The 53,587-nt window shown below is 68.9% G+C and carries 62 protein-coding genes (1 of these 62 cut by a window edge); 39 read left to right on the top strand and 23 right to left on the bottom strand.

Annotated features, from left to right (window positions below; translation table 11 throughout):
- The 4 genes in view from AC04ME_RS14895 to AC04ME_RS14880 are tightly spaced (at most 34 nt apart) and all read left to right on the top strand, a layout consistent with a single transcriptional unit that may run on beyond the window.
- A protein-coding gene (locus AC04ME_RS14895) for an alpha-galactosidase (protein WP_475435738.1) crosses the window boundary here: on the top strand, positions 1-2,116 show its 3' portion. 65 nt of this gene lie to the left of the window's left edge; 2,116 of the gene's 2,181 nt are visible here — the last part of the coding sequence; its start codon lies off the left edge, out of view; its stop codon occupies positions 2,114-2,116.
- Positions 2,117-2,150: 34 nt separating this feature from the next.
- On the top strand, positions 2,151-3,446 hold the full coding sequence (locus AC04ME_RS14890; protein WP_475435736.1) for an ABC transporter substrate-binding protein: 1,296 nt from the start codon (positions 2,151-2,153) through the stop codon (positions 3,444-3,446).
- Complete coding sequence (locus tag AC04ME_RS14885) at positions 3,443-4,381, top strand: carbohydrate ABC transporter permease (RefSeq protein ID WP_079113516.1); 939 nt, start codon at positions 3,443-3,445, stop codon at positions 4,379-4,381. Before AC04ME_RS14890 ends, AC04ME_RS14885 begins: the two co-directional genes overlap by 4 nt.
- Positions 4,381-5,289: a carbohydrate ABC transporter permease gene (locus AC04ME_RS14880; RefSeq protein ID WP_079113515.1), complete on the top strand. Its 909-nt coding sequence runs from the start codon at positions 4,381-4,383 to the stop codon at positions 5,287-5,289. The genes AC04ME_RS14885 and AC04ME_RS14880 overlap by 1 nt, the downstream gene beginning before the upstream one ends.
- Before the next feature lie 112 nt (positions 5,290-5,401).
- On the opposite strand, the gene AC04ME_RS14875 is transcribed toward AC04ME_RS14880, so the two are convergent.
- Both AC04ME_RS14875 and AC04ME_RS14870 read right to left on the bottom strand, forming a co-directional pair.
- Complete coding sequence (locus AC04ME_RS14875) at positions 5,402-5,986, bottom strand: TetR/AcrR family transcriptional regulator (RefSeq protein WP_475435734.1); 585 nt, start codon at positions 5,984-5,986, stop codon at positions 5,402-5,404.
- Between the two features lie 4 nt (positions 5,987-5,990).
- On the bottom strand, positions 5,991-6,533 hold the full coding sequence (locus AC04ME_RS14870; protein ID WP_475435732.1) for a hypothetical protein: 543 nt from the start codon (positions 6,531-6,533) through the stop codon (positions 5,991-5,993).
- 199 nt (positions 6,534-6,732) lie between these two features.
- On the opposite strand from AC04ME_RS14870, the gene AC04ME_RS14865 reads away from it, so the two are divergent.
- The gene (locus AC04ME_RS14865) at positions 6,733-7,461 is read left to right on the top strand and encodes a MerR family transcriptional regulator (protein ID WP_311878013.1); all 729 of its coding nucleotides are present in this window, start codon (positions 6,733-6,735) and stop codon (positions 7,459-7,461) included.
- Positions 7,462-7,490: 29 nt separating this feature from the next.
- On the opposite strand, the gene AC04ME_RS14860 is transcribed toward AC04ME_RS14865, so the two are convergent.
- Entirely contained in the window at positions 7,491-8,159 is a 669-nt protein-coding gene (locus AC04ME_RS14860) for a GOLPH3/VPS74 family protein (RefSeq protein WP_475435730.1), read from the bottom strand.
- 221 nt (positions 8,160-8,380) lie between these two features.
- On the opposite strand from AC04ME_RS14860, the gene AC04ME_RS14855 reads away from it, so the two are divergent.
- The gene (locus tag AC04ME_RS14855; RefSeq protein WP_475435728.1) at positions 8,381-8,992 is read left to right on the top strand and encodes a small multidrug efflux protein; all 612 of its coding nucleotides are present in this window, start codon (positions 8,381-8,383) and stop codon (positions 8,990-8,992) included.
- A gap of 79 nt (positions 8,993-9,071) precedes the next feature.
- Here AC04ME_RS14855 and AC04ME_RS14850 read toward each other — a convergent pair whose 3' ends face one another.
- The gene (locus AC04ME_RS14850; RefSeq protein ID WP_079113510.1) at positions 9,072-9,575 is read right to left on the bottom strand and encodes a hypothetical protein; all 504 of its coding nucleotides are present in this window, start codon (positions 9,573-9,575) and stop codon (positions 9,072-9,074) included.
- A gap of 88 nt (positions 9,576-9,663) precedes the next feature.
- On the opposite strand from AC04ME_RS14850, the gene glsA reads away from it, so the two are divergent.
- Positions 9,664-10,596, top strand: coding sequence for a glutaminase A (gene glsA, locus AC04ME_RS14845; protein WP_042539966.1), 933 nt, complete (start codon positions 9,664-9,666; stop codon positions 10,594-10,596).
- Between the two features lie 23 nt (positions 10,597-10,619).
- On the opposite strand, the gene AC04ME_RS14840 is transcribed toward glsA, so the two are convergent.
- Positions 10,620-10,937, bottom strand: a complete 318-nt coding sequence (locus tag AC04ME_RS14840; RefSeq protein WP_042540138.1) for an NIPSNAP family protein — start codon at positions 10,935-10,937, stop codon at positions 10,620-10,622.
- 38 nt (positions 10,938-10,975) lie between these two features.
- The gene (locus tag AC04ME_RS14835) at positions 10,976-11,416 is read right to left on the bottom strand and encodes a hypothetical protein (protein ID WP_311878023.1); all 441 of its coding nucleotides are present in this window, start codon (positions 11,414-11,416) and stop codon (positions 10,976-10,978) included.
- 117 nt (positions 11,417-11,533) lie between these two features.
- Between AC04ME_RS14835 and AC04ME_RS14830 the strand changes: the two genes are divergently transcribed.
- The 8 genes from AC04ME_RS14830 (at position 11,534) to AC04ME_RS14795 (ending at position 18,733) form a co-directional block, all read left to right on the top strand.
- Positions 11,534-11,752, top strand: a complete 219-nt coding sequence (locus tag AC04ME_RS14830; RefSeq protein WP_042539970.1) for a hypothetical protein — start codon at positions 11,534-11,536, stop codon at positions 11,750-11,752.
- Positions 11,749-12,192, top strand: a complete 444-nt coding sequence (locus AC04ME_RS14825) for a BLUF domain-containing protein (protein WP_042539972.1) — start codon at positions 11,749-11,751, stop codon at positions 12,190-12,192. Before AC04ME_RS14830 ends, AC04ME_RS14825 begins: the two co-directional genes overlap by 4 nt.
- 183 nt (positions 12,193-12,375) lie before the next feature.
- Positions 12,376-13,308 carry an ATP-binding cassette domain-containing protein gene (locus AC04ME_RS14820; protein WP_475435725.1) on the top strand — a complete coding sequence of 311 codons (933 nt, stop codon included), beginning with the start codon at positions 12,376-12,378 and terminating at the stop codon, positions 13,306-13,308.
- On the top strand, positions 13,305-14,147 hold the full coding sequence (locus tag AC04ME_RS14815; protein ID WP_309691293.1) for an ABC transporter permease: 843 nt from the start codon (positions 13,305-13,307) through the stop codon (positions 14,145-14,147). Before AC04ME_RS14820 ends, AC04ME_RS14815 begins: the two co-directional genes overlap by 4 nt.
- On the top strand, positions 14,144-15,331 hold the full coding sequence (locus AC04ME_RS14810; RefSeq protein WP_475435722.1) for a sensor histidine kinase: 1,188 nt from the start codon (positions 14,144-14,146) through the stop codon (positions 15,329-15,331). Before AC04ME_RS14815 ends, AC04ME_RS14810 begins: the two co-directional genes overlap by 4 nt.
- Positions 15,328-16,017, top strand: coding sequence for a response regulator (locus AC04ME_RS14805; RefSeq protein WP_079113504.1), 690 nt, complete (start codon positions 15,328-15,330; stop codon positions 16,015-16,017). Before AC04ME_RS14810 ends, AC04ME_RS14805 begins: the two co-directional genes overlap by 4 nt.
- A gap of 89 nt (positions 16,018-16,106) precedes the next feature.
- Positions 16,107-17,072: a TIGR03885 family FMN-dependent LLM class oxidoreductase gene (locus AC04ME_RS14800; RefSeq protein ID WP_079113503.1), complete on the top strand. Its 966-nt coding sequence runs from the start codon at positions 16,107-16,109 to the stop codon at positions 17,070-17,072.
- Positions 17,069-18,733: an alpha-amylase family protein gene (locus tag AC04ME_RS14795; protein WP_079113502.1), complete on the top strand. Its 1,665-nt coding sequence runs from the start codon at positions 17,069-17,071 to the stop codon at positions 18,731-18,733. Before AC04ME_RS14800 ends, AC04ME_RS14795 begins: the two co-directional genes overlap by 4 nt.
- A 45-nt stretch (positions 18,734-18,778) precedes the next feature.
- Here the strand turns inward: AC04ME_RS14795 and AC04ME_RS14790 are convergent, their stop codons facing one another.
- Genes AC04ME_RS14790 through AC04ME_RS14780 form a run of 3 tightly spaced genes read right to left on the bottom strand, consistent with a single transcriptional unit; the run spans position 18,779 to position 20,595 of the window.
- Positions 18,779-19,639, bottom strand: a complete 861-nt coding sequence (locus tag AC04ME_RS14790) for an ADP-dependent NAD(P)H-hydrate dehydratase (RefSeq protein WP_475435719.1) — start codon at positions 19,637-19,639, stop codon at positions 18,779-18,781.
- The gene (locus AC04ME_RS14785; protein WP_475435718.1) at positions 19,623-20,342 is read right to left on the bottom strand and encodes a histidine phosphatase family protein; all 720 of its coding nucleotides are present in this window, start codon (positions 20,340-20,342) and stop codon (positions 19,623-19,625) included. The genes AC04ME_RS14790 and AC04ME_RS14785 overlap by 17 nt, the downstream gene beginning before the upstream one ends.
- Before the next feature lies 1 nt (position 20,343).
- Positions 20,344-20,595 carry a hypothetical protein gene (locus AC04ME_RS14780; RefSeq protein WP_309691278.1) on the bottom strand — a complete coding sequence of 84 codons (252 nt, stop codon included), beginning with the start codon at positions 20,593-20,595 and terminating at the stop codon, positions 20,344-20,346.
- A 129-nt stretch (positions 20,596-20,724) separates the two neighbouring features.
- Here AC04ME_RS14780 and AC04ME_RS14775 point away from each other — a divergent pair, with 129 nt between their 5' ends.
- A complete protein-coding gene (locus tag AC04ME_RS14775; RefSeq protein WP_079113498.1) occupies positions 20,725-21,117 on the top strand; it encodes a hypothetical protein in 393 nt (130 codons plus the stop codon).
- 18 nt (positions 21,118-21,135) lie between these two features.
- Positions 21,136-21,750, top strand: coding sequence for a cyclodeaminase/cyclohydrolase family protein (locus AC04ME_RS14770; RefSeq protein ID WP_475435716.1), 615 nt, complete (start codon positions 21,136-21,138; stop codon positions 21,748-21,750).
- Here the strand turns inward: AC04ME_RS14770 and AC04ME_RS14765 are convergent.
- The 4 genes from AC04ME_RS14765 to AC04ME_RS14750 are packed head-to-tail and all read right to left on the bottom strand — an operon-like array spanning position 21,736 to position 25,860.
- Entirely contained in the window at positions 21,736-22,587 is an 852-nt protein-coding gene (locus tag AC04ME_RS14765) for a galactosyltransferase-related protein (protein WP_475435715.1), read from the bottom strand. The two genes, AC04ME_RS14770 and AC04ME_RS14765, sit on opposite strands and share 15 nt — an antisense overlap.
- The gene (locus AC04ME_RS14760; RefSeq protein ID WP_475435714.1) at positions 22,584-23,609 is read right to left on the bottom strand and encodes a glycosyltransferase; all 1,026 of its coding nucleotides are present in this window, start codon (positions 23,607-23,609) and stop codon (positions 22,584-22,586) included. Before AC04ME_RS14760 ends, AC04ME_RS14765 begins: the two co-directional genes overlap by 4 nt.
- Positions 23,606-24,751 (bottom strand): glycosyltransferase, encoded by a 1,146-nt coding sequence (locus AC04ME_RS14755; RefSeq protein ID WP_475435713.1) that lies wholly within the window; start codon positions 24,749-24,751, stop codon positions 23,606-23,608. Before AC04ME_RS14755 ends, AC04ME_RS14760 begins: the two co-directional genes overlap by 4 nt.
- Positions 24,748-25,860 carry a glycosyltransferase gene (locus tag AC04ME_RS14750; RefSeq protein ID WP_475435711.1) on the bottom strand — a complete coding sequence of 371 codons (1,113 nt, stop codon included), beginning with the start codon at positions 25,858-25,860 and terminating at the stop codon, positions 24,748-24,750. Before AC04ME_RS14750 ends, AC04ME_RS14755 begins: the two co-directional genes overlap by 4 nt.
- A gap of 85 nt (positions 25,861-25,945) precedes the next feature.
- Here AC04ME_RS14750 and AC04ME_RS14745 point away from each other — a divergent pair, with 85 nt between their 5' ends.
- Genes AC04ME_RS14745 through AC04ME_RS14730 form a run of 4 tightly spaced genes read left to right on the top strand, consistent with a single transcriptional unit; the run spans position 25,946 to position 29,453 of the window.
- On the top strand, positions 25,946-26,875 hold the full coding sequence (locus tag AC04ME_RS14745; protein ID WP_079113493.1) for a WcbI family polysaccharide biosynthesis putative acetyltransferase: 930 nt from the start codon (positions 25,946-25,948) through the stop codon (positions 26,873-26,875).
- Positions 26,872-27,846, top strand: coding sequence for a hypothetical protein (locus tag AC04ME_RS14740; RefSeq protein WP_475435709.1), 975 nt, complete (start codon positions 26,872-26,874; stop codon positions 27,844-27,846). Before AC04ME_RS14745 ends, AC04ME_RS14740 begins: the two co-directional genes overlap by 4 nt.
- The gene (locus AC04ME_RS14735; RefSeq protein WP_475435707.1) at positions 27,843-29,144 is read left to right on the top strand and encodes a glycosyltransferase family 2 protein; all 1,302 of its coding nucleotides are present in this window, start codon (positions 27,843-27,845) and stop codon (positions 29,142-29,144) included. The genes AC04ME_RS14740 and AC04ME_RS14735 overlap by 4 nt, the downstream gene beginning before the upstream one ends.
- A 15-nt stretch (positions 29,145-29,159) precedes the next feature.
- Positions 29,160-29,453 carry a DUF7882 family protein gene (locus AC04ME_RS14730; protein ID WP_042540001.1) on the top strand — a complete coding sequence of 98 codons (294 nt, stop codon included), beginning with the start codon at positions 29,160-29,162 and terminating at the stop codon, positions 29,451-29,453.
- A 24-nt stretch (positions 29,454-29,477) separates the two neighbouring features.
- Here the strand turns inward: AC04ME_RS14730 and AC04ME_RS14725 are convergent, their stop codons facing one another.
- Positions 29,478-29,759 (bottom strand): hypothetical protein, encoded by a 282-nt coding sequence (locus tag AC04ME_RS14725; RefSeq protein ID WP_042540003.1) that lies wholly within the window; start codon positions 29,757-29,759, stop codon positions 29,478-29,480.
- Between the two features lie 109 nt (positions 29,760-29,868).
- Between AC04ME_RS14725 and AC04ME_RS14720 the strand changes: the two genes are divergently transcribed.
- Positions 29,869-30,195 (top strand): hypothetical protein, encoded by a 327-nt coding sequence (locus AC04ME_RS14720; protein ID WP_475435705.1) that lies wholly within the window; start codon positions 29,869-29,871, stop codon positions 30,193-30,195.
- A gap of 38 nt (positions 30,196-30,233) precedes the next feature.
- Here AC04ME_RS14720 and dinB read toward each other — a convergent pair whose 3' ends face one another.
- On the bottom strand, positions 30,234-31,430 hold the full coding sequence (dinB, locus tag AC04ME_RS14715) for a DNA polymerase IV (protein ID WP_475435704.1): 1,197 nt from the start codon (positions 31,428-31,430) through the stop codon (positions 30,234-30,236).
- A 50-nt stretch (positions 31,431-31,480) separates the two neighbouring features.
- Positions 31,481-32,143: an arsenate reductase/protein-tyrosine-phosphatase family protein gene (locus AC04ME_RS14710; protein WP_228385572.1), complete on the bottom strand. Its 663-nt coding sequence runs from the start codon at positions 32,141-32,143 to the stop codon at positions 31,481-31,483.
- A 116-nt stretch (positions 32,144-32,259) separates the two neighbouring features.
- Here AC04ME_RS14710 and AC04ME_RS14705 point away from each other — a divergent pair, with 116 nt between their 5' ends.
- The 4 genes from AC04ME_RS14705 to AC04ME_RS14690 all read left to right on the top strand — a co-directional run bounded on the left by AC04ME_RS14705 (position 32,260) and on the right by AC04ME_RS14690 (position 34,457).
- Positions 32,260-32,520, top strand: coding sequence for a DUF6458 family protein (locus AC04ME_RS14705; protein WP_042540012.1), 261 nt, complete (start codon positions 32,260-32,262; stop codon positions 32,518-32,520).
- Between the two features lie 7 nt (positions 32,521-32,527).
- Positions 32,528-33,202, top strand: a complete 675-nt coding sequence (locus AC04ME_RS14700) for a phosphatase PAP2 family protein (protein WP_042540014.1) — start codon at positions 32,528-32,530, stop codon at positions 33,200-33,202.
- On the top strand, positions 33,199-34,011 hold the full coding sequence (locus AC04ME_RS14695) for a DUF1206 domain-containing protein (protein ID WP_042540016.1): 813 nt from the start codon (positions 33,199-33,201) through the stop codon (positions 34,009-34,011). Before AC04ME_RS14700 ends, AC04ME_RS14695 begins: the two co-directional genes overlap by 4 nt.
- Positions 34,012-34,103: 92 nt before the next feature.
- On the top strand, positions 34,104-34,457 hold the full coding sequence (locus AC04ME_RS14690; RefSeq protein WP_042540017.1) for a hypothetical protein: 354 nt from the start codon (positions 34,104-34,106) through the stop codon (positions 34,455-34,457).
- A gap of 63 nt (positions 34,458-34,520) precedes the next feature.
- On the opposite strand, the gene AC04ME_RS14685 is transcribed toward AC04ME_RS14690, so the two are convergent.
- Together AC04ME_RS14685 and AC04ME_RS14680 are read right to left on the bottom strand one after the other, a co-directional pair.
- On the bottom strand, positions 34,521-35,546 hold the full coding sequence (locus AC04ME_RS14685; RefSeq protein WP_475435912.1) for a zinc-dependent alcohol dehydrogenase family protein: 1,026 nt from the start codon (positions 35,544-35,546) through the stop codon (positions 34,521-34,523).
- A gap of 41 nt (positions 35,547-35,587) precedes the next feature.
- Positions 35,588-36,832: a multidrug effflux MFS transporter gene (locus AC04ME_RS14680; RefSeq protein ID WP_475435700.1), complete on the bottom strand. Its 1,245-nt coding sequence runs from the start codon at positions 36,830-36,832 to the stop codon at positions 35,588-35,590.
- A gap of 102 nt (positions 36,833-36,934) precedes the next feature.
- Here AC04ME_RS14680 and AC04ME_RS14675 point away from each other — a divergent pair, with 102 nt between their 5' ends.
- The 8 genes from AC04ME_RS14675 to AC04ME_RS14640 all read left to right on the top strand — a co-directional run bounded on the left by AC04ME_RS14675 (position 36,935) and on the right by AC04ME_RS14640 (position 43,654).
- A complete protein-coding gene (locus tag AC04ME_RS14675; protein ID WP_475435698.1) occupies positions 36,935-37,825 on the top strand; it encodes a helix-turn-helix transcriptional regulator in 891 nt (296 codons plus the stop codon).
- A gap of 107 nt (positions 37,826-37,932) precedes the next feature.
- A complete protein-coding gene (locus AC04ME_RS14670) occupies positions 37,933-39,651 on the top strand; it encodes an MDR family MFS transporter (RefSeq protein ID WP_475435696.1) in 1,719 nt (572 codons plus the stop codon).
- A gap of 1 nt (position 39,652) precedes the next feature.
- Positions 39,653-40,108, top strand: a complete 456-nt coding sequence (locus AC04ME_RS14665) for a MarR family winged helix-turn-helix transcriptional regulator (protein WP_042540021.1) — start codon at positions 39,653-39,655, stop codon at positions 40,106-40,108.
- 74 nt (positions 40,109-40,182) lie between these two features.
- Positions 40,183-40,701 carry a MarR family winged helix-turn-helix transcriptional regulator gene (locus tag AC04ME_RS14660; protein ID WP_042540023.1) on the top strand — a complete coding sequence of 173 codons (519 nt, stop codon included), beginning with the start codon at positions 40,183-40,185 and terminating at the stop codon, positions 40,699-40,701.
- Between the two features lie 93 nt (positions 40,702-40,794).
- Entirely contained in the window at positions 40,795-41,370 is a 576-nt protein-coding gene (locus AC04ME_RS14655; protein WP_042540025.1) for an NADPH-dependent FMN reductase, read from the top strand.
- A 61-nt stretch (positions 41,371-41,431) separates the two neighbouring features.
- A complete protein-coding gene (locus tag AC04ME_RS14650) occupies positions 41,432-42,067 on the top strand; it encodes a DUF1684 domain-containing protein (RefSeq protein ID WP_056374079.1) in 636 nt (211 codons plus the stop codon).
- Positions 42,068-42,129: 62 nt separating this feature from the next.
- Positions 42,130-43,218, top strand: a complete 1,089-nt coding sequence (locus tag AC04ME_RS14645) for an alkene reductase (RefSeq protein WP_475435692.1) — start codon at positions 42,130-42,132, stop codon at positions 43,216-43,218.
- Between the two features lie 91 nt (positions 43,219-43,309).
- Positions 43,310-43,654, top strand: a complete 345-nt coding sequence (locus AC04ME_RS14640; protein ID WP_475435690.1) for a cytoplasmic protein — start codon at positions 43,310-43,312, stop codon at positions 43,652-43,654.
- Between the two features lie 20 nt (positions 43,655-43,674).
- On the opposite strand, the gene AC04ME_RS14635 is transcribed toward AC04ME_RS14640, so the two are convergent.
- Positions 43,675-45,078: a threonine/serine exporter family protein gene (locus AC04ME_RS14635; protein WP_042540029.1), complete on the bottom strand. Its 1,404-nt coding sequence runs from the start codon at positions 45,076-45,078 to the stop codon at positions 43,675-43,677.
- A gap of 19 nt (positions 45,079-45,097) precedes the next feature.
- Positions 45,098-45,442, bottom strand: a complete 345-nt coding sequence (locus AC04ME_RS14630) for a DUF7882 family protein (protein ID WP_042540154.1) — start codon at positions 45,440-45,442, stop codon at positions 45,098-45,100.
- A 360-nt stretch (positions 45,443-45,802) separates the two neighbouring features.
- On the opposite strand from AC04ME_RS14630, the gene AC04ME_RS14625 reads away from it, so the two are divergent.
- On the top strand, positions 45,803-46,906 hold the full coding sequence (locus tag AC04ME_RS14625) for a fatty acid desaturase family protein (RefSeq protein WP_475435910.1): 1,104 nt from the start codon (positions 45,803-45,805) through the stop codon (positions 46,904-46,906).
- Between the two features lie 91 nt (positions 46,907-46,997).
- Complete coding sequence (locus AC04ME_RS14620; protein WP_042540033.1) at positions 46,998-48,182, top strand: zinc-dependent alcohol dehydrogenase; 1,185 nt, start codon at positions 46,998-47,000, stop codon at positions 48,180-48,182.
- A 74-nt stretch (positions 48,183-48,256) separates the two neighbouring features.
- Here the strand turns inward: AC04ME_RS14620 and AC04ME_RS14615 are convergent, their stop codons facing one another.
- Positions 48,257-48,694 (bottom strand): SRPBCC family protein, encoded by a 438-nt coding sequence (locus AC04ME_RS14615; protein ID WP_309691192.1) that lies wholly within the window; start codon positions 48,692-48,694, stop codon positions 48,257-48,259.
- Positions 48,695-48,852: 158 nt separating this feature from the next.
- Here AC04ME_RS14615 and AC04ME_RS14610 point away from each other — a divergent pair, with 158 nt between their 5' ends.
- Complete coding sequence (locus AC04ME_RS14610; RefSeq protein ID WP_475435687.1) at positions 48,853-50,202, top strand: cytochrome P450; 1,350 nt, start codon at positions 48,853-48,855, stop codon at positions 50,200-50,202.
- An 88-nt stretch (positions 50,203-50,290) separates the two neighbouring features.
- Positions 50,291-50,455, top strand: coding sequence for a hypothetical protein (locus tag AC04ME_RS14605; RefSeq protein ID WP_475435685.1), 165 nt, complete (start codon positions 50,291-50,293; stop codon positions 50,453-50,455).
- Positions 50,456-50,508: 53 nt separating this feature from the next.
- Here AC04ME_RS14605 and AC04ME_RS14600 read toward each other — a convergent pair whose 3' ends face one another.
- Both AC04ME_RS14600 and AC04ME_RS14595 read right to left on the bottom strand, forming a co-directional pair.
- On the bottom strand, positions 50,509-51,492 hold the full coding sequence (locus AC04ME_RS14600; protein WP_475435683.1) for a cation efflux transmembrane domain-containing protein: 984 nt from the start codon (positions 51,490-51,492) through the stop codon (positions 50,509-50,511).
- Positions 51,489-51,977, bottom strand: a complete 489-nt coding sequence (locus AC04ME_RS14595; protein ID WP_475435681.1) for a hypothetical protein — start codon at positions 51,975-51,977, stop codon at positions 51,489-51,491. The genes AC04ME_RS14600 and AC04ME_RS14595 overlap by 4 nt, the downstream gene beginning before the upstream one ends.
- A gap of 125 nt (positions 51,978-52,102) precedes the next feature.
- Between AC04ME_RS14595 and AC04ME_RS14590 the strand changes: the two genes are divergently transcribed.
- The gene (locus AC04ME_RS14590; RefSeq protein WP_475435679.1) at positions 52,103-53,386 is read left to right on the top strand and encodes a hypothetical protein; all 1,284 of its coding nucleotides are present in this window, start codon (positions 52,103-52,105) and stop codon (positions 53,384-53,386) included.
- Positions 53,387-53,587 lie beyond the last annotated feature (201 nt).

The raw sequence follows: 53,587 nt of genomic DNA, 5'->3' as shown, positions 1-53,587 counted from the left end.
CGATCGCGTGATCCACCTTCACCGCGGCGGGACGAGTGTCGTCATCGACCTCGAGTCCGAAGAGGTGCCCGTCATCGTCCACTGGGGTGAGGAGCTCGCCGACTCGACTCCGGAGACGCTGCGCAGCCTCGCCGTCGCCGCGCGTCCGCAGCGGGTGTCCGGCGGTCTCGACCGCACGGCACGTCTCAGCGCGGTCGCCACCGAGGCCTCGGGCTGGCTGGGAACGCCCACAATCGAGGGGCACCGTGGGGGAGTCGGCTTCAGCATCAAGCCCGAAGTCGTCGAGGTGCGCGTCGATCACCACGCGGCCGCCGTCGAGCTGGAGGATGCGGAAGCGGGGATCCGCCTTCGGTGGGACGTCGAAGTCGGCGTCGCAGGGCTTCTCCATCAGCGCATGACCGTGAGCAACACCGGCGACGGCGGCTACTCCCTCGATGCGCTGCAGCTCGCCTTCCCCACCCCGGGGGATGCCACGGAACTGCTCGACACGACCGGTCACCATCTTCGCGAGCGCAGCGCTCAGCGGCACGTCTTCACTCTGGGCACTCACCTGCGCGAGAGCCGGAGGGGGCGTCCGGGGGCAGACGCGACGGTGCTGCTGGCCGCGGGGCGGCCCGGGTTCGGGTTCGAGTCCGGTCGGGTGCACGGCATCCACGTCGCGTGGAGCGGAAACCACCGCGTTCTCGCCGAGCGGGTCGTGACGGGCGATGCGTTCCTCGCCGGCGGTGAGCTGTTCGCCCCCGGTGAGGTCGTGATCGCCCCCGGAGCGTCCGTGTCGTCGCCGTGGGTCATCGGCTCGTGGGGCGACGGTCTCAACCGGCTGGCGCAGCGCTTCCATTCCGAGTGGCGCGACCGTCCCCAGCATCCGCGCCGTGCGCGTCCGATCACTCTCAACACGTGGGAGGCCGTCTATTTCGACCACGACTTCGACCGCCTGGCTGCGCTCGCCGATACGGCAGCGGCCGTCGGGATCGAGCGGTTCGTGCTCGACGACGGGTGGTTCACGGGGCGACGCGACGACACCCGAGGGCTCGGCGACTGGGAGGTGGATGCCGAGGTCTGGCCCGAGGGTCTGCATCCTCTCGTCCGCAAGGTCACAGGGCTCGGCATGGAGTTCGGGCTCTGGGTGGAGCCCGAGATGGTGAACCCCGACAGCGACCTCGCCCGCGCGCATCCCGACTGGATCCTTCAAGGCCGGTCGTCGCTGCCGCCGTCCGCACGGCAGCAGCAGGTGCTGGACCTCGCGAATCCCGACGCGTACCGACACATCGCCGATCGGCTTCTCGCCCTCCTGGGCGAGTACCCGACCGCCTACCTCAAGTGGGATCACAACCGGGATCTCGTCGATGCGGGCAGCGGTCCCGGCGGATCCCCGCGGGTGCGCGAACACACCCTCGCGCTCTACCGACTGCTCGATGAGCTGAAGGCGGCCCACCCCGATCTCGAGATCGAGAGCTGCGCATCGGGCGGTGCTCGAGTCGACCTCGGCATCCTCGACCGCACCGACCGCATCTGGACCAGCGACAGCCTCGACCCGATCGAGCGGCTCGAGAACCAGCGCTACACCGGCCTCGTCGTGCCGCCCGAGATGATGGGCATGCACCTCACGAGCCCGGTCGTGCATTCGTCGGGGCGCACGGTCTCGCTCGAGCTGAGCGCCGCTGTCGCCCTGCTCGGACACTTCGGTGTCGAGTGGGACCTCACCTCCGCCGACGAGGAGACCCGGGGTCGTGTCGCCGCCTGGATCGCCCTCGCCAAGCGGCTGCGTCCGCTGATCGCCGACGGCACCGTCGTCCACGTCGACGGTGTCGAGCCGGGCATCGACGTGCGCGGGATCGTCGCCGAGGATGCCGCGCACGCGGTGTTCACCATCACGCAGGTCGCGACGAGCGCCGCCTACCCGGCGGGGCGCGTCCGGTTCCCGGGGCTCGACCCTGCCCGCTCGTACGCACTCCGCATCCTCTCGCGTCCCGCGCACGACCCTGCGCAGTCGCCACTCGCGTGGGCCGAAGAGCCCGTGACGATGACCGGCCACGAGCTCGGGAGCATCGGCGTCCGCCCGCCCGTGCAGTTCCCGCAGCAGGCGACCGTCGTCGAGATCGTTTCACAGCACTGACAACCGAGCAGTTCTTGCGCAAGGAGGCGCACACATGAGAATCAGACATCGGCAGACAGCCAGGGCGGTCGCGATGGCGGCTGCACTCGGCGCCGTCGTGGCGCTGGGGGGATGCGCGTCGTCGCCGGACGGCGGCATCACCACCCTCAGCTTCTTCCAGTTCAAGGGGGAGGCACTAGAGGACTTCAACGCGATCATCGCGGACTTCGAGGCCGAGAATCCCGATATCCGCGTCGTGCAGAATCAGGTCGCGGACTCCGAGACCCTCATCCGCACGCTGCTCGTCAAGGACAAGGCGCCAGACGTCATCACCCTGAACGCGAACGGCGGATTCGGGGACCTCGCTCAAGCCGGGGTGTTCTACGACTTCTCCGATGAGCCGGTTCTCGAGACCATCAACCCCGCGGTGCAGGAGATCCTCTCAGATCTCGGCACCAAGCAGGACGAGGTGAACGGGCTCGGCTACGTCAACAACGCCAACGGCGTCATCTACAACCAGGACATCTTCGAGGAGCAGGGGCTCGAGGTCCCCGAGACGTGGGACGAGTTCATCGCGGTGTGCGAGGCCCTCGAGGCTGCGGGGATCACCCCGTTCTACGGCACCCTCGCGGACTCGTGGACCGGCATGCCGTCATGGAACGCTCTGGGGGCGTACGCCTCGCAAGGCGGCTTCTTCGACGACCTTCGCGCGGAGGGTGAGGATGTCGGCGCCGATTCGGCCGTCTCGTTCGAGAAGGACTTCCCCGAGGTGATGGCTCAGCAGGCAGAGCTCTTCTCGTACATGCAGGAGGGATACCGCGGCCGCACCTACGACGACGGCAACGCGGCCTTCGCCCGCGGCGAGTCCGCCATGCTGCTGCAGGGCATCTGGGCGCTGAACCCCGTCAAGGCCATCAACCCCGACATCAAGGCGGCGATCTTCCCCTACCCGGCGGCGGACGATCCTGATGATCGTCTGCTGGTCTCCGGTGTCGACGTCGTCGTGACCATGGCGAAGGACACACCTCATCGCGAGGAGGCGCTCCGCTTCATCGAGTACCTGTTCGACGTCGGAGTGATCGAGGAGTTCGCCGCTTCTCAGAACATGATCCCGTCGGTGGAGGGCGCCGAGCTGAGCGACGACCCTGCGCTGCAGTCGGTCAAGCCCTTCTTCGACGAGGGGAAGATCACCGGCTTCATCGATCATCAGGTGCCGCCGAGCATCCCGCTGGTCGCGATCGTGCAGCAGTTCCTGTTCGACGGCGACGCGGATGCGGCGCTGTCGACCCTCGACAGCGAGTGGCGCAAAGTCGCCGCCCGCACCATCCCCGTGACGGGAGACGAAGAATGAGCACCCTGACCAGCGCTGTGCGCGCCACGACACCGGGGCCCGAGGGCACGAAGCGAGCGCGCCGGGTCCGCACCGCGAGCTCCCGCGCGCTGCCCGCCTATTACTGGATGGTCTGGCCCGCCGTCATCGCCTTCGCCGCGTTCCACACCATCCCCGTCATCGTGGGCATCTTCTTCAGCTTCACGAACTACGCCGGCTACGGCGACTGGAACTTCGTCGGCATCTCGAACTACCTCAACCTCTTCAAGGACGACAGAGTCCTGAAGGCCTACGGGTTCTCGTTCCTGTTCGCCATCGTCGCCACGATCCTCACGAACGTGATCTCGCTCTCGATCGCCATGGGGCTCAATGCCAAGATCCGCGCACGGAACTTCTGGCGCGGCGTCTACTTCGTACCGTACGTGCTCGCGATCCTCGTGATCGGCTACGTCTTTCAGTTCCTGTTCTCGAACTCGCTGCCGAAGATCCTGTCCGGCATCCCGCTGTTCCGCGACAACATCCTCACCAACCCCGACTGGGCGTGGACGGCGATCGTCGCACTGGCGGTCTGGCAGGCCTGCGCGTTCTCGATCATCATCTACCTCTCCGGTCTGCAGACGATCCCGAGCGAGTTGTACGAAGCCGCATCTCTCGACGGTGCATCCTCATGGCGGCAGTTCGGATCCATCACCTTCCCGCTCATCAGCGCGTTCTTCACGATCAACGTCGTGCTGAGCCTCAAGGGCTTCCTGCAGGTCTTCGACCCGATCGTCGCCCTTACGAACGGAGGGCCGGGCACGTCGACCGAATCGGTCACCCTGCTCGTCTTCCGCGGTGGATTCTCCGGTGGAGAGTTCGCCTACCAGACCGCGAACGCCGTGATCTTCTTCATCGTGATCACGATCGTCTCGCTCCTGCAGTTCCGGGTCCTTCAGCGCAGAGAGGCCGATATCTGATGACCACCGCAACCACAATCCTCGCCGAAGCCGAGGCGACAACACCTCGCCCCGGATGGCGCGCCAGGCGCGCCTCCGAGAACGACGACACCCGCAGGACGAACTGGTGGGCGACCGCGCTCATCGCCGTCTGCTCGCTGACCGTGCTCATCCCGCTGTACCTCGCGGTCGCCGTCGCGCTGAAGACGCCAGAGCAGCTCGCCGCCGGCAACGGGTTCGAATGGCCGAACCCGATCCGCTGGGAGAACTTCGCCGACGCGTGGGCGCGGACCGCGTTCCCGCAGGCGCTGCTCAACACGGCGCTGATCACGGTCGGAGCGGTCGTCTTCACCCTGCTGACCAGCTCGGTGGTGGCGTACGCGCTCGCCCGCAACAGCCACCGACCGTTCTTCAAGGGGGTGTTCTTCTACTTCCTCGCCGCGCTGTTCATCCCGTTCCCGATCATCATGCTGCCCCTGGTCAAGCAGACGTCGCTCCTCGGTCTGGACAACCAGGTCGGCATGATCGTGCTCTACACGATCTTCGGCATCTCGCTGAACGTCTTCATCTACAGCGCCTACATCCGCTCGATCCCGATCGAGCTCGAGGAGGCGGCGCGCGTCGATGGAGCATCCACGTGGCGGGTGTTCTGGCAGATCGTGTTCCCGCTGCTCACGCCCATGAACGCCACCGTCGGCATCCTCACCTGCGTCTGGGCGTGGAACGACTTCATCATGCCGCTCGTCGTCCTCACCGACCCCGGTGCGCGCACGATCCCGCTGGCGCAGTACGTGTTCCAGGGCCAGTACAATACGGACTACACGACCGCCTTCGCCTCGTACCTGATGGCGATGGCACCGCTGCTGATCGTCTACATCTTCTCGCAGCGGTGGGTCATCTCCGGGGTCACCCGGGGATCCATCAAGTAGGTGTGATCGGGAGATATGCCGCACTGCGCCGAGTGACGGGGCGGAGAGGTCACCTCAGACAGGGCCATGCACGCGGGTATCCGCAGTCTGGGAGTTCGGTCGTCGCGGGGGCTCAGGCCGCGAGGGTGTCGATGTGTCGCTGCAGCACCCGGTCGGCCTGACCGGCGGGGTCGTCGGAGGTGTTCCACAGCAGGTGGAGCGCAAGCCCGTCGAGCAAGGCGTGCAGTCGTGCCGTCTCGAGATCGGGATCGAGAGTCGGGTCTGTCACTCCCGACTCTGAGAGCTGTCGCAGCACTGATGAGCACACTCGGCGGACGCCGTCGTGAAGGTCGGCTGCGCTTCCCCTCAGGCTCTCGTCGGCGAGGGCGAGCCGGCTCAGCTGCAGCTGCACGACGAGCTCTGTGCGTCGTGTGTCGTCGAGGGGGAGCAGTTCTCGCATCCACTGCATCGCTTTCTCGCGACCGTCGCCCGTCACGGCGCGCAGGCGGGCCGCGACGGACTGGTGGATGCGGTCGAAGCAGAACCGGCGAAGGGCGTCCTGCGTCGGGAACGCGCGTCGGAGCGACGCTGTGGCGATCTCCGCCTCCTCCGCGACCTTGCGCACCGACAACCCGGCGATGCCATCGCGCACCAGCACGCGGAACGCCGCCGCCCCGATCTCGTCGTTGCGGTCGTCGTGGTCGATGAGGCGGGGCATGACCTCATTCTCGTGCAGTGGCGGGTGATCGCTTGGGCCAGATCGAGTAGCTGACGGCCCACAGCAGATCTATCGCCACGATCATGCCGAGGATCGGGAAGAATCCGAGCAGTTCGGCGGTGCGAGCCGCGTCGCCGACGAGAGCGATGAGGCCCCCGAGGAGCCCCGCTGCGATCGCGGCGGCCAGCATCGTGCGCGCGACGTCCTTCCAGCAGGCGATCGTGTATGCAGAGCCGAACAGTCGGGGTCGAGGCGCCGCCCCACGAAAGCGCGAGGCGAACTTCGCGTCCGCCCACGCGATCATCCGATGGCCGTACGCGACCGAGATGCCGATGTAGAGAGCGGCTAGGCCGTGGTGCCACGAGGCCGTTCCGCCGCCCATGAGATCGAGGGCGACGAGCGCCAGTAGAACCAGGTCGATGGCCGGCGCCGCGAGCAGCAGCATCCTGCCGAGTCGTGGGCGGTCGAAGGCGTAGCGGGCGATGAGGCCGGCTGCGATCGCGATCCAGAAGCCCACCTCGCACGCGATGATCGCAGCAAGGATCATGGACGGTCCTCTCGGTCGACGGTCCGATTATGTTAGCACGACTGTGCTACCACCTGACATGCGGACGCCGCAGGACTTGAGTATGTGGCGACCACAGGGTTTCTACTACGACATGCACTCGACGGAGCACGGCGTCGCCCCAGGCGCCGCCGCGAGCCAGAATGAGTCAGAAGACGGCCGCGCAGGAAAGGGACCCTTCATGGCGTGGAGCACGAGAGAGGTCGCTGACCTCGCCGGAACCACGGTGAACACCGTGCGGCACTATCACCAGGTGGGCCTGCTCGAGCAGCCGAGCAGATCCTCGAACGGATACAAGAGCTATGAGGTGAGTCACCTCGTGCAGCTGCTCCGCATCCGTCGTCTGCGCGAACTCGGGGTTCCCCTCGATCAGATCGATCGTGTCTCCGCCGGGGACGATCGTGCCCTCGCGGCGTTGGAGGACATCGACGCCGAGCTCGCCGTCACGATCGAGCGGCTGCAGCAGGCTCGGGTGGAGATCCGCACCATCATCGACGGCGCGACGACGACGGATCTGCCTCGGGGCTTCGAGAACCTCACCGCACGCCTCACCGAGACCGAACGGTCGCTGATGCTCATCTACTCCCAGGTCTACGATGACGAGGCCATGCGGGATCTCCGGGTGATGCTCGAATCCGATCCGGCCGACGTGCGCGCCGATTTCGATGCGCTGCCACCGGATGCCGACGAGCAGACGCGGATCCGCATGGCGGAGAGATATGCGGTCGGACTCGCTCATGATCTGACGACCTATCCGTGGCTGCAGGATCCTCTGGCGCATCACCGAGGGCGCCCGCAGATGACATGGGAGGCGGTCGCGGAGTCGGTCGCCGCGCTCTACAACCCCGCCCAGCTCGATGTGATCGCCCGAGCGCATGTGATCGCGCTGGCGACGATCGCCGCCGGCTGAGCGGGAGCACGACTCCGGGCGCTCTCGATTCACAGACGCGGCAGTACCGTCGCCGCGATCACGGTGTTCATGATGACGGCGTTCATCGTGCGCACCACCGCGCTCGATGCCGCTGCGGCACCCCAGTCGCCGTCCTCGAGCCGCTTCGCCCTCGTGTAGACATCGCTGCCCCAGGGGATCTCCGCGTGGAACTGGGGGAGCGTGCCGCTCGCCGACAGGAGGGCGATGCTCGCCGCGGTGCGGGGGTCCGGATCGTCGCCGTCGATGAGCGCGGCTCGCACTCTGCGGATGAGGTCGGAGCGGCGTTCGCCGGCGAGTGTGAGCTTCGTCGTCGGGAAGAGTCCGAGGACCTTGCCTTCCGCGCGGTTGAGATCACCGCGCGCGACGACACGGTCGAGGACCGGGCCGCGCAGCTGGGGACCGATGCCGGCGAGAACGGCCTGCACGTCCTGAGCCTTCTTCGACAGCGACGTCAGCGCCGGCGCAAGCAGTGGGTCGGGCGCATCGCCGTCGCCGACCGCGCGCACCCGGGTGAAGAGTCCGTGCTCCTCGGCTTCGACCCGACCGGTGAGCGCGAGGTCGGCCAGCACGGCGCCGCCGAGCACGTAGAAGAGGATGTTCTCGCCGGCGATGGTGCCCGAATCGGGTTGGAAGAGCAGGAGCAGGGTGTCTTCGGCGATCAGGGCTTCTTCCGACATGGGTGCTCCTCGGGTCCTCGGCGTCGCGGCCGCGACCTGTCGTCACGGTCGTCACGAGCGCCTGTAGACGCATAGTCAAGACGGTGTTCCGACCACAGGGTCAAGCGGGTCGGCGATCGGAGAGCTCACGCTTGACCCTGTCCCGGGCACACGGTCTTGACTGCCTTCAGACATCCGCGGTACGCACCGTCCGCGGCATCCGACAGAGAGAGATACGACCGATGGACAACCCCTATCCCTGGTTGCAGGACTTCATCAACCAGGTCCCCGAGATCCTGCAGCCGATCATGGTCGCGCTCGTCGCCGCCATCCCGTACATCGAGGGCGAGGGCGCCGCCGCGTTCGGCATCATCGCCGGAATCAACCCGATCGTCGCTGCGCTCGCCGCCATCACGGGCAATGTGCTCTGCGTGATCGCGGTCGTGCTGCTCGGATCGCGGATCCGCGGCGGGGTCGTCGCGCGCCGCGCGGCGCGATCGGCTGCGGCCTCGCCCTCAGCGGTCGGTGGCTCGGCGTATGTCACGTCGACGGTGGCGACCGCCACGGCATCCGACGCAGGCGGGGTCTCCGGCTCAGCGACAGCCGACGACGATGACACGACGCGGCGTGGGAAGGGGCGCGCGAAGCTGCGGCGCTGGCTGGTCAGGTTCGGTGTCCCCGGCGCCAGCATCCTGGCACCGATCGCTCTTCCGACGATGCTCACCGCGGCCTTCTTCGTCGCATCCGGCGTGCGCAAGGAATGGGTCATCCTGTGGCAGATCATCGCGATCGGGCTGTGGACGGGAGCTGTCGCGGCCGCTGCCACGGGACTCCTCGCCCTGCTGGGCTGGTGAGGCGGCGCTCCTGCCCGAGAGCATGCGGCGTCGTCCTGGAGATGACGGACCTCGAGATCGCCTGATCAGTCGTCCACCGTCAGCGGAGGACGCCGCAGGCGGTCTCGACTCGGAGCATGACCGTGCCACCTGCTCCCATCGGGTAGCTCAGCAGGTACGAGCCGGTCTCGTCCTCGATGAGCGTGTGCCCGCCCGTCACCGGCCAGGTGGTGCCGTCGGAGTACTCCACGTCCTGCGAGGACGTGCCGGTGGAGGTCACCGCGTCGCCGTACTCGTCCTGCAGATCGGCGATCGTTCCCTCGACATCGGTGCTGGGGATGCCGAGCGCCCACACCCACCGCCCGATGCCGTCGTCCTCGCCGGGGCACGCGTACGCGTTCGCGTCAGCCTCCGCGAACCGCTCGCCCGCGGGGAACGCGGCGACGAGCTTGTCGACGACGTCATTCGAAGTGTCTCTCACCTCGTTCATGCTCTGGTCGAACTTCGGCGGCTCGACGTCGGTGGGGGCGCTCGGGGAGCATCCGGCCACTGTGGCGAGGGCGAGAGGCAGAGCCAGGAGAGGTGCGAGTCGAGTGGAGCGCATAGGCACAGTCTTGCTCATCCCGACGGGCGGCACGTCAACCCCGTCGGCCGATCTCCTCTTTCCACACGACACGTGTCACTGTGGACGGATGAGACCAGACGCGCGAAGCTACGACCTCGACGATCTGCGGCAGCGGGTCATGCAGGAGCAGGGCGGAGCGGTGGATGACAGCATCCCCGAGCTGGCCGACGCGGACGCCGATCTGTGTGCTCTGGCGCTGGTGCTGCCGGACGGCACGATCCGCACCAGTGCTCAGTCATCGGTCCCGTTCAGTGTTCAGTCGGCGGTCAAGCCGTTCCTCTTCGCTCTGGCGCTGTTCGACACCGAGGGTGAAGCGCTCGACCTCGTGGGCATCGAACCGACAGGCGAGGCCTTCGACGCGATCAAGCTCGAGAGCGGAACCGGCCGGCCGCCGAACCCGATGGTCAATGCCGGTGCGCTGCTCACGGCATCGCTCGTCGACGGCGCGACCGTGGACGAGCGCGGGGAGCGGATCCTTCGAGGGCTGTCGGCCTTCGCCGGACGCCGGCTCGAGGTCGACGAGAGCGTCGCGCGGAACGAGCATCTGCTCGGCGACCGCAACCACGCGCTCGCCCACCTCATGCGGGCAGAGGGAACGCTGCATGTCAGCGCCGACGATGCCGTCGCCGTCTACGCGCGGGCGTGCGCCGTGCTCGTCGACGCGGAGGCGCTGGCCGTCATGGGTGCGACCCTCGCCTGTGGCGGGGTGAATCCGGTGTCGGGGGAACGCGTCGTCTCGCAGAGCGTGGCTCGCGACGTCGTCTCTGTCATGGCGACCTGCGGCGTGTACGACGGTTCCGGGCGGTGGATGCGCGAGGTCGGCATCCCGGCGAAGTCGAGCGTGTCGGGTGCGATCGTGCTCTCGGCGCCCGGACGCCTCGGCGCCGCCGTCGTCAGCCCTCCTCTGGACGAGCTCGGCACGAGCGTGCGTGGAAGAGCGGCATGCGACGCGCTGAGCGTCGAGCTCGACCTGCACGCGTTCGGGACGTCGGCGAACTGAGGATCGAGCCCCCGGCCGGTGTCTCAGTCTGCGTCGGGGGAGAAGACGGGGCTGAGGAAGCGACGTTCGTAGCGGCGGATGCACTGCGTTCTCCGCGCCAGCTCGAACGCCTCGATGCACTCGGGGTCGCTCTTCGAGGCCGTCCGGTAGATCTCGTACTCAGCCAGGGACGGGAAGGTGAACAGCGCGAACGCCTCGTCGCTGTCGCCTTCGCTCGGCAGGAAGTAGCCGTGGTGGGTTCCTCCGTGCTTGGCCACCAGTCGGATCCATGCGCGCCCGTACTCGGTGAAGTCGTCGAGTTTGTCGGGGTCGATCTCGTAGCGCAGGTGAACGGTGATCATGTCGTTCATCCTCTCAGAGGGTGAACGTCGTCTCGCTCTCAGCCCGCATCCGCGACGTTCCGTTCCTCGTCGGAGTTCGGGGTCCAGCCGAACCATCCGCCGTCAGTGCTCATGACGCTCCAGTCGCCGCACGCGAAGACGGTCTTCGCCGTGTACGGATCGGGAGCGTCGTCGAGCACCCAGGCCGGCGCCGAACTCCGTTCCACCTCGGTGCAGTCGTCGCCGAGCGCGGATCCGCTGGAGAGCAGAACGACGGCGTCCGCGGCGTCCTCGATGGTCGACGTGCGCACGGTGATCTCGGTGGCGTCGGCCGGGATCCAGCCGGCCTCGACCTCGGCCCCGTCGTCGAAGGCCTCGACGTCGTCGAAGGTCGATGTGGCCTGCTTGTGGACGATGCTGTCGTAGGCGGAGCATCCGGTGAGAGAGATCAGCCCCACGACGATCAGGGCGGAGGAGGCGAGGGCCGTTCGTGCGTTCATGTGTTCCACACTGGTCGACCCGAGCGGCGTCGACATCGGGCGAGCGAGGTAGCGGCATACATCTCGAGGATGATCCCGCGCCGACCCCGCCCCTGAACGCGAAGGTACGCTGAAGGCATGGGTGATCAATCGCCGCTCGCCTCTCGACCCCTGTGGGCGAGCGTGGCCGACGGCTTCTACGTGGGCAGCCGGGACGGCTCCTTCCTCGGCTACGTCGACCGTCAGGCGGATGGCATGTGGCGTGCTTTCGACGCGGTCTCGCGTTCCATCGGCGACTATGCAGACCACCACCGCGCGATGGCCGCGGTGACCACTCGGGGAGAGGATGCCGGATGACCGCCGAGCACGCACTCGTCTCGCTCGTCTACTGCAGCAGCGCGACGCACCCGTTCAGCGAGCAGGAGCTCGCCGACCTGCTCGCGGTGAGCCGGGCCCGTAACAGCGCTCGTGACATCACCGGCATGCTGCTCTACCGGGGCGGCGAGTTCGTCCAGATCCTCGAGGGTGCCAGGTCGGACGTGGAGAGCCTGATGGAGATCATCGGCCGGGATCCCCGTCACGAGGACGTGCGTGTGCTGATCGAGGAGCCGCTGCATGAGCGGCGCTTCGCCGAGTGGACCATGGGGTATCAGTCCCTGGTCGCTGCGGAGCCGAAGATGCTGTCGGGATATCGCGATTCCTTCGACGACCTCCGCGTGGGCGACCACGACATGATCGGCCGCGCGATCATGGAGCTCACCCTGTGGTTCCGCGTGCGGGAGTCCGCCGCGCGGTAGACGCGGGCTCGTGAGCACGGGCCGCTCGCCGGCCCGCTTCGCCGCAGCTCGCGCTCACCGAGCTCCCGCTCGGCTCTCTCGGGATGTAGACCCTGGTACTGCCTCGCCACCGTGGTCAGGACCGCAGCCCGATGTGCCCGTGCGCCGTCGTTCGTAGCGTCGAAGGCGAACGAAAGGCGCGACATGATTCGAGTTCAGTCCCTGACGAAGCACTACGGCGAGAGGGTGGCCGTGAACGGCATCGACTTCACCGTCGAACCGGGCACGGTCACCGGGTTCCTGGGACCCAACGGGGCAGGCAAGTCCACGACCATGAGGATGATCGTCGGCTTGGACCGGCCGACCGCGGGCACCGCGGAGGTCAACGGTCGGGCCTATGCGGATCTGCCCTCACCCCTGCGCGAGGTCGGCGTGCTGCTCGATGCCCGGTCGGCGCACAGGCGCCGCACCGCTTACAAGCACCTGCTGGCGATAGCGGCCACCCACGCCATCGGCTCCGCCCGCGTGCGTGAGGTGATCGAGATCGCGGGACTGGGTGCTGTGGCAGACAGGCGAGTCGGCGGGTTCTCGCTCGGCATGAACCAGCGGTTGGGGATCGCCGCGGCTCTGCTCGGCGATCCGCAGACGATCATCCTCGACGAGCCGGTGAACGGCCTCGACCCCGACGGCATCCTGTGGATCCGCGGCCTGCTGCGACAGCTCGCGGGGGAGGGGAAGACCGTGTTGCTCTCGTCGCATCTGATGAGCGAGATGACACAGACGGCCGACCATCTGCTGGTCATCGGTCGAGGGACGATTCTGGCAGACGGGCCTCTGCACGACGTGGTCGCGGGTGCGACCCGATCCGTGGTGCGCGTGCGGACCAGAGAGGTCGAGCGACTCATGAGCACCCTCGCGGGCCCCCGGGTCACCATGACGACGCACGCGGATGGCGCGGTCGAGGTCGACGGCCTCGCCGCCGAGGACGTGGCGCGTGCCGCGGCCGACGCGGGCATCATGCTGTACGAGATCGCCGCCGTCGAGGGCTCGCTCGAAGACGCCTACCTCGCCCTCACCGCGCACGACACCGAATACCGCGCGACCGCGCAGGATGYCATCGAAGGAGCCGGACGATGACCCTCACCACGAGTCCCCGACGAGCGGATGCGCGCACTCGCCGCCCCGCGTTCGCCCACGTGCTGCGGTCGGAGTGGATCAAGCTGTTCAGCCTGCCCTCCTCCGTGCTCGCCCTCGCGGCGATCTTCCTCATCGGGGTCGGCGGCAGCCTGTTCCTCGGCGTGACGCTCGAGTCGTCGGGTGCGCCGTCGGTGCTCCTGATCGAGCGCACCATGGCCGACGTCACAGTGCCGACCGTCGTCCTCGGCCAGATCATCGCCGGTATCCTCGGAGTCATGCTGATCGGCGCCGAATACGCATCTGGCTCGATTCAGCCCACGTTCGTCGCGGTGCCCGACCGGTTGCGCGTCCTTCGCGCGAAGGCGGTCGTGGCGTTCACCGTCGTCACCGCGACCGCCCTCGTCACCGTGTTCAGCGCATGGGCGCTCACCACGCCGATCTATGCACAGTTCGGCCTCGCGGCACCGCTCACCGCACCGGGGGTCGTGCTCGCGCTGCTCAGCTCGGCGGGGTATCTCGGGCTCTGCGCGCTGTTCGGGGTGGGCATCGGGGCACTCGTGCGATCGACGACAGCGGGAGCGATCATCGTCTTCCTGGCCACGCTGCTGCTCCCCGTCCTGACGTCGCTGCTTCCGTACGGGCTGCTGTCCCGCGCTCTGCGCCTCACCCAGCTGGGCAATGCGGGCGATGCGATGAGCCGGGTCGGCGCAGAAGGCGGTCCGTTCCTCGACCTGTGGAGCGGTCACATCAGCGTGGGTGCCGGCTGGCTGATCGCGTCGATCTGGGCGGCGATCGCGCTCGCTGCAGGCGCGATCGCCCTGCGCAAGAGAGACGTATGACACCGCGGCGATCCGACCTCGTGGTTCTCGGGTCGTACTCGGCGGTCTCGCTGGCCCTCGGCTACCTGTCGCTCGAGTCGTCACTGACCACACCCGCGTGGGCGCTCGTGGCGCTGTTCGTCGCGGGCATCGCGACGATCCTCGTCTCACGTCGGCATCCTGTCGTGGCCTTCATCGCTGTCGTCGTTCTGCTCCCGCTGTCATTCGCCGGCGGGTCAGGCGCCGAAGCGGTGCTCACGGTCGCGATGCTGCACCGGTGCGGAGTCGACCTCCGGCCGCGACAGGCATGGACGGCGTTCGCGGCGGCCGTGGCGTCGGGCATGCTCGCTGCGCTGGTGCTGTCGCTGCGCGTGCGCCTCGGCCCGCCGCTGCTCGGACTGGCGCCGCGAGTGGACCTGGACGCCTGGCCCCTCGACTGGCTCGGCATCGCCACCGTCGTGGTCGCGGTCTCGCTGATGTCCACCCTCGTCGGGCTCAACGTCGGCCACCGGCGGCGCGAGCTCCGCGCACTCGTGGAACGAGCGGAGCAGATGCGCCGTGAGCGCGACCAGGAGGCGCACATCGCCGCCGTGCTCGAACGCGAGCGGATCGCTCGGGAGATGCACGACGTGATCGCCCACAGCCTCGCCGTGATGGTCGCGGTCGCCGACGGCGCGCAGGCCTCCGCAGCCGCTCGGCCAGAGGAATCCCGCCGGGCGATCGGGCGGGTCGCCGAGACCGGGCGCCGGACTCTCGTCGAGATGCGGCGCCTGCTGACGACGGTCCGCGCCGAGGGCGACTCGGTCGACCGTCAGCCGACGCAGGCGACCATGGAGCGCATCCCGTCTCTCGTCGAAGAGTCGCGGATCGCGGGCCTGCCGGTCCGATTCGAGCAGACGGGCGACATCGACGCCGATGCCGTGGTGGGGCTGACGGTCTATCGCATCGTGCAGGAGGCACTGACCAACGTCCTGCGGCACGCACGCGACGTGCAGGATGTCGTGGTGAAGATCAGCATCGCAGACGACGAACTGTCGATCCTCGTGGAGGACACGTCTGCGCAGGCTCTCCCTATCGTCGACCCGGGCCGTGGCCTGGTCGGCATCCGCGAGCGCGCCGCGTTCTACGACGGGCACGTCGAGGCCGGGCTCCGGCCGGGCGGAGGCTGGCGCGTGTTCGTACGACTGCAGACGGAGAAACGATGACGACATCCGATGCCCACGCCGCCCGGATCCGGGTGCTGATCGCCGACGATCAGGAGCTGGTCCGCTACGGACTCCGTCTCGTGCTCGAGGCCGAGGACGACATCCAGGTCGTGGGCGAAGCCTCCGACGGGGCGTCGGCCGTGGACGCCGCGATCGCGCTGGGGCCCGACGTGATCCTGATGGATGTGCGCATGCCCGGCAAGGACGGCATCGAGGCGACCCGAGACCTCACCGCACGGCTGCCACGAACCCGGGTGCTCGTGCTGACCACCTACGACCTCGACGAGTTCGCCTTCGGGGCGCTGCAGGCCGGAGCCGCAGGGTTCCTGCTCAAGAACACGCGACCGATCGAACTCGTCGCCGCGATCCGCACGGTCGCGACGGGCGATGCCGTGGTCGCTCCGCGGATCACCTCGAAACTCATCGAAGTCGCCCTGCCGCACCTGGCTCCCCGCACTCGGGCTCAGGACCACGCTCTCTCGGTGTTGACCGACCGCGAACGCGACGTCTTCGTTCACGTCGGCCGCGGCCTCACGAACGACGAGATCGCGAGGGCCCTGCACCTGAGCGAATCCACGGTCAAGGCGCACTTCGGCCGCATCCTCATGAAGCTCGACCTGCCGCACCGTGTGCAGGCGGTCATCCTGGCGTACGAGCTCGGCATCGTCAGGCCCACCGGCCAATAGCCCCGCCGCGCAGGGCCGCCCATCCTCGCAGACTCACTGCGGCGTGTTCACCACTGCCGTGCGGCCCTGTTCGTTGCAAGACTCGGCGCATGGTCTTCATCGGTTTTCATGCCTCGCACGAGCAGATCGCACCGAGCGCGCTTCTCGACGCGGTGATCGGCGCCGAACGCGCGGGGTTCGACGGAGCCATGTGCTCCGACCACCTCGCGCCGTGGACCAGAGCCCAGGGCGAGTCCGGCTTCGCGCTGAGCTGGATCGCGGCCGCGCTCGCCTGCACGGAGTTCTCGATCGGGATGGTCAATGCCCCCGGGCAGCGCTATCACCCGGTGATGATCGCCCAGGCGTTCGCGACTCTCGAGGAGATGTTCCCCGGTCGCTTCTGGGCGGCGATGGGCAGCGGCGAGGCGGTCAACGAGCACGTGACCGGCGACCCTTGGCCCGAGAAGCGGGTCCGCAACGAGCGACTGCGCGAGAGCGTCGACGTGATCCGCCGACTGATCGAGGGCGAAGAGGTCGACCACGACGGCCTGGTGCGTGTCCACGAAGCGCGAGTGTGGAGCAGGCCGGCCGAACCACCGCCCCTGTTCGCGACCGCGGTGAGCGCCGAGACCGCGGAGTGGGCAGCCGCGTGGGCGCAGGGTCTCGCGACCGTGATCCAGGAGCCCGCTGCGCTGCAGCGGGTCGTCGACGCCTACCGAGGCGCCGGGGGCTCTGGCCCCTGCATCCTGCAGGTGCACCTCAGCCTCGCGGAGAGCGACGAGGCGGCGTTCGCCATCGCCCGCGAGCAGTGGACCAACGGTCTGCTCTCGCCCCCGCAGACCTGGGATCTCGAGCAGCCCGAGGACTTCGAGGCGGCGGTGGCCGGCCTCGACAGGAACGAGCTGCGAAAGGCCGTGCTGATCGACCATGACGCCTCGGCGTTGGCCGGCCGCATCGCCGATCTCGCGGAGATCGGATTCGATCGCGTGTATCTGCACCACGTCGGCACCGAGCAGTCGTACTTCCTCGCCGCCGCAGAAGCCGAGCTCATCCCCGCACTCAAGGAGCGACTGTGAAGATCACCGATACGAGCGACCTCTGGTGGAAGACCGCGGTCGTCTACTGCCTCGATGTCGAGACCTTCCTCGACTCGAACGGAGACGGGGTCGGCGACCTGCAGGGCCTCGCCCAGCGGATCGACTACCTGTCGCAGCTCGGCGTCACCTGCCTGTGGCTGATGCCGTTCTATCCGAGCCCCGACCGTGACGACGGCTACGACGTCAGCGACTTCTACGGCGTCGACTCGCGCCTCGGCACCCACGGCGACTTCGTCGAGGTCATCCGCACCGCGCGCGATCGGGGGATGCGGGTGATCGTCGACCTGGTCATCAACCACACCTCCGACCGGCATCCGTGGTTCCTCGCCGCCAAGCGCAGCGTCGACTCGCCCTACCGGGACTATTACGTCTGGCGCGACGACGCGCCTCCGAAGGGTCAGAAGAACGAGGTCTTCCCCGGCCAGGCGAACGGTATCTGGGGCAAGGACGAGAAGTCGGGGCAGTGGTATCAGCACAGCTTCTACGAGCACCAGCCCGACCTGAACATCGCCAATCCCCGCGTGCGCGACGAGATCGCGAAGATCATCGGGTTCTGGCTGCAGCTGGGCGTCTCGGGGTTCCGCGTCGATGCCGTACCGTTCCTCCTCGAGATCCCCGAGGGCGCCGGCATCCCCGAGCCGCACGATCTGCTGCGCGACATCCGCCGGTTCCTGCAACGCCGGTCGAGCGAGGCGATCCTGCTCGGCGAGGTCAACCTGCCCTACGACGAGCAGGTGCAGTACTTCGGTGGTGACGACGGCGACGAGCTCACGATGCAGTTCGACTTCGTCGGGATGCAGTCGCTGTACCTGTCGTTCGCGCGCAAGGACCCCGCGCCTCTGATCGAAGCGCTGCGGGCCCGACCCGTGCTCGGCTCTGAGGTGCAGTGGGCGAACTTCCTGCGCAACCACGACGAGCTGACCCTCGACAAGCTCAGTGACAGCGAGCGGAACGAGGTGTTCGAGGCGTTCGCGCCCGACGAGCGGCAGCGGGTGTTCGGACGAGGCATCACCCGGCGCCTCCCGCCGATGCTCGACGGCGATCCGCGCCGCATCCGCATGGCCTACAGCCTGCTGTTCACCCTGCCCGGCACGCCTGTGCTCTTCTACGGTGAGGAGATCGGCATGGGCGAGAACATCGAGATCCCGGGCAGGGAGGCCGTGCGGACTCCGATGCAGTGGTCCGACGATCGCAACGGAGGATTCTCGGATGCCGCGCCCAGCCGGCTCGTCGCCCGTCCGCCGTCCGACGGGTATGCGCCGGAGCACGTGAACGTCGCCGCCCAGCTGGCCGACCGCGGCTCACTGCTGTACTTCATCCGCGCTCTCACCTCGAGCTACCGGATCTCGCCGGAACTCGGATGGGGCACGCTCGAGGTCATCGACCAGCCTGCCGAGTCGCTGCTCGTGCACTCGCTCTCGGCGGACGTCGGCCGGATGATCGCCCTCCACAACTTCGCAGAGGTGCCGGTGACCACGTCCTTCCGGCTGTCCGACGAGCCGGAGGGCACGACTCTCGTCGACCTCCTCGAGGCGTCACGCCTGGCACTCGACGCAAAGGGCGGGGTCGAGCTGGAGGTGCCGGCGTACGGCTACCGCTGGCTTCGCGTATCGCGTCCCGGTGATGGCCGAGTGACCTGACCGGCGACCCATCTCGTCGGCTCCCGGGTGCCGCAGATCGTCGCGTCAGTCGCCGGCGCCGCGTGCACCCTGCACCTCGAGCACCACGGCGGGGAGCTCTCCGGCCAGTTCGCGGGCGAGGAACCCGAGGCCCATCCGCTCGGCCAGCCGGTCGCCCGCGCGGGCATGTGCCCAGGCCCCCCACACCGCAGCGCGTTCCGGGTCGAGCCCTCGGGCCGCGAAACCCGTGATGGTGCCTGCGGCCACATCTCCCGAACCGGCGGTGCCGAGGCCGGGTCCGCCGACATCGAGGCGCCACACCGCACCCGACGGCGCGACGACCGCGGAGTAGCAGTGGATCACGGCATCGAGCTCTCGTGCGAGGGGCCGAAGGTCGCTGAAGAGGTCATCGACAGGGCGCCCCAGCAGCAGCTCTGCTTCGTCGAGGTTGGCATTGATGATCAGGGACCGCGGAAGATCGGACCGCGGCACCTCTCTCACGGCTCCGACGGCGAAGGCGTCGACGACGAGGCAGGCGATGTCGTGGCCTGCCAGCCGCCGCAGCCACTCGGCGGCATGCTCCGGATCATCCAACCCCGGCCCGACCAGGACCGCATCGGCCCCGTCGAAGGCCGTGCTCAGGGCATCCGGTGTCGGCTCGTCTGCACCGGGCGACTCGTAGATCCCTGCTTCGGGCACGGTGATGCGCACGACATCGGCGATGGCGGCATCGGTCGTCACGGCGACCTTTCCCGCTCCGACGCGCAGCGCCGCCTCGGCGGCCAGGACGACCGCGCCCGCCGACAGAGGGGAGCCGCCGATGATCATCGCCGTTCCCCGGGAATTCTTCGAGTCGCCGGGGTCGGGGAGTCCCCACTGCCGCAACAGCCGCGGCGTGACGGTCGTCGGCTCACTCGGGACGGACATCGGGGCTCCCTGGGTGCACGGTGACCGCCGCACCCAGCTGCTCGAGGTGGCTCACATCCGAGAAGTCGATGAGTCGCCACTGCTCACCGTCGAACCGGAGCCGCGTCACGGAGGCATTGAGGACGGTGTTCGCGGACGCAAACTCCATGAGGTGCTTCTCGTCCATCCCGGTCAGCAGTGCGATCAGCAGCATGACGACCGCATCGTGGGCGACGACCAGTCCCACTCGCGCATCCGCATCGAGTGCGTCGTGCAGGAACGACCGCAGACGAAGCGCGACGTCGGCCCAGGACTCGCCACCGGGAGGCCGGTGATAGTACTTGCCCAGGCGCGCCCGACGGTCGGCCTCCTCGGGGTGCCGCGCGGCGATACCCCATCGCGTCAGCAGATCGAGGATGCCGAGCTCCCTGTCGCGCAGTCGCTCGTCGGTGAGCACCTGCTCGACGGCCGGGGCGTCTTCCATGCTGAGCGCGAACGTCTGCTGTGCACGCAGGTACGGCGACAACCAGGCGACCTGCGGCGAGATGGCGCCGCCGTGCAGTGCGGCTGACAGCGCCCGCGACTGCTCTGCACCTGTCTCCGACAACGGCACGTCGGCATCTCGGCTCGCGAGCTCGATCATCTCTGCGCGCGCTGCCTCGGCTGCGGTCGCCGCGACGTTGCCCACACTCTCTCCGTGCCTGACCAGCCACAGCTCTTCCACGTCACAGCTCCCACTCGTCGAACGGAAGGCTCCACGGGCCGTGGTCCTGCTCGACGTGGTCGTCTTTCTCGACCGAGATCACCACCCGTGTCGTCGCGCGGATGAGCACGCTGATGCTGCGCCCCTCGGCAGACAGGGTCACGAACGCCGGCGGCGAGGATGCAGCCGCTTCGATCTCAGCCATGATCTCGTCCAGGGGCTGATCGTCTTGAAGCACGAAGCTCTTGCCATCGATCTCTACGTGAGTCCTCACGGTTCTCTCCTTCCCCTCGTGGGCGACGTTAGGCGAGACCGGCCAGTGCGCAGAGGGCCTTGCGCCCAGGGCACGCAGTGGTTAGCGGTTTCGCCGCCGAGCGCGGGCGGCACTCTCTACGATGGGGTGATGCAGGTCTTGGACACTCTCGCTCTCGTCGGTGAGGTGCTCTCCTGGGTGGGCCTCGGCATCGGTCTGCCGCTGCTTCTGCTGGCGTTCCTCATCCGCACCGTCGAGGGAGCGTGGCTGCCGATCGAGATCGCAGTCATCGAGCGCGAGGGTTCTCTGATCGGCCGCTGGTTCGCCGGCGGCGACTTTCACGAGAGGGCTCTGAGAAGGCACGAGGCCGTCACGACGGATGACGGCTGGGCCGACGGAGTGGTCAGCGCGAACAACCCCGCCCATGCGCGGGTGGGCGAACCGCCTCACACACGGCGCGTCATCCTGACCCTGGGGATCGTGTTCGCCGGCGTAGGGTTCGTCGGACTCGTCGTGTCGCTGCTGCCGCTGCTGATGTCCTAGCTCGATAGTGTGACGCTCATGCAGGACTCCGCCGACATCCCCCCGTCCACCCCTCTGGATGACTGGTTGGACGCACTGAGTCGACCGACGGGTTCTCCCGGGGGAGGTGCGGCGTCCGGTGTGATGCTGGCGATCGCCGCCTCGCTGATGAGCATGGTCGGCGGGTATTCCGATGACGATCCGCGAGCGGCGGACATCGTCGACCGCCTCGCGCGGCAGCGGACTGAGGCGCTGCGAGCGGTCGAGGCGGACGGCGTCGTCTCTTCGAGCTTCGGGGCGGCGCTCGCTCTGCCGAGCGACGACCCCTCCCGCGACGAGCGCGTCCGCAACGCTGCTGTCGAGGCGGCCCGGTCAGCAGCGCAGGTCGGCGTGATCGGCGTGGCGATGCTGCGCGACGTGCGCGTGCTCGTCGAGGCGGGCAACCCGCATATCGTCGTCGATCTCGCGGTGGCGGCGGAGGCGCTCCGTGCCGGACTGTCGGGGGGAGCCATGAACATTCGCGCGAACCTGCAGATCGCGCGTCGTCACGGCGCCGAGACGCTGGCCGATCTCGAGGCCGAGGTCGAGCGCGTCGCAGGTGCGGAGCGAGAGGTCGGGGAGATCATCCGGGAGCTGTCCTCACGCCTGGACTGAGCGAACGCCGGTGCTTGATGCGACCCGGCGATATCCGTCGCCGTGGGGTTCGACCGCGCCGCCCTCGATGAAGCTGTCTATCCAGCCGCGCATCGGCCACTCGCCCCAGCGCTCGGCGAACAGGGCGCCGTTGCGCAGGATGTCGTCGAGGTGGCGCCACGGCGGAGAACCGGCCGGGTGCCACTGGTGGTAGGCGTGCGCGCCGCCGACCCACTGCACTCGCATGCCGAGAGACCGAGCCCGTCGGCCCAGGTCGGTGTCTTCGGCGCCATACCCTTCATACGCCTCGTCGAAGCCGCCGAGACGCGTCCACGTCTCAGCGGTCACTGCGAACGACAGCGACCAGAAGAGATCGAACTCGTCATCGGTCGCCGTCACCACGTCGCCGTCCGGTGGCAGGGGACGAGCCGGATGCGGTCGGGTCATGGTGCCGAGGTCGACCATCCTCGACGGACGCTGCACGCTGTGCAGGTAGGTCACCGGTCCGCAGAGCAGGTCGTGCGGGTGGTCCCGTGCTGCGTCGACGTATCTCTCGAGCAGGTCCGGACCCGGCAGGCAGTCGACATCGAGGAACACGAGCAGGTCGACACCGTGATCCAGCGCGAGGGCGGCGGCGGCGTTGCGCGCCGCGCCGACGCGCATGCCGTCGCGGCCGGGCGGCACATGCACGGACAGAACTGACGGCACTGCGGGCGGTGCGTCGACGTCGAGCCACGCCTCGACACGCACGACCTCGATGCCCGGCGTGCGCACCTCGTCGAGGAACCGGCGCTGGCGCTGCAGGTGGTCGAGACGGTTCACCGATGCCGGGGTGATGACGGCGACGCGAATGCTCATCGTGCCAGCTCCTCGATCGCGGCCGCGGCACGTGCGGCAGAACCCGACACCTGCCACACGTCCCAGCGGGGAGCGGTGTCGGCTGCGCGCCGGATGCTGTCGACCACCTCGGCCGGCGACGCGTCAGCCGCGACGGTCCGGGCGAGCCCGTGGGCGGCCAGCACGCGGGCCATCTCCTTCTGCTCGTCGAAGGGTCGCTCCTGGGCGATGACGACAGCTCGGGCATCCGCGGCCGCGAGGTCCGCGATGCTGTTCTGACCCGCCGCGCTCACGACGACGGTCGCACGGCACAGCAGCGGCCACACGTCGTCGATGCGATCGTCGCTGCCCGCCCCTGCGTTTTCGACGACCCATCCGTCTGCGCTCAGCAGCTCCCTCGTCTGCGCGAGCCGCACCGGGTCGAGCGCGAGGCCGAGGAACAGCACGCGGCGCACGTCGTCAGCGGCTGCGTCTGCGTCTGCCTCGGTGCGAGCGCGGCCGTCGTAGCGCGAGATCGCGCCCACCGATCGCACCCGGTCCTCGCGACCGACGAGGGCCTTCGCGGGGATCGTGCCGGGAGCCCAGGGCGCCAGGATGCGGTCGGCGAGGTCGTACCCCAGACGGTGCGGAGCGTCGGTGCGATCGCCCGGCTGCGCGACCGAGATCGTCGGCACCCCCAGCAGACGAGCCAGGATCGTGACCTCGACGCTGACGTCGACGACGAATGCGGACGTCGGGTGGATCGCCACCCACTCCGCGATCGCCGCGAGACGGGCCTGGTGTCCAGGGTGCCCGAGCGGCGCCCAGTGCAGGGTGCCTCCGGCCGTGACATCGCCGAGCTGATGCGCCTCGCGGCGCACGCCGTCGGGCCCGACGACGGCGTCGGAGTCGGAGGGCAGCTGCACCCAGATGGTCTCCGGGGGCAACGAGCCGGGTTCGGGAAGGCTCGAGAACACCGTCACCTCGTCTCCGAGGTGCGGGCGGATCGCCTGCATCCGGGTCACGTGGCCCCAGCCGTGATGATGCACGTACCAGCCGATCATGCTCCGACCGCCTCTGCGTCGGCGAGCTCGTGCGCAGGCACCGCGCTCTGAGCGGCGACGGTGAGGACCCGCTCGATCTCGCGGTGCCTGTGATCGAGCGAGTGGCGCGCGGAGGCGGCCTCGCGCACGACCCGACGCGACAGCCCCAGCCGCGTCTGCTCGACCAGCGCCGTCGCGGCGCGGGCGAGTGCATCGGTGTCGGCGGAGGGCACGATGGCGGTGCCGGGGATTCCGGCCAGCACTTCGCTGGTGCCGCCGGAGTCGAAGGCGGCGACGGGCGTGCCGGTCATGAGCGCCTCGGCCATCACCAGTCCGAAGGGCTCCGACCACACCGGGGTCACGAGAGCGACGGATGCTGCCCCGACGAGGGCCGAGAGCTCGGGCTGTCGCAGGGCCCCGACATAGTCGATGCCGTGGCCGAGCAGCGGTCGGACCTCCCGATCGAAGTACGCGGCATCGCCCACGCGGCCGGCGAGCTTCAGGCGCGCGCCTGCCCGCCGCGCGGCGATGATGGCGAGGTGCGGCGCCTTCTCGGGCACGATCCGTCCGAACCACACCCAGTCGCCTCCGCCGGGCCCCAGGCTCCACTGCGCCGTGTCGACGCCGTTGGTGAAGACGAACGCCTCGACGCCCTCGGCCGACCAGGCGCGCGCCGTGTACTGGCTGACCGCGAGGAAGCGGTGCGGCGAGGAGCCTGTGAGCGCGTTCGAGGCGATCACCATGTCGGCGAGGGGCGGCGTGTGCAGCGTGGTGACGACCGGCACCCCGATGTCGCGGCTCCAGAGGATCGGATCCCCGTGGAGACTGTGATTGTCGATCACATCGACGCGTGTCGCGGGGGCGTCGAGCTGATCCCGCACGCGCGCGAAAGCATCCGTCATCAGCCGGCGGTGGCCCTCGGGGAAGTCGGTGTCGGACGCATCCCGCGACTGATGCCAGCGGGGGCTCGGCAGGTGCAGATCGATGTCGGCGCCCAGGAAGTCCGACCCTTCGGCCGCACAGAGCTGCACGTCGTGGCCACGGCTGCGCAGCCAGCGCACGCGGTTCCAGACCACGGCCTCCAGGCCGCCGGCGTGCGGTTGGCGGAGGGCATGGCGCTCGGGGGCGACGACCATCACCCGCAACCGCTCGCGGCCGATCATGCGCGTGCCTCCGTCGAGATCTCGGCGCGTGCGGTGGCGTAGAGCAGGGCGTGCGCGTCGCGCACGGCCTCCCGTTCGGCCACTCTCTCAGAGCGCCGCCGCTCGACCAGCGACGCACGGGGCGACGAGGCGCGCGCATCGGAGGCGAGAGCCACGGCCTCGACCAGCGTCTGCGGGTCGTCGAGGTCGATGACGAAGAAGTCGTCGGGATGCTGGGACTTGATGTGCCCRACGTCGGTTCCCGCCACGGGAACCCCCAGGTCGTAGCAGAGCTCGACCCATCCGGAGTGCGTGCCGTGCAGGTAGGGCAGGACGAAGAGGTCGAGTCCTCCGATCCACGCATCGATGCCGGCGTCGCTCAGACGCGGAGTGCGTCGTACTCGCACGGCGGGGTGCTCTTCGGCGACCGCGGTCACGCGAGCCGCCGTCGCGTCATCGCGGACGCGCTCGTGCATCAGCAGCTCGAACTCGACGGCTCGTCCTGTCTGCGCGAGCAGCGCGGCAGCATCGACGGCTGCGCGCACCGCACGCTCGGCGGCGATGTTGGGGCGCAGGTCTCGCAGGTGGATTCCGACCCGCAGGGTCTCGTCGACCGCGTGCTCGGACACGGCGGCACCGTCGAGCAGAGTGGGGTGAGCCAGCACCCGACTGCTGCGGTGCCACCGGCGTTCGATCTCGTCCGCTGCCGTCGAGGTGAGCGTCACGAGGTGGTCGGCTGTCGGGATGATCACGTCGAGCAGTTCACGATAGGGCCGCTGATCGACCAGCTGCGGGTTCTCCAGGTCGTGCACGGTGTAGACGATCGGCCTGCCGACCCGGTGCGCGGTCTCGAGAGCCTCGCGCAGCTCGCCGGGAGAGAACGACTCGAGCCCGAAGTGCACATGCAGCACGTCGAAGTCGGCACCGTGTGACGCGAGCCACTGCGAGGTGAGCGCCACCGGCGGCCACCACACGTCGGCCGGCGCGCCCGGAACAGCAGGGTCAGGCAGCACACGCACACGTCGTGTGTCGGTGATCGCGCGCACGTAGGGGTGGGCGGCCGGGATCGAGGCGACGCGAATGAAGGCGGGTTCGGTGACGATGTGGTTCTCCGTTGGCGGGCTGAGCACCCGACGTGCGTATATCGCGATGACGGAGAGACCGCGCTGCAATGGGGACGCAAGACTGATGAGATCGAGGGGGTACGTTCGAATCATGAGCCATGATCCCGAACTACGCACGGCCGTTGCGCCGGCTGGCTCCCTGGTGCTAGCGCGCCGCCAACACTACTCGGAGTTCTACGGTCTGGCTCCGCTTCCCGAAAGCTACGGCGTCGTCCTCGGCAACTGCCAGGCCGAATCGCTGCGCATGGTGATGGACGCTCCCGAGCACCGCTTCGTGCGCGTACCCGCCGTGCACGAGATGACCTCCGACGACGCCACGCGCCTGCACGAGATCGTCCGCACCGCCGACACCGTCGTGAGTCAGCCCATCCGAGACGACTATCGTGATCTGCCGTTGGGCACGCGCCAGATCGCCGCGGCGACGGATGCCCGCGTGCTGACCGTGCCGCCGGTGCGCTTCGCGGGCCTGCATCCGTTCCAAGCCGCGATCCGCGTGCCCGGCGTCGAGGGAGACCCGCCGATCGTGGCCTATCACGACATCCGCACGCTCGCTGCCGCCGCAGGCATCCCGGTCGTCGCCGCGCTCGCACCCGACGAGGTGCGTGCCGTGGGGGAGTCGTCGATCGACACGCTGCGCGTCCGCGAGCAGAGCGCCGACGTGCGGGTCTCCGACCTGTTCGACTCGGTCACGGCCGATCACGCGCGCACCGTCAACCACCCGGGCGACGCGGTGTGGATGCCGCTGGGGGCTCGCCTGCTCGAAGCCCTCGGCCACACCGGCGGTCCGACCGATCCCGGGCGTCCGCTGCTGAATTCGGTGCGGGCGCCGCTGCACCCGGAGGTCGTCGAGGCGTGGGAGCTGGCCGACGAGCCGCGCGCGCACTGGATCGTCGACGGCGCACCGATCGACGATGCCGAGGTGCGGGCCGCCCACCTCGAATGGTACGCCGCCCACCCCGAGTTCGTCGATGCCGCCCTGACGCGCCTCGCCCCTCTGCTCGACGTGTGGCGGACGCGATGAGCGCCGCTCCGCTGCTGCTGGTGCACGCCGGAACCCACGGCGTCGCCATCTACGGGCGTGAGATGGCCTCCGCCGTACGGGCACAGGAGCCGTCGATCCGCACGATCGACGCGGCCGATCTCGATGCGACGCCCGCGGATGCCGCGCTGCACGTGCACTTCACGGATCGTCTGTGGGGTGATTCTCCCGAGCAGGCGTCGCAGGCGTTCACCGCTCTCGCCGCGCGGCGGCCGGTCAGCGTCACCCTGCACGACGTGCCGCAGGCGTCGGACGGCGAGCGCAATCTGCCCCGTCGGCGGGAGGCCTACGCAGCCGTGGCCGCGGCGGCGCGAGGGGTGGCCGTCAACAGCGATCACGAGCGTGCGCTGCTCCGTGAAGAGGGGGTCTGGTCGGGACCGGCGGCGAGCATTCCGCTGCCGGTGGACCTCGAGACCGACGCGGGGCGGATGCCGACGGACGGGTCGGTCGGTGTGCTCGGCTACTTCTATCCCGGCAAGGGACATGACGAGGCGGCCCGCGCGGCCGCGCAGGCGGGCATCGGCAGGATGACGGTTCTCGGCCGTGCCTCGGAGGGGCATGCCGCCGAACTCGAGGACTTCGTGCGCCGAGCGGGCGCCCTCGGGGTCGAGGTCGAGGTGACAGGCTGGCTCGACGACGCGGAGATCGCGCGGCGGGGCCGCGCTGTGTCGGTGCCGGTGATCGCGCATCGTCATGTGTCGGCATCCGGCTCCCTGGCGTCGTGGATCGGCTGGGGTCGCCGACCGGTCGCGGTGCGCAACCGCTACATGGACGAGATGGCGACACTGCGCCCCGGGACTCTGCACACGGTCGACGAACCCGAGCTCGCGGTGGCGGTGCGGCGCGCCTTCGAACACCCGGAGTCGACCTGGCACGGCCTGACAAGGCTGCCGATGTCGTGGCCGGAGGCGGCTGAGGCGTACGTGCGCTGGTGGAGAGGGCTGGCCCGGTGACGCGGCGGCCCTGGGTCGTCGGCAACAGGTGGGACACGCTCGACGGCGTCGACCCCGAGACCCTGCCGAGAGTGTCGGTGATCGTGGCCCACTATGAGCAGCCGGCCGAGCTCGCCCGCACGCTGTCCGCCCTGTCGGTGCAGGACTATCCGCACGAGCTTCTCGAGATCGTCGTCGCCGACGACGGCTCCGCCGGCGATGTCCGCGTGCCGGACGGGGTGATCCTCGTGCGCCAGGACGACCGGGGCTTCCGGCTCGCGGCCGCACGCAATCTCGGCGTGCGCGCGAGCAGTGGCGACGTCCTCTGCTTCCTCGATGCCGACACCGCCCCCGAACCCGGGTACGTGCGAGAGCTCACCCGGCTTCCGGCGCTGCTTCCCGAGGCCGTCGCCGTCGGACGCCGTCGGCACGCGGACTTCTCGGGCATCGCCCCGGAGACCCCCGTGCTCGAGGCGGTGGTCGACCGTGAGCTCCCCGAGCCGACGTGGCTCGCGCAGGAGTACGCCCGAAGCCGCGATCTGCTCGACGCCGATGACCGGTCATACCGGTTCGTCATCGGCGCGGTGATCGCCTGCTCACGCCGCCTGTTCGACGAGACCGGCGGATTCGACGAGTCCTTCTCGGCCTATGGGGGCGAGGACTGGGAGTGGGCGCATCGGATGTGGCAGGCGGGTGCCGTGCTGGCCCACGTGCCCACGGCCGTGGCGTGGCACGACGGACCCGAATGGGCCGAGCGCAGCGGTTCGGGGCTCGAGCGCGCGAACGCCCAGACCATGACGCTCGTCTCATCGATTCCGGTCGGCGGTTCCGCCCCGCGAGGTCTGCTGTCCGACGTGCCCGACCTCGTCGTCAGGCTGCGCGGGACCTACACCCCGGAGGCGCTGTTCATCGCCGTGGACTCGATCCTCGCCGCGTTCCCGCTGGCGCGAGTGGTGGTCGATGCGACGATGACCGCCTTCGCGGGCGACCCGCGCATCACGGTCGACGATGGCCCGCTCGACGCCCGGGTGATCTGGGAACTCGATCGACCGGTCGTGGTCCTCGAGCGGGACTGGATCACCGAGCGCATCGCGGGTCTCGGCACGGGCGATGTCGGCGGGGTCGATCTCGTCGATGCCGAGGGCTCGTCGCTGGGCGTGCTGCGCTCGCGGCGGGCGATGCGTCGCGCCGTGCGGTGGGGCACGTCAGACGCCTTCGAATCGCACCGTGCCGTCGCGGACGGCATCCACCTCCTGCGCTCAGACCCGAGGGTGGAGGCCTGGGTCGGAGGATGGGGTTCACGCGATCAGTTCTGCTGAGCGTACAGTTCTCCTATGGGGAAACTGGAGTACAACAGCTCGCGACCGGCGATCGAGATCGAAGAAGTGACCTTGGCGCACGTGAAGATCGTGATCGGCACGAAGCTTCGTCGCAACGAGAGCTTCATGATGACCTGGCTGCCGAAGCCGGAGGCGTCATCGGGCCGCCTGACGATCTGGGTGCACCCTGCCATCCCGCTGGTGTTCGAGTTCGATCTTCCGACCGTGCACGCGATCGACCCCGCGCGGGTCGCTCACATGATGGATCAGCTGAACTCGCGGGGCGAACTGGTGCTCGACCAGCTCTGAGCCCGACGGCCCCGTCGCCCGCGGTCAGAGCAGGTCGTAGTGGCCGCCGTAGGGGAAGTCGACGTCTCCCGTGTCGCGGGCGTCGAAGAGGACGGTCGCCACAGCGATCGAGACCTGTGAGCGGGGCGTGACCAGAAGGCTCACCTGACGATTGCCGACGACGACGAAATCGACGAACCTGCCGGCCGTCGCGATCGCGTCTTCGATGCGACGCTTGAGCTCGCCGAGGTCCTGATCCTGAGCGAGCAGATAGGTCACCCCATCGGCCCGGACCTCCGTCTGGATCATCGTCTTCTGATCTGCCATGGAGTCCACATTACGAGGAAAAGCCTGCCCCGTTCGCAAGTCGCTATCAGTCGCACTGCACCGGGGCAAGGGGCGGACGGAACGGCCCGGACTGCTCTAGAACGGAACCATGCAGACGATCATCTACGGCGGCGACGCCTATCTCACGGGGGACGACATCGCAGATGCGCTGCTGGCGTACGGGCGCGCACTGGGCGAAGAGGAGCGTGCCGAGCTCGTGGAGATCCCGGTGCAAGAGCCGGACGGCGCGGTCGTCACCGCGAAGTTCCTGATCGGGCCTGCCAGCCAGATCGTGGCCAAGGAAGTGCCCGGCCCAGGGCCCGAACTCGAAGATCCCGCGCTGGTCGACCGCCTGCGCACGCTCACGCGTGGCGTCGAATCGCCCACGGCCGCTCCGGTGGAGATGCCGGACGGCGTCGCCTACGACCTCGGCTAGAGACGCGGCTGACCCGGCTCACGCGGTGCGCCCATCGGTCACTCGTGCTCGGGGAGTATCGGGCTGGACCACCCGGGATCACGACCCATCTGCGCGGCGCGCGAGACCGACGTCGCGCCGAACCGATCGCGCAGGGTGTCGAGAACCGTGTCGAGGCGTTCTTCGTCTCCCCAGTCGATCGGCAGCTCGGGCTGCATGCGGTCTGCGTGATCGAGGTGCGACAGCGACAACCCGATCAGCGTGATGCCACGTTCAGCGATCTCGGGATGCGCGGCGGTGAGCAGTGCGCGAGCGACCGTGAGCAGGATCGCGGTGCGATCGGTGGCGGATACGAGCGTGCGCGATCGGGTCGCCTTCGCGAAGTCGCCGAAACGGAGGCGCAGCACCACCGACCGGCAGACCCGGTCTCCGTCGCGCAGCCGTCGCGCGAGGCGGTCGACGATCTGCGTCAGGATCAGATCGAGCTCCTCGGCCGAGCGCGGGCCCGTGCCGAGGGCGCGCTGCGAGCCGATCGATGCGCGGCGGCGGGTCGTGTCGACCGGACGCGGATCCCGCAGGCGGGCGAGGGCGTGCAGGTGCGCGCCGACCGCTGTGCCCAGCATCCGCTCGGCAGTGGCTGCCTCGAGTTCGGCCAGCTGGCCGACCGTGCGGATGCCGTAGCGCTGCAGCTTCTCGGCGGTGACGGCGCCCACGCCCCACAGCCGCTCGACCGGCAGAGGGAGCAGGAACTCCTCTTCGCGTTCGGGTTCGACCACGAGCAACCCGTCGGGCTTGCTGACGGCGCTCGCGACCTTGGCGAGGAACTTCGTGCGGGCGACGCCTACCGAGATGGCCAGCCCGACCTCGGTGCGCACCCGCTCGCGCAGACGCACGGCGACCTCTTCGGGGGTGCCGACGATGCGCCTGAGGCCCCCGACCTCGAGAAAGGCCTCATCGATGGAGAGTCCCTCGACGAGCGGCGTCGTGTCGCGGAAGATCGCGAACACGTCTTTGCTGGCTGCGGAGTACGCCTCCATGCGCGGGGGGACGACCACGGCATCCGGGCACAGCTGCAGCGCCTGTCGTCCGCCCATCGCCGTGCGCACTCCGCGCGCCTTGGCCTCATAGCTCGCAGCGAGCACGACGCCGCCGCCGACGATGACCGGTCGGCCGCGCAGCTCGGGGGCATCGCGTTGCTCGACCGAGGCGTAGAACGCGTCGAGGTCGGCGTGCAGCACGGTGGCTTCGCCCCGCATCCTGTTCTCCCGTCGACGTGCAGATCGTCGCACGCACCGGGGACATCGGCTCAGGCGGCGACGAGGCGAGACGAGAAGGCGCCGATGCGCTGCACGAGCGCATCGAAGGTGGCGTCGAAGGCGGCCGGCGTGCCGATGCGGGCAGGGTCGCGGATCGACCAGTGCAGGTCGTCGCGCTGACCGAGACGCTCGTGGGCGTCGTCGCACACCGTGATCACGAGGTCGCCCTCGGCGAGCACGTCGTCGAGGTGGCGGGGTGGATGGTCGCCGTCGATGACGAGCCCGTGCCGAGCGGCCGCCGCGGTGGCCTCGGGATTCACCATCTCGGCAGGTCGGGTTCCTGCCGAGGCGACGGCCACCGGACTCGTATCGCGCCAGATCGCCTCGGCGAGCTGCGACCGCGCGGAGTTCGCGGTGCAGACGAACAGCACACGGCGAGGCGGGGCGACGCTGGGGGGCGCGAGAGTGGTGAAGACCTCGGGGCGCAGCCCGATGTAGCTGCGCCGTCTGTCGAACTCCGAGCGGGTGCGCGCGATGATCTGCGCTGATTCGAGCACTCCCAGGTGGTGCGCGATGAGGTTCGAGCGCAGGTCGAGAGCCGTCCCGATCTCGGAGGACGACAGATCTCCGAGCGTGAGCAGATCGACGATGCGCAGGCGCGTCTGATCGGCGAGTGCGGCGAAGATGCCGGCGCGGCGTTCGAGATCGGTCATCATTCCCATCCTTACCACGAGACGCAGGGTGTGTCCATGCCCATTGACTCAATCTGCACTGACCCTATTCTGGGCGTCGCGAGTCCGCGAACGCGGCCTCGGAGAGGAATGGACATATGGGTATCGGAAGCGGCATCGCGCTCTTCGTCATCGGAGCGATCCTCGTCTTCGCACTCAACATCGACACCGGCGGCTATGTCGATCTCGACCTGATCGGCTACATCCTCATGGGTGCAGGAGTCGTCGTCTTCCTGATCAGCCTCATTCTCGTGATGCGCAGTCGGCGTACCGAGACCGTCGACCGCACGGCCGTCGACCCCGCGACCGGCGAGCGTGTGACCCGCCGCAGCATCCGCGACAACGAGCCCCTCGCCTGATCTCGGCATGACCGTGGCGCAGCGCGGCACCGGCGCGATCGTCGTCGGTGCCGCAGCGACCCTCGCGTTCGTCGTGCTGCGCGCCGTGGTGGCCCTCGGCGGTCACGAGCCGCTCGCGGTCGACATCTGGTGGCACGACCTCATGGTCGCGCTGAGCAGCGACGCCTGGCTCGTCGTCGCCTGGGTGCCCGCCGTCGTCGGCGGCACGATCGGCATGATCGTGGTCGGAGCGCTGCTGATCGCGGCTCTCCTCTGGCGCGGACGGCGGTGGGACGCGGCGACGCTGGCGATCGCGATGGTCACCGTGGTCGCCATCGGAGCGACCATGGCCGCGGTGATCGGCCGCACGCGCCCGGTCGACTCGCTCGCAGAGAGCGTCGCGACCTCCTTCCCGTCCGGGCACACCGCCGTCGCCACGACCGTGGTGGTGATCCTCGGACTCGTGCTCCGACGCCGGTGGGTCTGGGTCGTCGGTGTCGCGTGGATCGCGCTCATGATGTGGAGCCGCACCTACCTCCACGCCCACTGGCTCAGCGATGTGGTCGCCGGAATGCTCGAGGGCGTCGCCGTCGCCACGTTCGTCTGGGCCTGCGTGGAAGCGACGCGTGCGCGCCGCCTCGCCCGGTCCCGCAGCACGTCAGACATCTCCGAAGAACCGATCGAAAGCCCCGTGAACCCATGAACACTCGCGACTCGGCAGCCTCCACCGCGAGGGCCGCTCAGGACTCCACCGCCTTCCGCGTCCTCGCCCGCGTCGGGTACGTCGTGCTCGGCATCCTGCACATCCTCATCGGCGGGATCGCGATCTCGATCGCCACCGGCGGCGGCGGCGAGAACGCGGATCAGGGCGGTGCCCTGCAGCAGATCCAGGAGTCGCCTGCCGGCGTGTTCCTGCTCTGGCTGATCGTGCTCGGCCTGTTCGCACTGGCGATCTGGCAGATCGCCGAGGCCGTCATCGAGCGCGATCCCGATACGAAGAAGATGTGGGCGCACCGGGCGAAGTTCGTGGGCACAGCCGTCGCCTACCTGGCGATCGGCGCGACGGCTCTGATCTATGCGCTCGGCGGGCAGTCGCAGTCGTCCGAGTCTTCGCAGTCGTTCAGTGCGAGGCTGCTGGCGGCGCCGGCCGGTGTCGTGCTGCTCGTGCTGGTCGGGCTCGGGGTGGCAGCGGTCGGGATCGCCTTCATCGTGCGCGGCATCACCCGCGCGTTCATGGAGCATCTCTCCGTGCCGTCGGCGAAGGCCCGTTCGGGAATCACCGCGTTCGGAGTGGCCGGCTACGTCGCCAAGGGCATCGCGGTCGGCGTCGCCGGCGTGCTCTTCGTCATCGCGGCGCTCACCCACGACCCCGAGACCGCGGGCGGCCTGGACTCGGCGCTGCGTGCTCTGGCCGGGTTGCCCTTCGGCGCTGTGATCCTGTGGGTGGTCGGCGCAGGTCTCGCCCTCTACGGCCTGTTCTGCTTCGCCCGGGCGCGCTACGCCCGCATGTGAGCCGGGCCGATCCGGCTCCGGAGCGCCTATCGAACCGCGACGGGCGGCGCAACCCCGAACCACGGATTCGCGAGCTCGGCGAGGATGGAGAGATGAAGATCGTCTCGTATGCAGGCCAGCAGCTGGTGACCACCGATGACGTGGCAGATTCCCTCGTGACCCTCGCCGCAGCAGTCGCGAAGGAGGGGGAAGCCGACGCGGTCGAGATCCCCATCCTCGTCGGCGGGCGCGAGGACTGCGCCGATCTCGTCATCGGCGTCGGCAACGACCTGCTGGTCGGACCGCACGAGTTCGACGACGACGAGCCGGACTTCACCGAGCACGCGGCGAGGCTGCAGGCGCACCGCCTCTATCCAGACTCCCCGGACGTCGATGACGACTCCGAGCCCGACTGGCACGTGGACGTGGATCTCGACCTCGACAACTCCAGCTCTCTCCCGCACTGAACCCGACTGCTCCCGCGCCCGCGGGAGGACGCGGTGTGCGCCCTCCCGCGTCATCCATGAGGTTCAGTCAGTGGTGAGCAGCACCTTCGTGGCGCGACGCTCGTCCATCGCCTTGTATCCCTCGGCGGCCCGCTTGATCGGGAGCGTCAGGTCGAACACGATGCCCGGATCGATCTGATCGGTCATGATGAGGTCGATCAGCTCGGGGAGGAACCGGCGCACGGGAGCCGGTCCGCCCAGAAGGCTGACGGTCGAGAAGAAGAGGTCGAGTCCGTCGAGCTCGACGCCATGGCTCACGCCGACGTAGCCGACGTGTCCGCCCGGGCGTGTGGCGTGGATCGCCTGCATCATCGACTCCTGCGTGCCGACGGCCTCGATCGTCGAGTGCGCGCCGTACCCGCCGGTGAGCTCCTTGATCTTCGCGACGCCGGCGTCGCCGCGCTCCTCGACGATGTCGGTGGCCCCGAACTTCGTCGCGAGCGCCTGACGGTCGGCATGACGTGACATGGCGATGATGCGCTCGGCTCCGAGCTGCCTGGCGGCGAGGACGGCGAGCAGGCCGACGGCTCCGTCGCCGACCACCGCGACGGTCTTGCCTGGCCCCGCCTCGGCGGCGACAGCGGCGAACCAGCCAGTGCCCAGAACGTCGGATGCCGCCAGCAGGCTGCGGGTTTGCGCGGGTGTCGGGTCGCCCTCGACCACGACGAGGGTGCCGTCGGCGAGGGGGATGCGGGCGTAGTCGGACTGCGTGCCGACCCCGCCCATCATGACCTGGTGGATGCAGCGCGACTGGAAGCCGGCCTGGCAGATCTCGCACGTGTTGTCCGAGGCGACGAACGACCCCACGACGAAGTCGCCGACCTTGATGTCGCGGACCTCGTCGCCGATCTCCTCGACCACGCCGATGTACTCGTGCCCCATCGGCGTGGGGTGATCCACCGGCTCGATGCCGCGGTAGGGCCAGAGGTCCGAGCCGCAGATGCAGGCAGCGGTGACGCGGATGACCGCATCCGTCGGCTCGACGACGGCGGCGCGGGGGATCTCCTCGACGCGGACGTCTCCGGGGGCGTGCATGACGACGGCGCGCATGGTGCGTGTGCTGACGGTGTCTGTGTTCATGATGTTCTCCTTCAGTGAGTGAGGGCGGTGGATGAGGTCGTGGGCGGGGAGTGTCGTGCCGCTCGCCCCTGTGCGGTGCCGATCAGCACCAGGGCGACGGCTGCGAGCGCGGTCGTGGTGACGGTGACCACGCCGAGCGGCAGGATGCTCAAGGCGCCGGCGACGCCGACGAGCGGGGCGGCGATGCCCCCGAAGCCGAACCGCACCATTCCGAGAAGCGACGAGGCGGTGCCGGCGATCTGCGGGTATCCGATCAGAGCGAGGGTCGTGGCCGGGGGAGACGAGATGGAGACGCCCGCGGCGAGGGCGAACAGCGACGCGAGCACGACCCACAGCGGCATCGGCACGAGTCCGGCGGCGAGCAGGCCGATGGCGCCGGCGGTCGCGACCGCGACACCCGCGGCGAGCACCGCGTGCACGTGACCTCGTTCGGAGAAGCGGCCGGCCAGGTGACCGAAGACCATGAATCCTGCCGAGTTCGCGCCGAACGCGAGGGCGTATCCGAGGGGCGACAGGCCGTAGATGTCCTGCAGCACGAACGTCGCGCCGGACAGGTAGGCGAAGAGCGCGGCGTACATCAGCCCCTGGTTCAGGACGGCGCCGACGAAGACGCGGTCTCGGAGGAGCGTCCGATAGTCGCTCAGGGTGCGGGTCAGGCCGCCCGTCGTCCGTGCCTCGATCGGCAGCGTCTCCCTGAACCGTGCGAGCGCGGCGATCAGGATGGCGGTGCCGATGACCGCGAGGAAGACGAAGAGTCCCCGCCAGTCGATGATCGTGTTGAGGAGGCCCCCGAGCAGCGGGCCGACGACCGCCGCGAAACCGCCGACGACGGTGAGCCGCGCATAGAAGCGGATCAGCTCTCGGCCGGAGAACACGTCACGGCCGGCCGCCTGTGCGATCACGATGCCGACGCCGCCGGCGAGTCCTTGGACGAATCGGGCGGCGATCAGCAGCTCGACGGTCGGACTGATCGCGCACAGCGTCGACGTGACGATGTACGCCACGATGCCGATGAGCAGGATGCCGCGGCGTCCGTACCGATCCGACACCGGCCCGGCGATGAGCTGACCGGCCGCGAGACCGATGAGGCAGGCGGTCACGGTGAGCTGCGCGACGGATGTGGCGGCGCCCAGCTCCGCCGTGAGAGCCGGAAGGGCGGGCAGATAGAGGTCCATCGAGATCGGTCCGAACACGGTCAGCAGAAGCAGCAGGGCAGGAAGCACCCGGTCGGCGGAGGGGCGGGCTGCGGATGTCATGCCGTCCACTCTGCGCCTGTCGGGCGCTCTGAGGGAGTCCCTGTCGAGGGGTGTACTGCGAGAGCCTCCCTGCGGAGCGCGGTCGGGGGTAGCGTCCTGAGCATGGACAACAGATCCGAGGTCCGCGAGTTCCTGATGACCCGCCGCGCGCGTGTCGCGCCCGAGTCGGTCGGCATCCCGGCCGGCGGGAACCGACGTGTCGCCGGCCTGCGGCGCAGTGAGGCCGCAGCGCTCGCCGGAGTCAGCGTCGAGTACTACGCGAAGCTCGAGCGCGGCGCGATCGCCGGCGCCTCCGCCGCGGTGCTCGACGCGCTCGCGTCAGCCCTCCAGCTGGACGACGCCGAGCGCGCGCATCTGCTGGACCTCGCCCGCGCGGCCGACGGCATCCCGTCGAGCGGTCGCTCGCGTCGCCGGTCGGCGAAGCCCGGGGGTGCACGACCTAGCCTGCAGTGGGCGCTGTCGTCGATCACCGACGCGATCGCGTTCGTCAGGGACCCCCGCCAGAACCTGGTCGCCACGAACGATCTCGCCCGCGCGTTCTACTCGCCGGTGATCGGCGACGGCGGGCGGACGCCGAATCTCGCTCGCTTCCAGTTCCTCGACCCGGCGGCGCGCGACTTCTATCCGGATTGGGATCTCTTCGCTGAGATGTGCGTCGCGATCATGCGCGCCGAGGCGGGGCGCGACCCGCACGACAAGGGGCTGCAGGATCTCGTCGGCGAGCTATCGACCCGCAGCGAGACGTTCCGGCGACTGTGGGCCGCCCACGACGTGCGCATCCACGGCGCCGGCACGAAGCGGTTCCAGCATCCGCTCGTGGGCGAGCTGACATTGGCGTACGAAGAGCTCGCGATCACCGCCGAACCCGGCAACGTGCTGCTGGTCTACACGGCCGAACCGGGCTCGCCATCCGCTGAGCGCCTCGCGCTGCTCGCCTCGTGGTCGATGACGCAGCGCAGCGCCGAGCCCGCGAACGACACGAGCGGAGGCTGACGCTCCGCCCCACTGAGAGATGGTTGCTCCCGGTCTACAGTTGCACTTTCGCAACCAATAGGCGTATAGTTGACTCTTATCAACTTTCTACACAGGAGCTCTCCACTGTGACCAACATCACTCCCACCTCTTCAGCCGAGGCGACGCGTTCGCCTCGCGAGGTCTTCACCGCGATCTCCGGCCTCGTCGTCGGAATGTTCGTCGCCGTGCTCTCGGGCACCGTGGTGTCGACCTCGATGCCCGTCATCATCGCCGACCTCGGCGGCACCCAGTCGCAGTACACCTGGGTCATCACGGCCAGCCTGCTGGCGACCGCCGTCTCGACGCCCATCTGGGGCAAGCTCGCCGACCTCGTCGATCGCAAGATCCTCGTGCAGCTGTCTCTCATCATCTTCACCGTCGGCACCGTGATCGCCGGCTTCTCGACTGACACGAACATGCTCACCGCCGTGCGCGTGATCCAGGGCATCGGCGTGGGTGGTCTGATGTCGCTCGTGATGATCGCGGTCGCCCTCATCATCTCGCCGCGCGAGCGTGGCAAGTACATGGGCGTGGTCGGCGGCATCATGGCGCTCGGCACCATCGGCGGCCCGCTGCTCGGCGGACTCCTCACCGACGTGTGGGGCTGGCGCTCCAACTTCTTCGTCGGCGTTCCCTTCGCGATCCTCGCCCTCGTGCTGCTGCAGTTCACGCTGCACCTGCCCAAGCCGCAGCGTGACCGCAAGGTCTCGATCGACTACTTCGGCATCGTCCTCCTCGCCGTCGGCGTCTCGACCCTGCTCATCTGGGTCTCGATGGGCGGCAGCGAGTTCGATTGGGACTCGTCGACCAGCATCACGCTCGCCGTCATCGCCGCCGTCGCGATCGCCGGCTTCATCACCGTCGAGTTCTTCGTCAAGGAACCGATCGTGCCGATGTCGCTGTTCCGCAACCGCACCTTCACGCTGTCAGTCATCGCCTCCATCGCCATCGGCGTCTCGATGTTCGCGACCTCGGTGTTCCTCGCCCAGTACTTCCAGCTCGCGCGCGGCGCCACACCGACCGAGTCGGGCCTCATGACGATCCCGATGATCATCGGCCAGATGGGTGCGTCGATCATCATCGGCCAGCTCGTCAGCCGGTTCGGCAAGTGGAAGGGCTGGATGCTCACGGGCTCCATCCTCACCACGGTCGGCGTCAGCCTGATGTCGACGTTGCGCTACGACACCCCGTTCCCGCTGGTCGCCGTCTACATGTTCGTGCTCGGCGCGGGCCTCGGCATGGTCATGCAGAACCTCACCCTCATCGTGCAGAACGACACGGCTCCGCAGCAGCTGGGCGCCGCCTCGTCGAACGTCAACTTCTTCCGCACGATCGCCGGCACCATCGGCGTGACGGTCATGGGCGCGACCCTCTCGACGAGTGTCGCGAACTACATCACCGATGCGCTCGACGGCTTCACGCCGACGACGCCGGAAGAGGTCGACGCCCTGAAGCACCTCGCTTCGGGTGACGTGCCGAAGGTCACGCAGCTGCCTGACACGATCCGCACGATCGTCGAGGGAGCCTACGGCCACGGCATCGCCGACGCGTTCATCATCGCCATCCCGCTGGCGCTGATCGCCATCATCGCGATCGCGTTCATCAAGAACAAGCCGCTCTCGACGAAGAACGCCGCCGAGCAGCTGCGCGAGCAGGCCGAGGAATCGGTTCTCGAGGTCTCGGAGGCAGAGGTCGGCGCCACGATGTCGACCGGGACGATCCGACTCTCGGGCGTCGACTCCGCCTCACCGACCACCGGCTCTGTGACGGTGCTCGAACGAGACGACCAGGAGCCGAGGCGCTGACATGGCCACCCCCGTGGCGGTGGAGCCCGCCGACGTCGACACCGCGCTCGGCGACCTGCAGACGCATCTGAACCTGATCTTCGCGAGGACCAGGACGCTCTGGAAGGAGTCGGCTGCGCGCATCGACCCCGAGCTGCAGGTGGGCGGCTACAAGCTGCTGACCTTCATCGAACGGGCCGAATCGGCGAATGCGCACGAGCTGGCCGAGCGCTTCGAGATGGACAAGTCGGTCATCAGCCGCCAGGTGCGCATGCTCGAGGAGCTGGGGCTGATCGAGTCCCGGCCGGACGAGCGGGACGGCCGGCTGCGGGTTCTGACGCCGACACCGGCCGCCTGCACCGTGCTCGCAGAACTGCGCAGAGATCACGCGTCGCGTCTGCGGACGATCGTGGCCGAGCTCACGCAGGACGAGATCCAGGCAGCGTCCAAGGTCTTCCGTCTGCTTGCCGAGGTCTGACCGCCCCGAGCATTCACCTCGATCGAAGCCCCGCCGTCTCTGAGACGGCGGGGCTTCGCCGTAAGCTGGCGACCATGAGTGCCTCGCCCGACGAACCCGCCCGAGAGGGCGCGCCCGCCGCAGACTCCGCAGGTGCCGAGCCCCTCGATCCGGCCGCCCTCGATCCGGCCGAGCTCGACCAGGCGATCTCGAGGGTCGAGCACGAGCTGGGAAGGCTGTTCGCCCGCATCCGGGTGAGCTGGCGCGAAGCGGCGCAGACCGTGCACCCCGACCTGCAGCCCCTCGGATATCAGGTGCTGACCTCGATCGCGACCGGCAAGGCGACCTCGGCCGGGGCGATCATCGAGCGTCTGCAGACCGACAAGTCGGCCGTCAGCCGTCACGTGCGGCAGCTCGAGCAGCTCGGGCTGGTCGAGAGCGTCCCCGATCCCGACGATCGCCGGGCACGGGTGCTCGTCGCGACCGAGCTGGCGCAGGAGCGGGTCGCTCTGGCCCGCTCGCGCTACGAGGAGCGCCTCGGCGAGCGGCTGCGCCGCTGGTCGGCCGAAGACCTCGATCACTTCGCGGAGCTGCTCGCCGCGTTCGGCGACTGACCGAGGTCGGCGGCGTTCTCGTCGCGCAAGGGCTGGACTCGGCGACGAGCCAGGACGAGACTGATCCCACGGTTACAGGAATGAGGAACAGTCATGGCGTACAGGGTCGGATACTTCGTGGGAAGCCTCTCGTCCACCTCGATCAACCGCATCCTCGCGACGGCGCTGATCAGGCTCGCTCCATCCGATCTCGAGTTCTTCGAGATCCCGATCAGAGACCTCCCTCTCTACAGTCAGGACTACGACGCCGACTACCCCGCTGTGGCGGTGGATCTCAAGGAGTCGATCGCTTCGGCGGATGCCGTGCTCTTCGTCACACCCGAGTACAACCGTTCGATCCCCGGGGGACTCAAGAACGCGATCGACTGGGCCTCGCGACCGTGGGGCCAGAACTCGTTCGATCACATCCCGGCCGCCGTCATCGGAGCATCGGTCGGTGCGATCGGCACGGCCGTCGCCCAGCAGAGCCTGCGCGGCGTGCTCAGCTTCTGCAACGCCCGCCAGATGACCGCCCCCGAGGCCTACATCCAGTTCTCGCCCGACACCTTCTCGGATGACGGCACGGTCACGAACGAGGGCACGGCGAAGTTCCTCCGCGACTACCTGGTCGAGTTCCGCGACCACATCGAGCGCGTACTCACCGTGCTGCCGCGCGACACGGATTCGTGAATCGGCCGCCTCGCAGGTCGTCGCGGCCGCTGCGCCACCGCATCCGCGTAGCCTGGAGGACATGACGCTCACGAAAGCCCGCACCGCCGCCGAGGTCGTCGACTGGAGGCGTCGGGTCTTCGCCCTCTACGACGCGGTGCGCCGCGCGGACTCCGCCGAAGAGGCGCACGAGCTGTGGCGCATCGAGCGCGACGACCTGATGCTGCATCACGCGGCGACCCCGCTGCTGGCTGACGACCGCCCGCTCTTCGAGGGGCTGCCGATCGCCTCCTACGACCCGCAGTGGCGCTTCGAGCTGCCCATCCTGCCCGCGGAGCCCGGCGGCTTCGACTTCGCGACCGGCACCGACGGCGTGGTGCCGTTCGAGCGCATCGGCAGGGTGGAGATCCCCGACACCGGATCGCTCGACGTCTGGCGGCTGACGACCTACGGCGGTGGGATCTTCGTCCCGGTGCGCGACGCGCTCGCCGGTCGTCCGGGCGGCACGTACGGGGGAGGCCGCTACCTGATCGACACGATCAAGGGTGCGGACCTCGGATCGGATGCCGAGCGCGGCACCATCGTGCTCGACTTCAACTTCGCCTACAACCCGTCCTGCGCGTACGACCCCGCCTGGGCGTGCCCGCTCGCGCAGCCGGGCAATGTGCTGCCGGTGGCGGTGCCCGTGGGCGAGATGTACGGCGGCGCAGCCGACTGAGCATCCGGCATGCATATCGCGGCGGGGGAATACCGCACCCCTCGCGCGCCTTACCCCTGAGCGTGACTCTCTTCGAACCGGCCGTCTTCGGCGCCCTCCAGTTGTCCAACCGCGTCGTCATGGCGCCTCTCACCCGCACGCGTGCAGATGATGACGGCGTGCCGACCGAGACGATGGTCGAGTACTACCGCCAGCGGGCGGGTCAGGGCCTCATCATCTCGGAGGGGACGTGGCCGGCGCCCGAGGGCAAGTCGTACTCCGGACAGCCCGGCATCGTCACGCCAGAGCAGATCGCCGGCTGGCGGCCCGTCGCCGACGCCGTGCACGAAGCGGGCGGCACCATCGTCATGCAGCTGATGCACGGCGGGCGCGTCTCGCATCCCGCGATCTCGGGTGAGCCGCGCGTCGTCGCCCCGAGCGCACTCGCCGCTCCCGGCCAGACCCACACTCCTGAGGGCAAGGTCGACATGCCTGTCGCCCACGCCCTGACCCTCGACGAGATCCCGATGGTCGTCGAGCAGTTCGCGCAGGCCGCGCGCAACGCGATCGCCGCGGGCTTCGACGGCGTCGAGGTGCACGGAGCCAACGGCTACCTCGTGCAGGAGTTCCTCTCGCCGGTGTCGAACATCCGCGACGACCAGTACGGCGGATCACCCGAGAACCGCGCCCGCTTCGCCATCGAGGTCACCCGTGCGGTCGCCGAGGCCGTCGGAGCCGATCGCACCGGCATCCGTCTGTCGCCGCAGCACAACATCCAGGGCGTCCTCGAAGAGGATGACGACGACGCGCTCGCCACCTACCTCGCCGTCGCCGAGGGCCTCGCACCGCTCGGCCTCGCCTTCGTCGACATCCTGAATGCCGCCCCGACGAGCGAGCTGGTGCAGCGCATCCGCCGCACTCTCGGAGCGCCCCTCATCATCAACTCCGGCTTCGGTTCTCCCACGACCCGCGACGAGGCAGAGATGCTCGTCTCAGAGGGATGGGCGGATGCCGTGGCCGCCGGCCGACCCGTGATCGCGAACCCCGACCTCGTCGAGCGTTGGCGTGAGGACGCCGAGCTGAACGAGCCTCGTCCCGCGCTGTTCTACGGCCGCACGGCCGAGGGCTACACCGACTACCCGTCGCTGGAGTCCGTGCGCGCCGACGCCTGATCGTCAGGTCCAGGGGCTGAGCGGTTGAAGGCGGCGCCGGCCGCTCGAAATGCCCCTGTCGGAGTGGGATCGCGGAGCGTACAGTGACCGCATGATCACCGACGATCCCACTCTGACGAATCCTGATCACTACCGGACGCTCTGGGAGAACGAGTTCGTCCGCGTGCTCGAATACACCGATGAGCCAGGTGATCAGACGACTCCGCACGACCACCCGAACAGCGTCATGGTCACCCTGAGCGACTTCTCGCGTCGGCTCTCAGCCGGGGAGTGCACCTTCGACACGTCGCTGCCGAGCGGACAGGCGGTCTGGATCCCGGCCCAGCGCCACTCGGGCGAGAACACGGGAACGACGCCGACGCACACGATCCTCGTCGAGCTGAAAGGGGACGCGGCGGGAGAGGCTGACGCGGGGACGCTCGGACCCCGAGTCTGACAGGGCCGACTCGCTGCGGCTCAGCGCCGTACGACCCGCGCCCGCGTCTTCGCGACGCTGGTGAGGGTGGCGCGCACCGGCGTGCCCAGATACAGACCGAGCGAAGCCCCCGAGGCCAATGCGATGCCGATGACCACGGCGTCGACCAGCGACCCTCCGATGCCCACCACGCCCGATGCCGACCCAGCCGAGTGGATCATCTCGAGCAGCCCCTGGAACACCGCGACACCGGGAACGAGCGGCACGATGGCCGCCGTCGTCACCGCGACCGACGGCACATGCAGCTTCACGGCGATCAGCATCCCGATGAAGCTGGCGAGCAGTGCGCCGATCGCGCTCGCCGCCGCCGGGTGCAGGTTCACTCCGACCATGGCGGAGTATCCGGCGATGGTCACGGCGCTGAGCAGCGCGCTGACGAGGATGATGCGGATGCCGGCGCCGTTGAAGACGGCGACGGCGATCGCGATGATGATCGCCCCGAGGAACTGATTCAGCAGCGGACCGAACGGGGCGGGGTCGTCTGGCAGGCCCATCGTGAAGCCGAGCACGCTGCCGACTTCGAGGCCGACGAGGATGCCGATCACGACGCCGAGCGTCTGCATGGTCAGGTCGAGGATGCGCCCGCCCGCGGTGAGCGCGAACCCGTCGATCGCGTCCTGCGCGGCACCGACGACGGTGAGGCCGGCGAGCATGAGCACGATTCCCGAGGCCACGATGATCGAGGGGCGGATGCCGACGAACGGCTCGATGCCCGCAGAGCCCAGCGCCGAGACGGCGACCGCGACGACCGTGGTGACGAAGCCTCCGGCGATCTGGCTGAAGAACAGGGGGACCCTGGCGCGGGCGAGACCCGCCTGGGTCAGTGCCGCGCACAGCGCCGCGACGAAGGTGAGCCCGACGATGAGCGCCGAGGCGCCGAGCATGATGCTGACGCCGACGGCCAGCAGCGCCCTGGCCACGATGACGACAGGCTGCTGGTAGCGGAACGGCACGCGGCGCAGCACGCGGTAGGCGGTGCGCGCCGATTCCAGATCGAGGCCGTCGTCGATGTCGGCGACCAGGGCCTGCACACGCTGCAGCTTGGCGTGGTCGGGCGCCGCCACCCGCACGACGCGCACGAGCGTCTCGGGCCAGACCTCGCCGCTCAGGTGGAACGACACCGTGATCGAGTTGTAGGTCACATCGACCTGCACGTCTCGCATGCCGTACGCGGCGCAGACGCGGGTGATGGCCAGCGTCACCTCGTGAGCGGAGGCACCGACACCGAACATCGATTCGCCGATGCGGGTGGCGAGATCCAAGACCCGCGGCACGGTGCGTTCGTCGATGACGGGCATCGCCTCGGTGTGGGCGACGGCGGAGGGATCGGTGTGCAGGATGCGCTGCACGGAGGCGAGCAGTCGCCGCGGGGGGTTCGGGGACACCTCCCCATTCTCCCCTTCGTCAGGCGTGCGCGGGAACGTCGAGACGCTCTGCCGGCGGTGCGCTGCCCTCTGCGGGCTCGGGCACGAGGTAGAGACCGCTCGGCGCGCTGGCCGTGAACGCGAGGGCTTCGATCCAGGCGCGGTTGATCGAGGGCTGACGGCTTCCGCTGTACTTGAAGACGAGCGAGCTGCCTGCGTGCACCCAGACGGTCGTGCGGCCGCCGCCGACGCTCATGTCCTCGCGCCAGGTGAAGCTGAAGGGCTCCCCTCGACGCAGCTTGGCCGTGATCACGAGCTGCAGGTGCGTGAGGGCGCGGTCTTCGATGTCGGCCTTGACGCTGCCTTCGTAGACGAGCTTTCCCATCATGATCTCCTCACTGCGCCACGGAACCCATGTCATGAGACGCGATCGGATGATCACCGGGGGCGATACCAGCATCCCATAATATCGTGGGCCGGCGGCTGTGCATCCGCCGGCCCGAACACCGTCTTTCATCCTCGATACCGCACCCTCCCTCGACGGGGCGATGGGGAGGACGCATGCGTGCGACGGAGCGTGCCGACGGAGAGCGGCCGGCCCCACACCCGCACCGGGGAATTGTCAAGGCCCGCTGTGCGCGGACGCGACCGGCGTACCGTCGGCATCAGAGCCCGCAGGACACCACAGTGGGCCGTAGCGGAGCTGTTCGTGTCGACAGCGGATGACTTCGGAGAAGAGGTCGTCATGGACGCCACCGGTCAGACCATCAGCACTCGCCCACGCGACACCGCGCGTGGCGGATCGAGCACCTTCACCGAGCTGGCGCAGCAGATCCGCGAACGCGGACTGCTTCGCCGTCGGTACGGCTATTACTGGACCAAACTCATCGCGGCCCCGCTGGTCGTCGCCGTCAGCCTCGCCGCCTTCGTCTGGATCGGCGACACGTGGTGGCAGCTGTTCACCGCTGCTGTGCTCGCGATCGTCTTCACGCAGATCGCGTTCCTCGGCCACGACGCGGCGCACCGGCAGATCTTCGTGTCGGGGCGGTGGAACGACTGGACCAGCATCGTCCTGGGCGATCTGCTCGTGGGAATGAGCTACGGCTGGTGGCAGCACAAGCACACGCGCCATCATGCGAACCCGAACAAGCTCGGGGCCGACCCCGATATCGAACTCCCGGTCATCGCCGTCACACCTGAGACGGCCGCACGTCGCCGCAGCGCGGCGGTCACCTGGCTGCAGGCGCACCAGGGGCTGCTGTTCTTCCCGATCCTGCTCCTCGAGGGGCTGTCGCTGCACGCGTCTAGTGTCCGACGAGTGGTCACCCGCGGACGACTCGAGCGGCGGTGGGCCGAGATCGTCTTCCTCAGCATCCGGATGATCGGATTCGTCACGCTGGTGTTCATCGTGCTGTCGCCGGGCATCGCGTTCGTGTTTCTCGCGGTGCAGCTGGGCCTGTTCGGGTTCTACATGGGCATCTCGTTCGCGCCGAACCACAAGGGCATGCCCGTGGTTCCGAAGGACCTGACCCTGGACTTCCTCCGGAGGCAGGTGCTGATGAGCCGCAACGTGCGGGGGAGTCGCGTGATCGACGTCGTGATGGGCGGCCTGAACTACCAGGTCGAGCACCACCTGTTCCCGTCGATGCCCCGGCCGCACCTGCGCCGGGCAGCGCCGCTCGTCGCCGCCTACTGCGAGGCGCACGATGTGAAGTACACCCAGGTCGGGTTGTTCGCGTCCTACGCGATCGTCGTGCGCTACATCAATCGGGTCGGACTCGGAGAGCGCGACGTCTTCTCGTGTCCGCTCGCCGAGCAGCGCGCCCATCTGATCGCCGCGCCGCGCTGACCCCCGCCCACCGACGGCGAGGTGTCAACCCTCTGTCGTTTCGGGCGCGAGCGACGGAGGGTGGACATCCGACATCCCCGAGGAGGACACCATGAAGGCACTCACCTGGCAGGGCACGCGCAACGTGACGGTCGAGGAGGTGCCCGACCCGGTCATCGAGCATGCGACGGATGCGATCGTCCGGATCACCTCTTCGGCGATCTGCGGCTCGGATCTGCACCTCTACGAACTGCTGGGCCCGTTCCTCGACAAAGGCGACATCCTCGGCCACGAGCCGATGGGCGTCGTGGTCGAGGTGGGAAGCGCCGTGCGCGATCTGGCGGTCGGCGATCGAGTCGTCGTGCCGTTCAACATCTCGTGCGGCCACTGCTTCTTCTGTCTGCGCGGCCTGCAGTCCCAGTGCGAGACGACGCAGGTGAAGGAATACGGCAGCGGCGCCTCGCTGTTCGGCTACACGAAGCTCTACGGGCAGGTCCCCGGCGGGCAGGCCGAGTACCTCCGGGTCCCGCTCGCCGACTACAACCACATCAAGGTCGCCTCCGACCTGCCGGACGAGCGCTACCTCTTTCTCAGCGACATCCTGCCGACCGCCTGGCAGGGCGTCGAGTACGCGAATGTGCCGGACGGCGGAACGCTCGCCGTGATGGGACTCGGGCCGGTCGGCCAGTTCGTCGCCCGCGTCGGCGCGCACCGCGGATATCGCGTGCTCGCGGTGGACCCCGTCGCCGAGCGACGCGAGATGGCCGCCCGACACGGCGCCGAGGTCTTCGACCTGACCGACGATGTCGTCGCAGAGCTGCGAGACCTCACGGACGGACGAGGGGCGGATGCCGTCGTCGACGCCGTCGGCATGGAGGCGCACGGCAACCCGGGAATCAAGCTCGTGCAGCGCGCTGTCGGTCTGCTGCCCGACCCCGCCGCCAGGCAGGTCTTCGACAAGGCGGGCATCGATCGCCTCGCCGCCCTCTATGCGTCGATCGACGTCGTGCGCCGCGGCGGCACGGTGTCGCTCAGCGGCGTCTACGCCGGGGATGCCGACATCATGCCCATGAAGACGCTGTTCGACAAGCAGGTCAGCATCCGCATGGGCCAGTGCAACGTCAAGCGCTGGATCGACGACCTGATGCCGCTGGTCGAGGATCTCAGCGACCCGCTCGGCGTGATGGATCTCACGACCCACACCGCACCGCTCGAAGACGCTCCGGGTCTCTATGAGACCTTCCAGCGCAAGGCCGACGGCTGCATCAAGGTCGTGCTCCAGCCCTCCACCGTCTGACGGTGACCGCCGGCTGTGCAGCCCGTACTGCGCAGCCGGCTCACGTGCCGGTCAGCCCCGCTCGGGCTCCGGACTCAGCCGGCCTTTCCCTCGGCGAGGTATCCCAGCCGGTGCAGGGTCTCGGAATTGCGCCAGCGCAGCAGAGGAGCGGTCAGCACGCTCGGCACGAGGGTGGCGGGGCCACGCACCGGCTCTTCGTCGATGCGGACGAGAGATCCGTCGCCGTGCGAACGCACTCGCAGCGTGACGCGGGCCTCGCCGATCGGCCACCCCTTGGCACGCATGACCATCCGGTGCGGGGGATCCCATTCTTCGACCACCGTCGTGTCGTCGAGAAGGGCGGGCCAGACGCCCACCGAGTGGTGCAGTTCGGCGCCGGGCTGCGGCCAGGTGTCATCGACGTCGCGCATGCGCGACGCGCCGACGACCCACGCCGGGTAGAGCCAGGCGTCGGCCAGCACCCGGAACACGTCATCGGGGCGGCAGTTCATCGTGCGCACGTTCTTGGCCATGTCGGCTCCTTCTGTGACGGTTGCCTTCATGCTCCTGCCTCCGCGTCGATCCACCGAGGGGGTTGACGGGCCGCGTGCGGCGCCGACCGGCCGTACCACAGACCCAGCATCGGCGCCTCCCCCTGGAACAGCGCACGCGTCTCTGCGAACGTCGGGTCATGGCACTCATCGATCTTCCCGTTCGCGCCGCTCGCAGACTCGGCGCTCTCGCGCACGACGACGCACACACCCTGCTCACCCGCGGTTACGGCTTCGGTCCACGGATCTGGCGCAGGGTGCGACCGGGTGCGAGGTCGGCGCCGATGCGTCTGCTCGGTGACGACACCGTGTTCGTGCGCGGCGTCGAGGGCGTCGAGCTGTTCTACGACGAGACCCGCATCGCGCGCTCCGGGGCGATGCCGGCCCTCGTGCAGGAGAGCCTGTTCGGCCACGGCTCCGTGCACAGCCTCGACGGTGACGCGCACAAGCACCGCAAGGCGACGTTCATCGACGTCGCCTATGAAGACGAGCAGGTCGAGCGGCTGACGCCATGGCTCGAGCGCGAGTGGCAGAGCGAACGTCGGGCCTGGCTCGACGGCGGCACCCGCAGCGCCTACGACGCGGCGGTCGGTGCGCTGGGCCGAGCGATCATGGGGTGGGCCGGTGTGCCCGGCACGCCCGCAGCGAAGACACGGTGGGCGGCCCGGCTCGCCCAGATCGTCGACGGCTTCGGCTCGCCGTACTCACCGGAGTACCTCGCCGCTCTGGCCAACCGCTGGTGGTCCGACCGCCACTCCGCGCAGCTCATCGAGGCCGTGCGGCACGGTGCGCTCAGTGCCGAGCCGGGAACAGCGCTCGAGCAGTGGGCGCACCACCGCGATCAGGACGGCGAGTTGCTGCCCGCGCGCATCGCGGGGGTCGAGCTGCAGAACAGCATCCGTCCGATGATCGCCGTCGCGCGCTTCGTCGCGTTCGCCGCCAAGGCGCTGAACGAGCACCCCGAGTGGCGTGAGCGCATCGCCGCCGAGGCCGCCGAACGGGGCGCCCTGGTCGGTGGACCGCTGTCGATCATGTTCGCGCAGGAGATCAGACGGACGTCCCCGTTCGTGCCGATGCTCCCCGGGTGGGCGATCGCCGACGTCGAGCTCGACGGGCAGAAAGTGGATGCCGGTGGCCGCGTCGTGCTCGACATCCTCGGCACCAATACCGACGACCGCTTCTGGGCGCGTCCCGAGCGGTTCGACCCGGAGCGTTTCCGCGATGTCGGCGCAGACTACGAGGCGCTCGCCGCGTTCATCCCGCATGGCGGGGCCGACGTCGCGACCGGCCATCGATGCCCCGGCGAGAAGCTCGCGATCGCGGGGCTCGCCGCAGCGGTCACGGTGCTCAGCGACCCCGGTCTGCGGATCCTCGACGACGGGCTCGACGTCAACCGCCGACGGCTGCCCACGAAGCCCCGCTCCGGCGGCAAGGTGCGGTCGGTGTCCTCGGCGTCCTCCTCCGCGTCCAGCGGTTGCCCGTTCCACTGAGCGTGTGGGTCCGTTCTGTCAAGGGGCACACGTCGACCGGCCCGCCGAGGCATGCTGTCGCAATACGCACACCGACGAAGGGAGCACCATGTCAGAGATCGAATCCACCCCCGATGACCGGAGAGACCAGGCGGACGAGACACCGATGATCCCCGACGAGCTCGCGCCGCGTCAGCAGTCCGAGGACCCGGTTCCGAACGATCCCGATGCCGCGGGATCCGGTGACGGAAGCGACGACGAGGACGACGTCTGACGCGCGACGAGAGCGGCCTGTCCCCAACGATCTGTCACGACGGGTTCCGGCGGTCAGTCGCGCCCTGACGTGTCGACGCCGTCAGGGAGCCTCCCGACCGGGTAGATCACCACATCCTGCACCTTCCAATCGAGGTCGGTGATGCGCTCGGCCAGGTCGGTCACGTGATCCAGCGACACCTTGCTCTTGTGGGGGACCACGAAGGCCTCGATGTGGAAGACCTGGCCCTGGTCGCGCATCCGGACTCCCGCCTCTTTCACCCAGGGTCGTGAGCGTATGGTCGCGAGCACATCACCGGCGAGCGGATGCGGATGCTTGCTGTCGTAGGTCCTCGCGCGCTGGTCCATGAGGTCGATCACCGCGGTCTTCGTGTTGCGCCATCCGTCCCAGATGATGCCGAGCGAGATGACCAGAGCCGCCGCGCCGTCGAGCCACCACACACCCATGCCGACACCGAGCACGCCGACGATCGAGGCGACCGTGGTCTGCCAGTCGGCCTTCGCCATGTCGGCGTCGGCGTAGAGCAGCTTGTTGTGCAGCACGGGCGCGAGCTTCGACTTGGCGGGGCCGTAGAAGAACACCGGCCCGACGATGACCACGGCCATGACGGCGACCATGAGCCAGCCGAGCCAGATCGTCTGTCCGAAGAGCTGCACGGTGCCGATGGTCGGATGCTCACCGGCGATGAGTCCGGTGACTGCTTCGATCGCCAGGTTGAGTCCCACTGCCAGCAGGGCGACCCCCGCCACGAGGTGGCCGATGCCCATCACCCGATGCAGCCCATAGGGGTGCTTCACGGTCGGACGGCGCCGCACGAACAGCAGCGCGATGAGGAATGCGAACTGGGGGATCAGCGACAGCATGTCCTCGATCCACGCGGTGCGCATCGCCTGCGAGTTGCCGACCACGAGCGCGATCAGGGCGATCGTGACCGAGGTGTAGGCGATCGTGAACCACTCCCATCGGATGGCGCGCCGCAGGGCGTCTCGCTGCTCGTCGGGGAGCTCCGTCCGTCCGATCCTCGTCGGCGTCGTCACGAGCCCACCTCCTCGTCGAGGTACCGCTCGAGCTCGCTCAGGAACGCGTTCTCGCCCAGTGGCACGAGCATCACGATCTGTCGGCCTTCGGCTCCGTCGATGCCGGGATACGCGCGAGTCACACCGGCTTTGTCGATCCACGGGGTGCTCGCCGTGAAGCCGCCGATCACGAGGTCGAGGTCGCCGCGCTCGAGCATCCCGACCAGGGTCTCCTCCGACCCGTCCGTCCAGTCGATCTCGGCGTCGATGCTGTCGGCGAACCCGCCCACGAGGTCGGGGAGGCTGCCGGTCGGAGTGGCTCGTTCGACGTCGACGAGCCCGGGCTCCGACGTGACGCCGACCCGCAGCTCCGAGCCGGTCACGGACGACAGCGTGCCGTCGGGGTCGGCGGGGATCGTCAGGCCGCAGCCCGACAGGCCGATCGCGAGCAGGAGCACGGCCGTCGAGAAGACGGAGCGAAGACGAGACCGGTTCGATGCTTGCACGCAGCCATGGTGCTCGCGCTGACTCGGCGCGGAAAGCCGGTTGACGGCCACCACAGTGGGGAGTAGGCGGCCCGACGCTCGGAGTCCACAGAGGCGCGTCGTGCCCGACCGGTACGGTAGGGCACATGTCACAGGCCCTCCGGACGTTCGGGCGCATCATCGCGCGGCACTGGCCTGCGCTCATGGCCTGGTATCTCGGGGGCGAGGCTCTGCACCGCGTGCTCATCGAGTTCGCCGGATTCGTCGGCGGCCACACCACGCTCGGGGGCCTGCTGCTGCTGCCGCTGGCGGTCGCCGCTCGTCTCGTCTCGTACGTCGCGATGTATCTCACGGTGCGGCCGTCGCTGCCGCACAGCCGCCGGGAGGATGCGGGTGGCATCCGCGAGTTCGGCTCGGCCACGCTCGCGGCGATCCTGCCGTTCTTCGCGTTCTACACCGCGTGGGGTCTGCTCGACGCCGACCAGATCGAGTTCTTCCAGATCGCGCTCGCCGTGGCGCTGCCCCAGTCCGGGGAGGGATTCTCGCAGATCGGCGACCGCGGCGGACTGATCTCGATCGGTGTTCTGCCGGTGACGGTGCTCGTGATCGCCCTCGTCGCGCGACTGCTCTTGACCCGGTTCGCCGCCAGGCTGCCGCGCTGGACTATCATCCTCGCCACCTACGCAGAGGTGCTGTGGACATTCATGCTCTTCACACTCGTCGCACGGTGGTGGACGAGCGTCCTCGACTGGTTCGCCGAGCGCCAGGCGGTCGGCTGGCTGCGAGGGTTCGGCGACTGGTTCGCCGTGAACCTCGAGCCCATCGCCGCGGTCTGGGAGGGAACGACCTGGCTCATCGGGATCCTCGTCGCCGCACTCATCGTCCCCGCTGCCTGGCTCACGGTGGCCGGCGTGATCTTCGGCACGACCTTCGACTCGACCCCGGCGTTCTCGCGGTTCGGTGGGGGAGCGGCTCGCGGTGCGGCGATGAGCATCGCGCGCACCCTGGTGATGCGGCTCGAGGGTCTCTGGGCGGCCGTCACGGTGATCTGGCGCGGCGGACCGCTGCTCTTCGGTGCCTACGCGCTGGCCTATGCGCTGTGGGCGTTCGCCGAGCAGGCGGGAACCCGCGGCGTGCTGCTGCTCATCGGCGGCCATGAACGGTGGTTCTGGGCCGGGGTCTTCCCCCTCGTCACCGTCGCGATCGCGGCAGTGGCCGAACCGCTGAGGGTGGCGATCGTCGCGACGGCGTACGACAGCGTCATCGGCCGCCCCCGCTCTGGCCTCGACACCCGCCCCTCAGGGGTCGATGCGGAAGCGAGCGAGGTCGTCGTCGCTCCCCTCGATGTCGAGCAGGAAGGGACCCTCGGCGTCGTCGGGCAGCAGGAACGTCAGCAGGATGCGGTACGACGCCGATTCGGGAAGGCATGAGTTCTCGCCGTCGGCTGAGGACACGTCCAGGCCTTTGCGAGAGCTGAGCCAGGTCCGATCCCTGTCGATCTCCGTGAGTGCGGCCTGCCCGCAGAGTGCGGCATCCGACCCGCCGCTCGACGCCAGTCGGATGCTGAGCACGCGTGTGTCCTCGGGCGTCTCGAACTCACCCCACTCGGTCGGGCCGAGCGTGAGAGTCTG

The sequence above is a fragment of the Microbacterium sp. LjRoot205 genome (assembly GCF_056175745.1).
Note: the sequence above shows the minus strand (reverse complement) of the source record. Positions and strands in the feature narration are given on the sequence as shown.

Excerpts from the sequence above, each read along its gene's own strand:
- AC04ME_RS14890 (WP_475435736.1), top strand. The coding sequence starts at position 2,151 with ATGAGAATCAGACATCGGCAGACAGCCAGGGCGGTCGCGATGGCGGCT.
- AC04ME_RS14885 (WP_079113516.1), top strand. The coding sequence starts at position 3,443 with ATGAGCACCCTGACCAGCGCTGTGCGCGCCACGACACCGGGGCCCGAG.
- AC04ME_RS14880 (WP_079113515.1), top strand. The coding sequence starts at position 4,381 with ATGACCACCGCAACCACAATCCTCGCCGAAGCCGAGGCGACAACACCT.
- AC04ME_RS14875 (WP_475435734.1), bottom strand. The coding sequence starts at position 5,986 with ATGCCCCGCCTCATCGACCACGACGACCGCAACGACGAGATCGGGGCG.
- AC04ME_RS14870 (WP_475435732.1), bottom strand. The coding sequence starts at position 6,533 with ATGATCCTTGCTGCGATCATCGCGTGCGAGGTGGGCTTCTGGATCGCG.
- AC04ME_RS14865 (WP_311878013.1), top strand. The coding sequence starts at position 6,733 with ATGGCGTGGAGCACGAGAGAGGTCGCTGACCTCGCCGGAACCACGGTG.
- AC04ME_RS14860 (WP_475435730.1), bottom strand. The coding sequence starts at position 8,159 with ATGTCGGAAGAAGCCCTGATCGCCGAAGACACCCTGCTCCTGCTCTTC.
- AC04ME_RS14855 (WP_475435728.1), top strand. The coding sequence starts at position 8,381 with ATGGACAACCCCTATCCCTGGTTGCAGGACTTCATCAACCAGGTCCCC.
- AC04ME_RS14850 (WP_079113510.1), bottom strand. The coding sequence starts at position 9,575 with ATGCGCTCCACTCGACTCGCACCTCTCCTGGCTCTGCCTCTCGCCCTC.
- glsA (WP_042539966.1), top strand. The coding sequence starts at position 9,664 with ATGAGACCAGACGCGCGAAGCTACGACCTCGACGATCTGCGGCAGCGG.
- AC04ME_RS14840 (WP_042540138.1), bottom strand. The coding sequence starts at position 10,937 with ATGATCACCGTTCACCTGCGCTACGAGATCGACCCCGACAAACTCGAC.
- AC04ME_RS14835 (WP_311878023.1), bottom strand. The coding sequence starts at position 11,416 with ATGAACGCACGAACGGCCCTCGCCTCCTCCGCCCTGATCGTCGTGGGG.
- AC04ME_RS14830 (WP_042539970.1), top strand. The coding sequence starts at position 11,534 with ATGGGTGATCAATCGCCGCTCGCCTCTCGACCCCTGTGGGCGAGCGTG.
- AC04ME_RS14825 (WP_042539972.1), top strand. The coding sequence starts at position 11,749 with ATGACCGCCGAGCACGCACTCGTCTCGCTCGTCTACTGCAGCAGCGCG.
- AC04ME_RS14815 (WP_309691293.1), top strand. The coding sequence starts at position 13,305 with ATGACCCTCACCACGAGTCCCCGACGAGCGGATGCGCGCACTCGCCGC.
- AC04ME_RS14810 (WP_475435722.1), top strand. The coding sequence starts at position 14,144 with ATGACACCGCGGCGATCCGACCTCGTGGTTCTCGGGTCGTACTCGGCG.
- AC04ME_RS14805 (WP_079113504.1), top strand. The coding sequence starts at position 15,328 with ATGACGACATCCGATGCCCACGCCGCCCGGATCCGGGTGCTGATCGCC.
- AC04ME_RS14800 (WP_079113503.1), top strand. The coding sequence starts at position 16,107 with ATGGTCTTCATCGGTTTTCATGCCTCGCACGAGCAGATCGCACCGAGC.
- AC04ME_RS14790 (WP_475435719.1), bottom strand. The coding sequence starts at position 19,639 with ATGTCCGTCCCGAGTGAGCCGACGACCGTCACGCCGCGGCTGTTGCGG.
- AC04ME_RS14775 (WP_079113498.1), top strand. The coding sequence starts at position 20,725 with ATGCAGGTCTTGGACACTCTCGCTCTCGTCGGTGAGGTGCTCTCCTGG.
- AC04ME_RS14770 (WP_475435716.1), top strand. The coding sequence starts at position 21,136 with ATGCAGGACTCCGCCGACATCCCCCCGTCCACCCCTCTGGATGACTGG.
- AC04ME_RS14765 (WP_475435715.1), bottom strand. The coding sequence starts at position 22,587 with ATGAGCATTCGCGTCGCCGTCATCACCCCGGCATCGGTGAACCGTCTC.
- AC04ME_RS14760 (WP_475435714.1), bottom strand. The coding sequence starts at position 23,609 with ATGATCGGCTGGTACGTGCATCATCACGGCTGGGGCCACGTGACCCGG.
- AC04ME_RS14755 (WP_475435713.1), bottom strand. The coding sequence starts at position 24,751 with ATGATCGGCCGCGAGCGGTTGCGGGTGATGGTCGTCGCCCCCGAGCGC.
- AC04ME_RS14745 (WP_079113493.1), top strand. The coding sequence starts at position 25,946 with ATGAGCCATGATCCCGAACTACGCACGGCCGTTGCGCCGGCTGGCTCC.
- AC04ME_RS14740 (WP_475435709.1), top strand. The coding sequence starts at position 26,872 with ATGAGCGCCGCTCCGCTGCTGCTGGTGCACGCCGGAACCCACGGCGTC.
- AC04ME_RS14730 (WP_042540001.1), top strand. The coding sequence starts at position 29,160 with ATGGGGAAACTGGAGTACAACAGCTCGCGACCGGCGATCGAGATCGAA.
- AC04ME_RS14725 (WP_042540003.1), bottom strand. The coding sequence starts at position 29,759 with ATGGCAGATCAGAAGACGATGATCCAGACGGAGGTCCGGGCCGATGGG.
- AC04ME_RS14720 (WP_475435705.1), top strand. The coding sequence starts at position 29,869 with ATGCAGACGATCATCTACGGCGGCGACGCCTATCTCACGGGGGACGAC.
- dinB (WP_475435704.1), bottom strand. The coding sequence starts at position 31,430 with ATGCGGGGCGAAGCCACCGTGCTGCACGCCGACCTCGACGCGTTCTAC.
- AC04ME_RS14710 (WP_228385572.1), bottom strand. The coding sequence starts at position 32,143 with ATGACCGATCTCGAACGCCGCGCCGGCATCTTCGCCGCACTCGCCGAT.
- AC04ME_RS14705 (WP_042540012.1), top strand. The coding sequence starts at position 32,260 with ATGGGTATCGGAAGCGGCATCGCGCTCTTCGTCATCGGAGCGATCCTC.
- AC04ME_RS14700 (WP_042540014.1), top strand. The coding sequence starts at position 32,528 with ATGACCGTGGCGCAGCGCGGCACCGGCGCGATCGTCGTCGGTGCCGCA.
- AC04ME_RS14695 (WP_042540016.1), top strand. The coding sequence starts at position 33,199 with ATGAACACTCGCGACTCGGCAGCCTCCACCGCGAGGGCCGCTCAGGAC.
- AC04ME_RS14690 (WP_042540017.1), top strand. The coding sequence starts at position 34,104 with ATGAAGATCGTCTCGTATGCAGGCCAGCAGCTGGTGACCACCGATGAC.
- AC04ME_RS14685 (WP_475435912.1), bottom strand. The coding sequence starts at position 35,546 with ATGCGCGCCGTCGTCATGCACGCCCCCGGAGACGTCCGCGTCGAGGAG.
- AC04ME_RS14680 (WP_475435700.1), bottom strand. The coding sequence starts at position 36,832 with ATGACATCCGCAGCCCGCCCCTCCGCCGACCGGGTGCTTCCTGCCCTG.
- AC04ME_RS14675 (WP_475435698.1), top strand. The coding sequence starts at position 36,935 with ATGGACAACAGATCCGAGGTCCGCGAGTTCCTGATGACCCGCCGCGCG.
- AC04ME_RS14665 (WP_042540021.1), top strand. The coding sequence starts at position 39,653 with ATGGCCACCCCCGTGGCGGTGGAGCCCGCCGACGTCGACACCGCGCTC.
- AC04ME_RS14660 (WP_042540023.1), top strand. The coding sequence starts at position 40,183 with ATGAGTGCCTCGCCCGACGAACCCGCCCGAGAGGGCGCGCCCGCCGCA.
- AC04ME_RS14655 (WP_042540025.1), top strand. The coding sequence starts at position 40,795 with ATGGCGTACAGGGTCGGATACTTCGTGGGAAGCCTCTCGTCCACCTCG.
- AC04ME_RS14650 (WP_056374079.1), top strand. The coding sequence starts at position 41,432 with ATGACGCTCACGAAAGCCCGCACCGCCGCCGAGGTCGTCGACTGGAGG.
- AC04ME_RS14640 (WP_475435690.1), top strand. The coding sequence starts at position 43,310 with ATGATCACCGACGATCCCACTCTGACGAATCCTGATCACTACCGGACG.
- AC04ME_RS14630 (WP_042540154.1), bottom strand. The coding sequence starts at position 45,442 with ATGGGAAAGCTCGTCTACGAAGGCAGCGTCAAGGCCGACATCGAAGAC.
- AC04ME_RS14625 (WP_475435910.1), top strand. The coding sequence starts at position 45,803 with ATGGACGCCACCGGTCAGACCATCAGCACTCGCCCACGCGACACCGCG.
- AC04ME_RS14620 (WP_042540033.1), top strand. The coding sequence starts at position 46,998 with ATGAAGGCACTCACCTGGCAGGGCACGCGCAACGTGACGGTCGAGGAG.
- AC04ME_RS14615 (WP_309691192.1), bottom strand. The coding sequence starts at position 48,694 with ATGGCCAAGAACGTGCGCACGATGAACTGCCGCCCCGATGACGTGTTC.
- AC04ME_RS14610 (WP_475435687.1), top strand. The coding sequence starts at position 48,853 with ATGGCACTCATCGATCTTCCCGTTCGCGCCGCTCGCAGACTCGGCGCT.
- AC04ME_RS14605 (WP_475435685.1), top strand. The coding sequence starts at position 50,291 with ATGTCAGAGATCGAATCCACCCCCGATGACCGGAGAGACCAGGCGGAC.
- AC04ME_RS14590 (WP_475435679.1), top strand. The coding sequence starts at position 52,103 with ATGTCACAGGCCCTCCGGACGTTCGGGCGCATCATCGCGCGGCACTGG.